Origin of the sequence: Streptomyces kanamyceticus (genome assembly GCF_008704495.1) — a bacterium.
Lineage (GTDB): Bacteria > Actinomycetota > Actinomycetes > Streptomycetales > Streptomycetaceae > Streptomyces > Streptomyces kanamyceticus.
The window spans coordinates 8,503,904-8,561,574 of the sequence record NZ_CP023699.1 but is presented as its reverse complement, the minus strand read 5'-3'; the positions used below and the strand labels follow the sequence as shown (position 1 = coordinate 8,561,574).

The 57,671-nt window shown below is 69.3% G+C and carries 40 protein-coding genes, 3 rRNA genes and 1 riboswitch (2 of these 44 running past the window's edge); of the genes, 17 read left to right on the top strand and 26 right to left on the bottom strand.

What is annotated here, in order from left to right:
- Positions 1–1,302, bottom strand: partial view of a hypothetical protein gene (locus CP970_RS37200; protein WP_055549247.1) — the 5' portion only. 219 nt of this gene lie to the left of the window's left edge; only the first 1,302 of its 1,521 coding nucleotides appear in the window; the start codon lies at positions 1,300–1,302; its stop codon lies off the left edge, out of view.
- A 483-nt stretch (positions 1,303–1,785) separates the two neighbouring features.
- Here CP970_RS37200 and CP970_RS37195 point away from each other — a divergent pair, with 483 nt between their 5' ends.
- Together CP970_RS37195 and CP970_RS37190 are read left to right on the top strand one after the other, a co-directional pair.
- Positions 1,786–2,370 (top strand): hypothetical protein, encoded by a 585-nt coding sequence (locus CP970_RS37195; protein WP_055549249.1) that lies wholly within the window; start codon positions 1,786–1,788, stop codon positions 2,368–2,370.
- A gap of 323 nt (positions 2,371–2,693) precedes the next feature.
- A complete protein-coding gene (locus tag CP970_RS37190; RefSeq protein WP_055549251.1) occupies positions 2,694–2,900 on the top strand; it encodes a DUF5999 family protein in 207 nt (68 codons plus the stop codon).
- Between the two features lie 143 nt (positions 2,901–3,043).
- On the opposite strand, the gene gcvP is transcribed toward CP970_RS37190, so the two are convergent.
- A complete protein-coding gene (gene gcvP, locus CP970_RS37185) occupies positions 3,044–5,932 on the bottom strand; it encodes an aminomethyl-transferring glycine dehydrogenase (protein ID WP_055549253.1) in 2,889 nt (962 codons plus the stop codon).
- A gap of 192 nt (positions 5,933–6,124) precedes the next feature.
- A riboswitch (glycine riboswitch) is annotated at positions 6,125–6,223 on the bottom strand.
- Positions 6,224–6,367: 144 nt separating this feature from the next.
- On the opposite strand from gcvP, the gene CP970_RS37180 reads away from it, so the two are divergent.
- The gene (locus CP970_RS37180) at positions 6,368–6,745 is read left to right on the top strand and encodes a PRC-barrel domain-containing protein (RefSeq protein ID WP_055549255.1); all 378 of its coding nucleotides are present in this window, start codon (positions 6,368–6,370) and stop codon (positions 6,743–6,745) included.
- Positions 6,746–6,826: 81 nt separating this feature from the next.
- Here the strand turns inward: CP970_RS37180 and CP970_RS37175 are convergent, their stop codons facing one another.
- The 13 genes from CP970_RS37175 to CP970_RS37115 all read right to left on the bottom strand — a co-directional run bounded on the left by CP970_RS37175 (position 6,827) and on the right by CP970_RS37115 (position 22,200).
- Positions 6,827–8,266, bottom strand: a complete 1,440-nt coding sequence (locus CP970_RS37175; RefSeq protein WP_150494468.1) for a DNA polymerase IV — start codon at positions 8,264–8,266, stop codon at positions 6,827–6,829.
- An 84-nt stretch (positions 8,267–8,350) separates the two neighbouring features.
- Positions 8,351–8,968: a MerR family transcriptional regulator gene (locus CP970_RS37170; protein ID WP_079043284.1), complete on the bottom strand. Its 618-nt coding sequence runs from the start codon at positions 8,966–8,968 to the stop codon at positions 8,351–8,353.
- A 170-nt stretch (positions 8,969–9,138) separates the two neighbouring features.
- Complete coding sequence (locus CP970_RS37165; RefSeq protein WP_030794342.1) at positions 9,139–9,612, bottom strand: bifunctional nuclease family protein; 474 nt, start codon at positions 9,610–9,612, stop codon at positions 9,139–9,141.
- A 75-nt stretch (positions 9,613–9,687) separates the two neighbouring features.
- Entirely contained in the window at positions 9,688–10,431 is a 744-nt protein-coding gene (gene ftsR / locus CP970_RS37160; RefSeq protein WP_055544986.1) for a transcriptional regulator FtsR, read from the bottom strand.
- A gap of 42 nt (positions 10,432–10,473) precedes the next feature.
- Entirely contained in the window at positions 10,474–11,436 is a 963-nt protein-coding gene (locus tag CP970_RS37155) for an FHA domain-containing protein (protein ID WP_079043283.1), read from the bottom strand.
- A gap of 82 nt (positions 11,437–11,518) precedes the next feature.
- A complete protein-coding gene (locus CP970_RS37150) occupies positions 11,519–12,346 on the bottom strand; it encodes a DUF881 domain-containing protein (RefSeq protein WP_055544984.1) in 828 nt (275 codons plus the stop codon).
- A 5-nt stretch (positions 12,347–12,351) separates the two neighbouring features.
- On the bottom strand, positions 12,352–12,684 hold the full coding sequence (locus CP970_RS37145; RefSeq protein ID WP_003988855.1) for a small basic family protein: 333 nt from the start codon (positions 12,682–12,684) through the stop codon (positions 12,352–12,354).
- Positions 12,681–13,580 (bottom strand): DUF881 domain-containing protein, encoded by a 900-nt coding sequence (locus CP970_RS37140; protein ID WP_079043282.1) that lies wholly within the window; start codon positions 13,578–13,580, stop codon positions 12,681–12,683. The genes CP970_RS37145 and CP970_RS37140 overlap by 4 nt, the downstream gene beginning before the upstream one ends.
- Positions 13,581–13,670: 90 nt before the next feature.
- On the bottom strand, positions 13,671–16,166 hold the full coding sequence (locus tag CP970_RS37135; RefSeq protein WP_055544982.1) for a mannose-1-phosphate guanyltransferase: 2,496 nt from the start codon (positions 16,164–16,166) through the stop codon (positions 13,671–13,673).
- 112 nt (positions 16,167–16,278) lie between these two features.
- A complete protein-coding gene (locus tag CP970_RS37130) occupies positions 16,279–16,887 on the bottom strand; it encodes a CDP-alcohol phosphatidyltransferase family protein (RefSeq protein ID WP_055544981.1) in 609 nt (202 codons plus the stop codon).
- A 161-nt stretch (positions 16,888–17,048) separates the two neighbouring features.
- Positions 17,049–17,165, bottom strand: a 5S ribosomal RNA gene (rrf, locus tag CP970_RS37125).
- A gap of 91 nt (positions 17,166–17,256) precedes the next feature.
- A 23S ribosomal RNA gene (locus CP970_RS37120) occupies positions 17,257–20,381 on the bottom strand.
- Between the two features lie 293 nt (positions 20,382–20,674).
- Positions 20,675–22,200, bottom strand: a 16S ribosomal RNA gene (locus tag CP970_RS37115).
- The 16S, 23S and 5S rRNA genes sit together here, the layout of an rRNA operon.
- Positions 22,201–22,891: 691 nt before the next feature.
- Between CP970_RS37115 and CP970_RS37105 the strand changes: the two genes are divergently transcribed.
- Positions 22,892–23,341 carry a PTS sugar transporter subunit IIA gene (locus CP970_RS37105; protein WP_055553621.1) on the top strand — a complete coding sequence of 150 codons (450 nt, stop codon included), beginning with the start codon at positions 22,892–22,894 and terminating at the stop codon, positions 23,339–23,341.
- Positions 23,342–23,418: 77 nt separating this feature from the next.
- Positions 23,419–25,089, top strand: a complete 1,671-nt coding sequence (ptsP, locus tag CP970_RS37100) for a phosphoenolpyruvate--protein phosphotransferase (protein WP_055553619.1) — start codon at positions 23,419–23,421, stop codon at positions 25,087–25,089.
- Between the two features lie 61 nt (positions 25,090–25,150).
- Here ptsP and CP970_RS37095 read toward each other — a convergent pair whose 3' ends face one another.
- Positions 25,151–26,044 (bottom strand): hypothetical protein, encoded by an 894-nt coding sequence (locus tag CP970_RS37095; RefSeq protein WP_055553616.1) that lies wholly within the window; start codon positions 26,042–26,044, stop codon positions 25,151–25,153.
- Between the two features lie 85 nt (positions 26,045–26,129).
- Positions 26,130–28,115: an acetoacetate--CoA ligase gene (locus tag CP970_RS37090; RefSeq protein WP_055553614.1), complete on the bottom strand. Its 1,986-nt coding sequence runs from the start codon at positions 28,113–28,115 to the stop codon at positions 26,130–26,132.
- A 215-nt stretch (positions 28,116–28,330) separates the two neighbouring features.
- Between CP970_RS37090 and CP970_RS37085 the strand changes: the two genes are divergently transcribed.
- Complete coding sequence (locus CP970_RS37085; protein WP_079043887.1) at positions 28,331–30,691, top strand: glycoside hydrolase family 31 protein; 2,361 nt, start codon at positions 28,331–28,333, stop codon at positions 30,689–30,691.
- 101 nt (positions 30,692–30,792) lie between these two features.
- Here the strand turns inward: CP970_RS37085 and CP970_RS37080 are convergent, their stop codons facing one another.
- Entirely contained in the window at positions 30,793–31,326 is a 534-nt protein-coding gene (locus CP970_RS37080; RefSeq protein ID WP_055553612.1) for an NUDIX domain-containing protein, read from the bottom strand.
- Positions 31,327–31,399: 73 nt separating this feature from the next.
- Between CP970_RS37080 and CP970_RS37075 the strand changes: the two genes are divergently transcribed.
- From CP970_RS37075 to glpK, 5 genes are all read left to right on the top strand, one after another.
- Entirely contained in the window at positions 31,400–32,215 is an 816-nt protein-coding gene (locus CP970_RS37075) for a M15 family metallopeptidase (protein WP_055553610.1), read from the top strand.
- Between the two features lie 190 nt (positions 32,216–32,405).
- Positions 32,406–32,831, top strand: a complete 426-nt coding sequence (locus CP970_RS37070; RefSeq protein ID WP_055553608.1) for a Zn-ribbon domain-containing OB-fold protein — start codon at positions 32,406–32,408, stop codon at positions 32,829–32,831.
- The gene (locus CP970_RS37065; RefSeq protein ID WP_055553606.1) at positions 32,828–34,018 is read left to right on the top strand and encodes a lipid-transfer protein; all 1,191 of its coding nucleotides are present in this window, start codon (positions 32,828–32,830) and stop codon (positions 34,016–34,018) included. The genes CP970_RS37070 and CP970_RS37065 overlap by 4 nt, the downstream gene beginning before the upstream one ends.
- A gap of 398 nt (positions 34,019–34,416) precedes the next feature.
- Positions 34,417–35,172 carry an MIP/aquaporin family protein gene (locus CP970_RS37060; protein ID WP_055553604.1) on the top strand — a complete coding sequence of 252 codons (756 nt, stop codon included), beginning with the start codon at positions 34,417–34,419 and terminating at the stop codon, positions 35,170–35,172.
- A 22-nt stretch (positions 35,173–35,194) separates the two neighbouring features.
- Positions 35,195–36,715 (top strand): glycerol kinase GlpK, encoded by a 1,521-nt coding sequence (gene glpK, locus CP970_RS37055; RefSeq protein WP_055553601.1) that lies wholly within the window; start codon positions 35,195–35,197, stop codon positions 36,713–36,715.
- A 74-nt stretch (positions 36,716–36,789) separates the two neighbouring features.
- Here glpK and CP970_RS37050 read toward each other — a convergent pair whose 3' ends face one another.
- The 5 genes from CP970_RS37050 to CP970_RS37030 are packed head-to-tail and all read right to left on the bottom strand — an operon-like array spanning position 36,790 to position 45,103.
- Positions 36,790–37,395 carry a GTP-binding protein gene (locus tag CP970_RS37050; protein ID WP_055553598.1) on the bottom strand — a complete coding sequence of 202 codons (606 nt, stop codon included), beginning with the start codon at positions 37,393–37,395 and terminating at the stop codon, positions 36,790–36,792.
- Positions 37,376–41,077: a hydantoinase B/oxoprolinase family protein gene (locus CP970_RS37045; protein WP_055553596.1), complete on the bottom strand. Its 3,702-nt coding sequence runs from the start codon at positions 41,075–41,077 to the stop codon at positions 37,376–37,378. The genes CP970_RS37050 and CP970_RS37045 overlap by 20 nt, the downstream gene beginning before the upstream one ends.
- Before the next feature lie 25 nt (positions 41,078–41,102).
- Positions 41,103–41,546 (bottom strand): DUF742 domain-containing protein, encoded by a 444-nt coding sequence (locus tag CP970_RS37040; protein ID WP_224058917.1) that lies wholly within the window; start codon positions 41,544–41,546, stop codon positions 41,103–41,105.
- 9 nt (positions 41,547–41,555) lie between these two features.
- Positions 41,556–41,996, bottom strand: a complete 441-nt coding sequence (locus CP970_RS37035; protein WP_055553594.1) for a roadblock/LC7 domain-containing protein — start codon at positions 41,994–41,996, stop codon at positions 41,556–41,558.
- Complete coding sequence (locus tag CP970_RS37030; RefSeq protein ID WP_055553592.1) at positions 41,993–45,103, bottom strand: sensor histidine kinase; 3,111 nt, start codon at positions 45,101–45,103, stop codon at positions 41,993–41,995. Before CP970_RS37030 ends, CP970_RS37035 begins: the two co-directional genes overlap by 4 nt.
- A gap of 520 nt (positions 45,104–45,623) precedes the next feature.
- On the opposite strand from CP970_RS37030, the gene CP970_RS37025 reads away from it, so the two are divergent.
- Positions 45,624–46,130, top strand: coding sequence for a hypothetical protein (locus CP970_RS37025; protein ID WP_055553587.1), 507 nt, complete (start codon positions 45,624–45,626; stop codon positions 46,128–46,130).
- Positions 46,131–46,176: 46 nt separating this feature from the next.
- Here the strand turns inward: CP970_RS37025 and CP970_RS37020 are convergent, their stop codons facing one another.
- Together CP970_RS37020 and CP970_RS37015 are read right to left on the bottom strand one after the other, a co-directional pair.
- Positions 46,177–47,403: an NAD(P)/FAD-dependent oxidoreductase gene (locus tag CP970_RS37020; protein ID WP_191094995.1), complete on the bottom strand. Its 1,227-nt coding sequence runs from the start codon at positions 47,401–47,403 to the stop codon at positions 46,177–46,179.
- Positions 47,400–47,735: a bifunctional 3-phenylpropionate/cinnamic acid dioxygenase ferredoxin subunit gene (locus tag CP970_RS37015; RefSeq protein ID WP_055553584.1), complete on the bottom strand. Its 336-nt coding sequence runs from the start codon at positions 47,733–47,735 to the stop codon at positions 47,400–47,402. Before CP970_RS37015 ends, CP970_RS37020 begins: the two co-directional genes overlap by 4 nt.
- Positions 47,736–47,924: 189 nt before the next feature.
- On the opposite strand from CP970_RS37015, the gene CP970_RS37010 reads away from it, so the two are divergent.
- The 5 genes from CP970_RS37010 to CP970_RS36990 all read left to right on the top strand — a co-directional run bounded on the left by CP970_RS37010 (position 47,925) and on the right by CP970_RS36990 (position 55,017).
- Positions 47,925–48,755, top strand: coding sequence for an IclR family transcriptional regulator (locus CP970_RS37010; protein ID WP_224058915.1), 831 nt, complete (start codon positions 47,925–47,927; stop codon positions 48,753–48,755).
- Positions 48,756–49,038: 283 nt separating this feature from the next.
- Complete coding sequence (locus CP970_RS37005) at positions 49,039–50,124, top strand: S-(hydroxymethyl)mycothiol dehydrogenase (RefSeq protein WP_055553582.1); 1,086 nt, start codon at positions 49,039–49,041, stop codon at positions 50,122–50,124.
- Complete coding sequence (locus CP970_RS37000; RefSeq protein ID WP_055553580.1) at positions 50,121–52,574, top strand: GcvT family protein; 2,454 nt, start codon at positions 50,121–50,123, stop codon at positions 52,572–52,574. Before CP970_RS37005 ends, CP970_RS37000 begins: the two co-directional genes overlap by 4 nt.
- A 140-nt stretch (positions 52,575–52,714) precedes the next feature.
- Positions 52,715–53,884 carry an N-methyl-L-tryptophan oxidase gene (gene solA / locus CP970_RS36995; protein ID WP_055553577.1) on the top strand — a complete coding sequence of 390 codons (1,170 nt, stop codon included), beginning with the start codon at positions 52,715–52,717 and terminating at the stop codon, positions 53,882–53,884.
- An 11-nt stretch (positions 53,885–53,895) separates the two neighbouring features.
- Positions 53,896–55,017: an aromatic ring-hydroxylating oxygenase subunit alpha gene (locus tag CP970_RS36990; RefSeq protein WP_224058913.1), complete on the top strand. Its 1,122-nt coding sequence runs from the start codon at positions 53,896–53,898 to the stop codon at positions 55,015–55,017.
- Positions 55,018–55,030: 13 nt separating this feature from the next.
- On the opposite strand, the gene CP970_RS36985 is transcribed toward CP970_RS36990, so the two are convergent.
- Positions 55,031–57,671: the 3' portion of a hypothetical protein gene (locus CP970_RS36985; protein WP_055553573.1), read on the bottom strand. Its footprint extends 1,976 nt past the window's final position; 2,641 of the gene's 4,617 nt are visible here — the last part of the coding sequence; the start codon falls outside the window, past its right edge; its stop codon occupies positions 55,031–55,033.

The window sequence follows — 57,671 nt, the reverse complement described above, 5'->3', positions numbered from 1 at the left end:
GTCGGCGGGCTCGACACCCCACGCGTCCAGGCCCGCGGCGGCCAGCGGCAGCAGTTCGTCGCGTACGAGCTGGACGGCGGGCACTTCGGTGATGCCCCCGAGCCTGCCCCTGCGCGGCCACCTCAGCCGGGCCTCGATGCCGTGCCGACACGCCGCGTCGAAGTTCCGCTCGGCGGCCTCGAACGGCAGCCGGGACCAGACGGGCCGCGCCTCCTCGGCGAGCGCCCGCACGAGCCCGTAGTAGAAGGCGGCGTTGGCGATGACGTCGGTGACGGTGGGCCCGGCGGGCAGCACGCGGTTCTCCACGCGCAGGTGCGGGACGCCGTCGGCGATGCCGTACACCGGGCGGTTCCAGCGGTACACGGTGCCGTTGTGCAGGACGAGTTCGCCGAGCTGCGGCACCCCGCCCGCGTCGATGACGCCGAGGGGGTCCTCCTGTTCCATCAGGGGCAGCAGCGCGGGGAAGTAGCGCAGGTTCTCCTCGAAGAGGTCGTAAGGACCGGTGATCCAGCGCTCCCCGAACCAGGTGCGCGGCCGCACCCCCTGGACCCGCAGCTCGGGCGGGCGCGTGTCGGTGGACTGCAGGAACAGCGGCGGCCGCGACTCGCGCCACAGCTCGCGGCCGAACAGGAACGGCGCGTTGGCTCCGACGGCGATCTGTGCCGCGGCGACCGCCTGCGCCGCGTTCCACACATCGGCGAACCGGCCCGGGGTGACCTGGAGGTGCAACTGCACGGACGTACAGGCCGCTTCGGGCGCTATCGACGAGGACGTGCAGGTGAGCCGCTCGACGCCCTCGATGTCGAGCGCGAAGTGCTCGCCGCGCGCCGCCACGATCTGATCGTTGAGCAGGGCGTAGCGGTCGACGTCGGAGAGGTTCGCGGAGACCAGGTCGGCGCGGCCGAGCGTCGGCAGAATGCCGATCATCACGATGCCCGCGTTCAGTTCGTTCGCTTTTCTGTGGGCATAGTTGAGTCCGGTGCGCAGTTCCTCCGCGAGCTGGTCGAGAACACGTCCTCCCATACGGTGCGGGGCGATATTCACTTCCAGATTGAACATTCCGAGTTCCGTCTGGAAATCCCGGCTCGCGATGCGCTCGAGAACCTGTGCGTTCAACATTCTCGGCAGTCCGTCGGGCCCTGCCAGATTCAGCTCGATCTCCATGCCCATCAGATTCTTGGGCCGGTCGAACCGCTGCTCCGCCAGAAGCCTCTCGAGCCCCTTGAGACACGCCTGGAGCTTCTTCCTGTACACATGTCGATCGGACAAGTCGAACGTGCCCGCCACGACCTTCTCCCCCATCGAAGCGTCCCTCCCTCGGATGGGCAGCCAAGGATCCGGCCGCTGTGTACGGGGGATGATGCCCAGTCGATGTGATCCATAACGCCCCACGGATGACGCCTGACCGCTACGCTGGACGGAGTTGCCGTACGGCACATTCGCCAGGCATGCGGCATCGTGAAGATTCGCTTCCGGAGCGCCTGGTCAAATATACCGGCGAAATTCAGCCGACCGCACGGGCCTGATACGTCGAGGTCACGGAAGCGGGCCCCGAGCAATATCGGGAGAAATACCGCACAAGGACGGCTCATTGCCGCCTTGCCGGGAATATCTGCCACGTCTAGATGAAACACCGTCCGAACACGTCTCGTATAAACTCCGCTCCGAGACAGAGAGTTGGCGCTCGCGGTCCACTGCCCCCGCCCCTCTGGCCCAGAGCTGACAGCGCCGTCCGCATCTGTCCCCCGCTCCACCGTGCCTGTCGTATGAGAGAGGCGACCCACCATGCCGCTGCAAGTTCCCCCTGCCCCCGCGCCCGCCCTGCGCAGCGTCCTCGCGGCACTCGGTTCCCCCACAGCCGTACGCGAGGCCCGCACCCCCTCGCTGCGCGCGGCCAAAAGCCCGGCGAGCCCCGAACTCCCGCTGCCCGTCCACGTGCTGGACCGCATCACGCCGGAAGGCACCTCGCCGACCCGCCTCGCGGGCTGGCGCTTCCTCATCCGCTGCGGCGAGCGCGCGGTGGCCGCCGCCGACACGATGCTGACCCCGGACGGCTGGGCCTTCTCGCACTTCTTCGAGGGCCCCTACATCGCCTCCACCGAACGCGCCCTGCGGCACGCGGAGGCCATGCCGATGCCCTGCCAGCCCCGGCTGCTCTCGGTGCCCGAGCTCTACATGCTCACCCTCTGGCTGCACCGCGACTGCACGGACGACGGCGCGGGTGGCACACTGGCCGCCACCGATCTGCTCGTCCCCCTCGCGCCCGCCCCGCCCGGCATCGCGGCCCACCGCCCGCACCGCGTCGCCGACCTCCTGCCGGTCCTCACCCACCGCCTGGCACCGGCACCGCTGCTCGGCTCGCCCGCCTGACGACACGCCCGAGCCCGCTCGGGACCGTCCTTCCGCACGTGCCCCGCCGCCACCGGCCGCGGGGCACAGCGCTGCCCACCCAAGTGGACTAGCCCGCCCGGGCCACCCCGAACCACCCGAAGAGACAGGGGAGTTGGGCTGAACCGTCCGGCCGGGTGATACGTCATTAAGCAGTAGGAGCCGCTGCGGCAAAATCCCTGCGGATTGACGCTCGTAGGGCAACACTGGGATCGGACCAACTACAACGGGGGGCGGTTATGAACACCGCATCGAGCCACAGGACAGACGTCACAGCCATCTCATCACAGCGAAAGAACCCTTCCATGTGCCAGCACCAACCACCGTGCCCGACAGCCGACTCCGCCGACCGGGAAGCCGCACTGCTCATGGCGAGCCACCCGGAGCAGGGCTGGAGCCTGCTGTGCAACGGCGTCCTGATCTTCGAGGACACCGGTGAGTTGCTGCCGGACGGCCAGATCATCGCCCCGCACCGACCGCTGGGCACCGACCAGATCATGACGGCCGCCTGAGCACCGCCGGCACATCCGCACGGCGCATCCGCACAGGGCATCCGCACCACACATCCGCACAGCGGAACGAAGAAGGGGCCGGCCCGGAGATGAGTCTCCGAACCGGCCCCGACGCATGACCCGCACCGAGCGGGCCGCGCGCATCAGTCCTCGTACGCATCCAGCGGCGGGCAGGAGCAGACCAGGTTCCGGTCGCCGTACGCCTGGTCGATGCGGCGCACCGGCGGCCAGTACTTGTCCGACGCCACGACACCGGCGGGGAAGACGGCCTCTTCACGGCTGTAACCGTGCTCCCACGCGCCCCCCAGGGCGGCGGCGGTGTGCGGCGCGTTCCGCAGCGGGTTGTCGTCCGCGGCCCACTCGCCGGAGCCGACCTTCTCGATCTCCGCACGGATCGCGATCATCGCCTCGCAGAACCGGTCGATCTCGACCAGGTCCTCGCTCTCCGTCGGCTCGATCATCAGCGTCCCCGCCACCGGGAACGACATGGTCGGCGCGTGGAAGCCGTAGTCGATGAGCCGCTTGGCGATGTCGTCGACGCTGACACCGGTCTCCTTGGAGAGCGGCCGCAGATCGATGATGCACTCGTGCGCGACGAGGTCGCCGGGACCGGTGTAGAGCACCGGGAAGTGCGGCTCGAGGCGCTTGGCGATGTAGTTGGCGGAGAGCACCGCGACCTGGGTCGCGCGCTTGAGCCCCTCGCCGCCCATGAGGCGTACGTACGACCAGGAGATCGGCAGGATCCCGGCCGAGCCCCACGGCGCGGCGGAGATCGGCCCGACCCCGGTCTCGGGACCTGCCGCGGGCTGCAGCGGGTGGTTGGGCAGGTACGGCGCGAGGTGCTCGCGCACCCCGACCGGACCGACGCCGGGACCGCCGCCGCCGTGCGGGATGCAGAAGGTCTTGTGCAGGTTCAGGTGCGAGACGTCGCCGCCGAAGTGACCCGGCTTGGCGAGGCCCACCAGGGCGTTGAGGTTGGCCCCGTCGACGTACACCTGGCCACCGGCCTCGTGCACCTGGGCGCAGATATCGGCGACGTGCTCCTCGAAGACGCCGTGCGTCGACGGGTAGGTGATCATCAGCACGGACAGCTCGTCGCGGTGCTTCTCGATCTTGGCACGCAGGTCCTCGACGTCGATCTCGCCGTCGTCGGCGGTCTTCACGACCACGACCTTCATCCCGGCCATCACGGCACTCGCGGCGTTCGTGCCGTGCGCGGAGGACGGGATCAGGCAGACGGTGCGCTGCTCGTCGCCGTTGGCGCGGTGGTAGCCGCGCACCGCGAGGAGCCCGGCGAGCTCGCCCTGCGACCCGGCGTTGGGCTGCAGCGAGACCTTGTCGTATCCGGTCACCTCGGCGAGCCGCTCCTCCAGCTCACGGATGAGCGTGAGGTAGCCCTGCGCCTGCTGGGCGGGCGCGAAGGGGTGCAGCTGCCCGAACTCGGGCCAGGTGACCGGCTCCATCTCGGTGGTCGCGTTGAGCTTCATGGTGCAGGAGCCCAGCGGGATCATGCCGCGGTCGAGCGCGTAGTCACGGTCGGCCAGCTTGCGCAGGTAGCGCAGCATCGACGTCTCGGAACGGTGCTGGTGGAAGACCGGGTGCGCGAGGTAGTCGTCACCGCGCAGCAGGCCGCCGGGCAGCGTGTCCGCGGCCTCGGCGTCGAGCGCGTCGACGTCGGCCTCGACACCGAAGGCGCCCCACACGGCGGCCAGTTGCTTGCGCGTGGTCGTCTCGTCACAGGCGAGGGAGACGTGATCGGCGTCGATCTGGTGAATGTTCACGCCGCCTTCGCGGGCGGCGGAGACGAGCTCCTCCGCCTTGCCCTCGACACGCACGGTCAGCGTGTCGAAGTACGCGCCGTGCACGACCTCGACACCCCCCGCGGTGAGCCCGGCGGCGAGCAGCGTCGCGTACCGGTGGGTGCGCCGCGCGATCGACTTGAGGCCCTCGGGCCCGTGGTACACCGCGTACATTCCGGCCATGACCGCGAGCAGCACCTGCGCGGTACAGATGTTGCTGGTGGCCTTCTCACGGCGGATGTGCTGCTCACGGGTCTGCAGCGCGAGCCGGTAGGCCTTGTTGCCGTCGGCGTCGACGGAGACGCCGACGAGCCGCCCGGGCAGACTGCGCGCGAACTTCTCGCGCACCGCCATGTAACCGGCGTGCGGCCCGCCGAAGCCCATCGGCACACCGAAGCGCTGCGTCGTACCGACCGCGATGTCGGCACCGAGCTCGCCGGGCGAGGTGAGCAGCGTGAGCGCGAGCAGGTCGGCGGCGACGGTGACGACCGCGCCGAGCTCGTGCGCCTGGTCGATCAGCGGCTTGATGTCCCGTACGGCACCGGAGGCGCCCGGGTACTGGACCAGCACGCCCACCACACCGCGCTCGGCGACCTCGGCGGGCACGCCCTCGCTCAGATCGGCGACGACGATCTCGACGCCGGTCGGCTCGGCGCGGGTCTGGATGACGGCGATGGTCTGCGGCAGCGCGTCGGCGTCGACCAGGAACACACCGTTCTTGACCTTGCCCATGCGCCGCGAGAGCGCCATGGCCTCGGCGGCGGCGGTGCCCTCGTCCAGGAGCGAGGCCCCTGAGGTGGGGAGCCCCGTCAGCTCGGCGACCATGGTCTGGAAGTTGAGCAGCGCCTCGAGGCGGCCCTGCGAGATCTCCGGCTGGTACGGCGTGTAAGCGGTGTACCAGGCCGGGTTCTCCATCACGTTCCGCAGGATGACCGGCGGGGTGAAGGTCCCGTAGTAGCCGAGCCCGATCATGGAATCGAGGACCTGGTTGCGGTCGGCGAGCGAACGCAGCTCGGCGAGCACCTCGGCCTCGGTGCGCGCACCGGGCAGGTTCAGCGCTTCGGCGTTCTTGATCACATCCGGCACCGCGGCGGCCGTCAGCTCGTCGAGCGAGCCGTACCCGACCTGGGCGAGCATCTTGGCCCGCGCTTCCGCATCGGGCCCTATGTGCCGCTGCTCGAAGGGGATGCCCTGCTCGAGCTCGGACAGCGGGATGCGATTGGTGGCAGTCATTGCGGAGGCCTCCTGGTCTGCACGACCTGCGAGGGGTACCACGGCGCGGGTACCCGGACGGCCTCCCCCTCTGTCATCTCAACCTGAGAGCTTCACAGACCCGTCGAGTCCCGAGACAGATCTGCTTTCACCGTCGGTGAGGAAGGGTTCCGAACGTGCCCGCCCGACGCCCGCCCTGCTTTCCAGAGTGACCTCGTCCATGCGGTACGGGTGCCTGAGAGATTCCGGGGAGGATTTGCTCCTTCGGCGCCTCCGGAATCACCTCCCGGAGAGCTCTCCCGCACGGGGTCAGCAGCCAGCCGCCAGCCTACCAGCGAGGACCACGGCCGTTCGTTCGAGTGGCCGCCTGCCCCGAAGTGCTCTTTCGTAGTGAGTACGAGCGGTTAAAGATGAGTTACGCCCATATTCGACACCCCTCGACCAGCTGGAGGGCCCGTGCAGACCGACATCGATCCGCGGAACCTGATCGGCCGCAAGGCGTTCGACCGGAACGGGGCGAAGATCGGCACGATCGACGAGGTCTACCTCGACGACGCGACCGGTGCCCCCGAGTGGGCGGCCATACGCACCGGACTCTTCAGCCGCGACGCCTTCGTCCCCCTGGAACCGAGCGAACTGATCGACGACGGCACCCTGCGCATCCCGTTCGACCGCGCCCTGATCAAGGACGCCCCCGACTTCGGCGTGGGCCGCCACCTCTCCCCCGAACAGGAACTCCAGCTCTACCACCACTACGGTCTGGACACCACGCCCCCGCAGTCACCCCCGCAGGACCAGGACTTCGGCCACATCGCAGGCTCAGAAACGTCCTGACCCGGCCCCACACCGCACCGGCACCGCGGCACCGCTGCTTCGCGGCTTCGCGCAAGCCCGAGCCCGCACCTCGGCTTCCTGTCACTCCTGGCCCCCAGGCGCCCCACACCCCCGAGCCAGCTCGGCCCACCCGCTCGGCACCCCCACTCCGACCAGCGGCAACGGCTCCGCGGGCTCGAGATCCAGGTCGTCGGTCCTGAACGTCCGCACCCGTCCCGGCTCTGACCCCGGCGTCTCGAAGCGCACGGTCACCCGCCCGAGACCGCTCCCCTGCACCCATCCGTGCCCGTACTCGGCGTGCCGCACGTCGTGCCCCGCCGCCCACCGCCGCTCGGCCGGCGCCACCGGCTCCTCGACGACCTCCGCTCGCGGCTCACCCGGGGCAGCCTCATCCGCCCCCGACTCCCCCTCCGCACCAGCAGCCTCCCCCGCCTCAGCGGCCTCAGCGGCCTGTGCCTGCGCGAACAGGTCCTCCTGCGTGTAATCGGCGAGACCCGTGACCCCCACCCCCAGCAACCGCACCCCACCCGTGGTGTCCACCGACTCGAGCAGGCGCGCCGCGGCCTCCCGCACCACCCCGGGATCGTCCGTCGGCCCCCGCAGCGTCTCGGACCGCGTCAGCGTCGAGAAGTCGAACCGCCGCACCTTCAGCACGATGGTCCGCCCCGAGTGCCCCGCCGCCCGCAGCCGCTGCACACACCGCTCGGCAAGCCGCGAGACCTCCGTACGGACCCGCACCCGGTCATGGATGTCCACGTCGTACGTGTCCTCGACGCTGACCGACTTGGTGTCCCGCTCCGCCACCACGGGCCGCTCGTCAAGGGCCTGCGCCATCGCGTACAGCGAGCCGCCGTGCGCCTTGCCGAGGAGTCGTACGAGCTCGTCCTCCCCGGCCTCCGCGATCTCCTCGACCGTCATGATCCCGGCCCGCCGCAGATGGTCCCCGGTGGCCGGGCCCACCCCGGGCAGCGTACGCACCGACATCGGTCCCAGCAGGGCCCGCTCCGTCCCCGGCGCTATCAGCCGGAGCCCGTCCGGCTTGGCCTCCTCCGAGGCGATCTTCGCGAGCATCTTGGACACCGCGAGCCCCACCGACCCGGTCAGCCCCGTCACCGCCCTGATGTCCGACCGCAGCCGCTCCCCCACGGCCCTGGCCGAGGCCTCGTCATCGGCGACGCCGCCCGCTTCCAGGTCCACGAACGCCTCGTCGAGGCTGAGCGGCTCCACCAGCGGCGACAGCTCCCGCAGGAGCCCCATCACCTGCTCGCTGACCTCCCGGTACAGACCGAAGCGCGGCACGAGGTACGCCGCGTTCGGCGCGAGCCGCCGCGCCTGCCCCATCGGCATCGCCGAATGCACCCCGAACCGCCGCGCCTCGTACGACGCGGTGGCCACCACCCCGCGCGGCCCGAGGCCGCCCACGACCACGGCCTTCCCGCGCAGGCTCGGCTTCGCGGCCTGCTCGGCGGACGCGTAGAAGGCATCCATGTCCAGATGCAGAATCGTCGGCGCGCTTCTCACACACCCGATGCTGCCCTATGGCACTGACAACGCCGCCTCGCGCCATGCGAAGCGGCGTCAGGGCGGGCGTCGGGGCGGAGGCTCTCAGACGGCCCTGTTGCGGCGCCTGGCGAGCTCGTCGGCGGGGTTGTGCCCGACGAGCGTCTCCCCGGTGTCGATGCGCTCACCGTGCAGCTGGGACAGCGCGGACTCGACGTCCCGCCAGACGACGCCCACGGCGATCCCGAAGACGCCCTGACCGCCCTGGAGCAGATCGTGGACCTCGCTGGGCGAGGTGCATTCGTAGACCGTGGCCCCGTCGCTCATCAGCGTCATCCGCTCGAGATCACGGAACCCGCGCTCCCGCAGGTGCTGGACCGTGGTGCGGATGTTCTGCAGCGACACCCCGGTGTCGAGGAACCGCTTCACGATCTTCAGGACGACGACGTCCCTGAAGCTGTAGAGCCGCTGGGTCCCCGACCCGCCCGCGGCCCGCACGCTGGGCTCGACCAGGCCCGTGCGGGCCCAGTAGTCGAGCTGTCGATACGTGATACCGGCGGCCGCGCACGCGGTGGGACCGCGATACCCGATCTGCTCGGAGTTCTCGGACGTCGCGTCCCCGCTCCCCTGGACCGCCATGGGCCGTTTCGGAGAGTGATCGGCCGCGCCGCTGTGAAACGGGTACGGACCGCCCACCGCCGTACCGTCGCCGCTGCTTCTCACGCCGACCTCCCTCCTTGACCTGCCTTCTCGACGGTAGGCAGTCACCAGGGGCTCGTCAACGATCGCCACACTAGGCACGCCGAGTGATAATCACCCTGAGAGTGGTTTCCCGTGTCTCACCGCCGGGAAAGGCTAGCCGAATGGTCCGGCGCGGGCCGCCCGGAGGCGGCTCACTGGCTGTTGGTACCGAAGTCCTCGGGCGAGATCTGGTCGAGGAACTCGCGGAACTTCTCCACCTCGTCCTCCTGCTCGTCCGGGATCGCGATGCCCGCGTCGTCGAGGACACCGTCGCTTCCGTAGATTGGGGTCCCGGTGCGCAGCGCGAGCGCTATGGCGTCGGAAGGACGCGCGCTCACCTCGACACCGCTCGCGAAGACCAGCTCCGCGTAGAAGACCCCTTCGCGGAGGTCCGTGATGCGCACTTCGGAGAGCTCCTGGCCCACCGCCTCCAGCACGTCCTTGAACAGGTCGTGGGTCAGCGGTCGTGCGGGTGCCATGCCCTGCTGCGCGAAGGCGATCGCGGTCGCCTCCCCCGGTCCGATCCAGATGGGGAGGTAGCGGTCGCCTCCCACTTCACGCAGGAGCACGATCGGTTGGTTGGAGGGCATTTCGACCCGGACACCTACGACGTCGAGCTCGTTCACACAGCAACCCTAGGACGTGGCTGGCAGGTTTGGGTAGTCGGGCACCCGCCGAGTAGTGGCTGAGCACCCCTCGGATCAGGGCAGTCTGACCCCGAGCGCGGTCTGCACCAGCGCCGAGTGCAGCTTCCCCGTGAGACCCACCAGCTCTTTGGTACGGGCCTCGGCGTGGGCCCTGGTCTGCGGATTACGATGCCGCCGCAGCGGCGCGACGAGCTGGTCGACGAGCCCGGCCTCCCGCTCGGCGGCGGCCTTCATGGCGCGAAGGTGCCGCGGCTCGATTCCGAACCTGCCGAGCTCGACGACGAGCGAGGCGACCGTGATCGCCTCCGCGTCATAGCCACCGTCCGGCAGCGGAGCGACGAGCCCGTACGTCTCCCACTCGTCGAGCTGGACCTCGTCGATCTCGGCGACGGCCAGCAGCTCGTCCCGCCCCACGCGGGCGGCGGTCGGCCCCTCGACGTCGTCCTGACCCTCGGTGTCACCGGCGTCCCGCTGTCGCCCCAGAGAGGGCAGCGGAGCCCGCTCACCGCGCTCCAGGGCGTCGAGGTACTCCCGGATGACCTTGAGCGGCAGATAGTGGTCCCGCTGTATCCGCAGCACGTGAGCGAGCCGCTCGACGTCCTCCGGGCTGAACTTCCGGTAGCCCGAAGGCGTGCGCTCCGGCTCGATGAGGCCCTCGGACTCCAAGAACCTGATCTTGGAGATGGTGACCTCGGGAAATTCGTCCCGCAGCTCGTTCAGCACGGTACCGATGCTCATGAGCCGACGGTCCGCGGCGGCGGTGCCGTGACCGGCACCGCCCCTCGGTGTTTGCAGCATGGACCTTCCCTGGGGGTCCCCCCGGACGGATCGGGAAGAGGGTCAGATGCCCCGCTGGCTCGCGTAGAAGACCAGTCGGTACTTACCGATCTGGACCTCATCGCCGTTGGACAGCGCGACGGAGTCGATCCGCTCCCGGTTGACGTACGTGCCGTTCAGACTGCCCACGTCGGCGACGGTGAAGGAGCCGTCCTGCACGCGACGGAACTCCACGTGGCGACGCGACACCGTCACGTCGTCGAGGAAGATGTCGCTCTGCGGGTGACGCCCCGCCGTGGTCAGATCACCGTCGAGCAGGAAACGACTGCCCGAGTTGGGACCGCGACGCACCACGAGGAGCGCCGAGCCCAACGGCAGCGCGTCGACGGCGGCCTGCGCCTCCGGAGACAGCGCGGGCGACGGATTCTGCCCGGTCACCTCCGCGTCGTAGGCCTCAAGGCCGGAGATGGAGATCGTCGAGGTCGTCTCGGACGCCCGCTCGGGCGTCGCCCCGGCCCGCAGCGGCGCACCGCAGTTGGAGCAGAAGCGGCTCGCCTCCGCATTCCGGTTCCCGCACCTCGTACACACCAGGGCCATGGACGGATCCTCCTGCCGCGGCTGCCCCGCGCGGGCATTCGTTGCGTACGGGTCGGGAGTGAACCCTCCACCCGTACTTGAGGTTGACGGTTCTCCGAAACCTATGCGGCCGGGACCGGCAGGGTCAACAGACGACGCGCCCTGACCACCCGAAATGTCACCACCTGGACCAGCGACCTGATCACGGAACATGGGGCGCTCGGCCCCCTGGTCCTCACCATCTCCATGGCGCGGGGCACGGTGCCGGGCGGTGGCGGGATTGCCACTGTCCTCACGTGCGCTCTTGCCGAACAACTTCGCAAACAACTTCACGGGCGATTCCCCTTGACCGAAACAGACCCGCCCGTGGGGCAGGACGAACCCTGATTGCACACACCGGTATTCATCGGTGAACCAGACATCCTCACAACGTCCGTATCCACCAAACAGTTTCCACCACGCACCACCCCTTCGGTGCGCCGACCCCCCGCAACCTCATGCCCTTGACCAGCGGCCCTCATGCGTCCCCGCCTCACGGGGAGGACGACCGAGCGTAGTCAGGCCGCTTCGCAGGTCGCAAGGCGTCCACGACGATCTTCTCCGAGCGGGTCACGCCGACCGTGGCCTGCTCCTTCTCCAGAGTCTGCACCACGCCTCCCGGGATGTTCAGCGCAGGTTCCAGATCCTGCGGCTTCCCGATCACCTTGAAGAGGTACGGTGCGCCGACCTTGCGGCCGTCCACCCGCACGCCGCCACCGTTCGCGTCCGAGAGATGGGTGTTGGCCACCACGCGTACGTCGTTGATCTGGATGGCCTCGGCGCCCGCGGCGCGCAGCTCCTGAATCGCGTCGAGCAGCATGTCCGCCTCGATCGCCCCCTTCTCGTCCTTGATGGAGAGCGTGATGCCGGGCCCCTGTGCCGCCACCGTGCCGGCCAGGATGCCGAGTTGCCGTTCTCGCTCGACCGTCTGCTTGCGGGCCTCTTCCGCTTGGTCCGAGCTGTTCTCCAACCCGGTCCGCTGTTCCTCGAGGCGCCGCTTCTCCTCTTCCAGACGCTGCGTACGGTCATCCAGTTCATCGAGGATGCGTACGAGATCTTCTTGGCGTGCGCCGCGCAGCGCACTGCTGTCGTTGTTGGACCGCACCTGAATGGCCAGGCCGAGGCCGAGGACGAACAGCAACAGGGCCACGATGAGTTGAGGCCGCGTCACCCGCGGCGGCCACAGCCCCTGTGCAAGGCGCTGCCTGCCCGTGAGCCGCGGCGGCTCCGGTGCGGGCGGCGCGGGGGCCTCGGACTCGCTGGGGACCTCGGCGGGGAGTTCCCTGCGCCGGTTGTAGCCGGGCGTCTCGTCAGCGCTCATCGGCGTCACGCCCTGAAGACGTGGCGGCGGATCGCGGCCGCGTTGGAGAAGATCCGGATGCCGAGGACGACGACGACGCCGGTGGACAGCTGCGCGCCCACGCCCAACTTGTCGCCCAGGAACACGATCAGGGCGGCCACCACCACGTTCGACAGGAACGAGACCACGAAGACCTTGTCGTCGAAGATGCCGTCGAGCATCGCGCGCAGGCCTCCGAACACGGCATCGAGCGCCGCGACCACGGCGATCGGAAGGTACGGCTCGACCACCGCCGGAACCTCGGGCCGAACCAACAATCCGGCCACGACTCCCACGACGAGGCCCAGTACGGCGATCACGATGTGCCCTTTCCTGCTTTCGGCTCTGCTGTACGTACGGTCACACTCGGCGCGGCCGGCAACCGGAGCTCGTCCGACACGGAAATGCTGGTCCGGATGCCGAAGTTCTCCTGCAGAGCGTGCAGGTACTGACCGTCGCGGCTGTTCTGGAAACGGGTGCTCAAGCGTTTCCCGTCCCCCACCGCGAGCACCGTATACGGCGGCACCAGCGGCCTGTTGTCGACCAGTATCGCGTCACCCGCGGCCCTGATCGCCGACAGCGCGGTGAGCCGCTGGTCATTGATCGAGATCGCCTCGGCGCCGGACTCCCACAGGCCGTTGACGACCCGCTGCATGTCGCGGTCGCGCACCCGTCCGGTGTCGGAGAACCCCGCGCTCTCGCGCGGCCCGCCACCGCCCTGGTCGGCTTCCTTCTTGTCGTCCACGACGAGCTTCACGCCGGGCCCCTCGACTTCCGTGGCACCGGAGAGGAGACCCACCAACTCGCCCTGACTGCCGCCGTGCTTCTTCAGCGCGGCACGCTGTCGCTCGCCCACGTCGTCGCGGAGCTCGTCCACATCGTCCTCGAGCTTGTCGGCCCCGGCCGTCGCCTCTTCGACGCGGTCGATCAGCTCCTCACGCTCCTTGGCGATCACCGGCGCCGCTATCCGCGCCTGCGCGGCCCCCACCGTGACCACCAGGGCGGCGAGCACCAGACCGGCGGCGAGCCCGAGTTTGGCCCGCAGGGGACGCGGCACGCCGCTGTCCCCCCTGGCCTTCTTCCGGGCCGCCGCCTCCGCGTACCCCTCGTCGAGGCTGTGGTCCATGACGGTGGTGAGCAGCGACATGGAAGCGTCCGGGCGCCGGGGGCGCGAGGAGGTGCTCCGAACGGGGGGCTGCTGCGGCATGCCGCACATCGTCGCACGTCGCGGGCGCTACCTCCGAATGGCCCCACCGGCGCGCCGGGCCACACCTGTTGCACGTGTCGCCCGGCGCCCGCGAACAGGTCAGCGACCGGCGCTGTCCACCACCGCGGACCACTCGTCGAGCAGCGCCTGGGCGGACGCGTCGTCCGGTCCTTCTGCCCACAAATGAGTGACGGCCTCAGCCGGATCGGGCAGCACGAGCACCCATCGCCCGTCGGTCTCCACGACCCGCACACCGTCCGTCGTGTCCACGGACCGCTCCCCCGCCGCCTCCACCACGCGCCGCATCACGAGCCCCTTGACGGCCCACGGGGTCGCGAGATCTCGCCGCAGCACATGCGCCCGCGGAATGCGCGCGTCGATCTGGCTCAACGTGAGCTGCGTCCGCGCCACGAGACCGATCAGCCGTACGAAGGCGGCGGTGCCGTCGAACACACCGCTGAACTCGGGCACGATGAACCCGCCGCGTCCGTCCCCACCGAAGATCGTCGAGTCGCCGCGCCCCACCCGCGTCAGATCGTCCGGCGACGTGGTCGTCCAGTCGACCTGCGTGCCGTGATAGGCGGCCACCTGCTCGGCGATGCGTGTCGTCGTCACCGGCAGCGCCACCCGCCCGCTGCGCCGCTCGGCCGCCACCAGGTCGAGCATGACGAGCAGCGCCCGGTCGTCCTCGACGATCCGCCCCTTCTCGTCGACGAGCGAGAGCCGCTCACCGACCGGGTCGAAGCGCACCCCGAAGGCGGCCCGCGCCGACGCCACGATCTCCCCGAGCCGCACGAGCCCCGACCTGCGGGCATCGGCGGTCTCGGTGGGCCGCGACTCGTCGAGCCCCGGATTGATCGTCAGCGCGTCCACCCCGAGCTTCCCGAGGAGACTCGGCAGGACGAGCCCGGCACTGCCGTTGGACGCGTCGACGACCACCTTCAGCTCGGACTCCGCCACACCCGTGGTATCGACGTTGCGCAGCAGCGACCCCGTGTACGAGTCGAAGACGCTCGAGGGAAAGTACAGGTCACCGATCTCCCCGGGAAAGGCACGCCGGTACTCCTGGCGCGCGTAGACCCGGTCCAGCTTGCGCTGACTGCCCTGCGAAAGGTCGGCTCCCTGCCCGTCGAAGAACATGATGTCGACGGAGTCCGGCACCCCCGTCGTCGTCCGGATCATGATGCCGCCCGCGCTGCCCCTGGCCGTCTGCTGCCGCGCGACCGGCAGCGGCACGTTCTCCAGATCGCGTACGTCGATGGCGCTGGCCTGCAGCGCCGAGATCACCGCCCGCTTGAGCGCCCGCGCACCGCGTGAGTGATCACGCGCCGTGGTGACGGTCGAGCCCTTCTTCAACGTCGTCGCGTATGCGCCCGCGAGGCGCACCGCGAGTTCGGGCGTGATCTCCACGTTCAGGATCCCGGACACCCCACGGGCCCCGAACAGATGCGCCTGGCCGCGGGACTCCCAGATGACGGAGGTGTTGACGAACGCGCCCGCCTCGATCGTCTTGAACGGATAGACGCGGACGTTGCCCTGGATGATCGATTCCTCACCGACGAGACACTCGTCGCCGATCACCGCTCCGTCTTCGATCCGGGCCGCGCGCATGATGTCGGTGTTCTTGCCGACGACACAGCCCCGCAGGTTGCTGTGCTGCCCGATGTAGACGTTGTCGTGCACGACCGCCTTGTGCAGGAAGGCGCCGCTCTTCACCACGACGTTCGACCCCACGACGGTGTGCTCACGAATCTCGGCGTTGGCCTCGACCTTCGCGTAGTCCCCGACATAGAGCGGCCCGCGCAGCACGGCGTCCGGATGCACCTCGGCACCTTCGGCAACCCACACCCCGGGAGAGATCTCGAACCCGTCGAGCTCGACGTCGACCTTGCGCTCCAGGACGTCGGCCTGCGCCTTGACGTAACTCTCGTGCGTGCCGACGTCCTCCCAGTAGCCCTCGGCGACATACCCGTAGACGGGCTTGCCCTCCTTCATGAGCTGCGGGAAGACATCACCGGACCAGTCGACCGACACATCGGCATCGACATAGTCGAAAACCTCGGGCTCCATCACGTAGATGCCCGTGTTCACCGTGTCGGAGAAGACCTGCCCCCAGGTCGGCTTCTCGAGGAAGCGCTCGACCTTTCCCTCTTCGTCGACGATCGTGATGCCGAATTCCAGCGGATTCGGTACGCGCGTCAGACAGACCGTGACCAGCGCACCCTTTTCCTTGTGGAAATTAATCAGCTCGGTGAGGTCGAAGTCGGTCAGTGCGTCACCCGAGATAACGAGGAACGCATCGTCCTTCAGCGCTTCTTCGGCATTCTTCACGCTGCCGGCAGTGCCGAGTGGCTTCTCCTCATTGGCATAGGTGAGCTCCATACCGAGCTCTTCACCGTCGCCGAAGTAGTTCCTGACGAGCGAAGCCAAGAACTGCACGGTCACTACGGTCTCGGTGAGCCCATGCCTCTTCAGCAGGCGCAGCACATGCTCCATGATCGGCCGATTGGCCACGGGCAGGAGCGGCTTGGGCATGCTAGAGGTCATGGGGCGAAGGCGAGTGCCTTCGCCGCCGGCCATCACGACGGCCTTCATGTCGGAAACGTCCTCCTATATAGACGACGATCTGGCCGACTTAGCCCGCCAAGCTGAGCCCACATATGGAGATGTGAGCCTTCGAGCCTCTACAGCCGCCGAATCGGCAAGCTCAATCGGCCGTTCTGTCCGCCTTGATGAGCCGACGGACCTGAACCATGTAGAGGATCCCTGCCCACCAGTAGAGCGTTGTACCCCATCCGGCGAACGCCCATCCGAAAATAGCAGCGAGTGAAGCGATCCAGCCACTTCCATCGCTGAGGAGCAGTAGCGGAAAGGCGTACATCAGGTTGAAGGTGGCGGCCTTGCCCAGGAAGTTCACCTGCGGCGGCGGATAGCCGTGACGCCTGAGGATCCCGACCATCACCAGCAGAACCAGCTCGCGCAGCAGCAGCACCGCGGTCAGCCAGAGCGGAAGAATCTCGCGCCACGTCAGACCGACAAGTGTCGAGAGAATATAGAGCCGATCCGCCGCGGGGTCGAGCAGTCGGCCGAGGTTGCTGATCTGGTTCCAGCGTCGCGCGAGCTTGCCGTCGAGGTAGTCGCTGATGCCGCTGAACGCGAGAACCAGCAGCGCCCATCCGTCGCTGTTGGGCCCGCCGAACTCCGGCCTGAGGATCAACCACAGGAACAGGGGCACGCCTGCGAGACGCGCCATGCTGAGGATGTTCGGGATGGTGAGGACGCGGTCCGTCTGGACACGCGTCTCCTGGACCTCCACCCGGGGGCCTCCTGTGGGAAAAGAGCCAATGTTGCCCCCTGACCTTACCCTCAGTTGCCTCACGAGGGTGCAGAGGGGTGGCGCACGCCGCGAAACGGCCGTAAAAACAAAAAAGCCGTGGCTCCTGGAAATGAATTCCAGGAGTCACGGCTATAAAAGAAGTTCGGCGGCGTCCTACTCTCCCACAGGGTCCCCCCTGCAGTACCATCGGCGCTATGAGGCTTAGCTTCCGGGTTCGGAATGTAACCGGGCGTTTCCCTCATGCTATGACCACCGAAACACTATGAAACTGACAACCGCACCGTAGTCGTGGCCCGACATACGGGGTTGTTCGTGGTTTCAGAACCAACACAGTGGACGCGAGCAACTGAGGACAAGCCCTCGGCCTATTAGTACCAGTCACCTCCACCCGTTACCGGGCTTCCAGATCTGGCCTATCAACCCAGTCGTCTACTGGGAGCCTTAACCCCTCAAAGGGGGTGGGAATACTCATCTCGAAGCAGGCTTCCCGCTTAGATGCTTTCAGCGGTTATCCTTTCCGAACGTAGCCAACCAGCCATGCCCTTGGCAGGACAACTGGCACACCAGAGGTTCGTCCGTCCCGGTCCTCTCGTACTAGGGACAGCCCTTCTCAATATTCCTACGCGCACAGAGGATAGGGACCGAACTGTCTCACGACGTTCTAAACCCAGCTCGCGTACCGCTTTAATGGGCGAACAGCCCAACCCTTGGGACCGACTCCAGCCCCAGGATGCGACGAGCCGACATCGAGGTGCCAAACCATCCCGTCGATATGGACTCTTGGGGAAGATCAGCCTGTTATCCCCGGGGTACCTTTTATCCGTTGAGCGACGGCGCTTCCACAAGCCACCGCCGGATCACTAGTCCCGACTTTCGTCCCTGCTCGACCCGTCGGTCTCACAGTCAAGCTCCCTTGTGCACTTACACTCAGCACCTGATTACCAACCAGGCTGAGGGAACCTTTGGGCGCCTCCGTTACTCTTTGGGAGGCAACCGCCCCAGTTAAACTACCCATCAGACACTGTCCCTGATCCGGATCACGGACCGAGGTTAGACATCCAGCACGACCAGAGTGGTATTTCAACGTTGACTCCACGAACACTGGCGTGCCCGCTTCAAAGTCTCCCACCTATCCTACACAAGCCGAACCGAACACCAATATCAAACTGTAGTAAAGGTCCCGGGGTCTTTCCGTCCTTCTGCGCGAAACGAGCATCTTTACTCGTAGTGCAATTTCACCGGGCCTATGGTTGAGACAGTCGAGAAGTCGTTACGCCATTCGTGCAGGTCGGAACTTACCCGACAAGGAATTTCGCTACCTTAGGATGGTTATAGTTACCACCGCCGTTTACTGGCGCTTAAGTTCTCAGCTTCGCACGCCCGAAAGCGCACTAACCGGTCCCCTTAACGTTCCAGCACCGGGCAGGCGTCAGTCCGTATACATCGCCTTACGGCTTCGCACGGACCTGTGTTTTTAGTAAACAGTCGCTTCTCGCTGGTCTCTGCGGCCACCCCCAGCTCAGACAGTAAATGTCATCACCAGTGATGGCCCCCCTTCTCCCGAAGTTACGGGGGCATTTTGCCGAGTTCCTTAACCATAGTTCACCCGAACGCCTCGGTATTCTCTACCTGACTACCTGAGTCGGTTTAGGGTACGGGCCGCCATGAAACTCGCTAGAGGCTTTTCTCGACAGCATAGGATCATCCACTTCACCACAATCGGCTCGGCATCAGGTCTCAGACTTCATGCAAGGCGGATTTGCCTACCTCACGTCCTACACCCTTACCCCGGGACAACCATCGCCCGGGCTGGACTACCTTCCTGCGTCACCCCATCACTCACCTACTACAAGTCTGGTCCGTCGGCTCCACCACTTCCCTCAACTCCGAAGAGATCGGGACGGCTTCACGGACTTAGCATCGCCTGATTCGATGTTTGACGCTTCACAGCGGGTACCGGAATATCAACCGGTTATCCATCGACTACGCCTGTCGGCCTCGCCTTAGGTCCCGACTTACCCTGGGCAGATCAGCTTGACCCAGGAACCCTTAGTCAATCGGCGCACACGTTTCTCACGTATGTATCGCTACTCATGCCTGCATTCTCACTCGTGAACCGTCCACCACTAGCTTCCGCTGCAGCTTCACCCGGCACACGACGCTCCCCTACCCATCCATACAGGCGTTGGCCCTAATGTATGAATGACACGACTTCGGCGGTACGCTTGAGCCCCGCTACATTGTCGGCGCGGAATCACTAGACCAGTGAGCTATTACGCACTCTTTCAAGGGTGGCTGCTTCTAAGCCAACCTCCTGGTTGTCTGTGCGACTCCACATCCTTTCCCACTTAGCGTACGCTTAGGGGCCTTAGTCGATGCTCTGGGCTGTTTCCCTCTCGACCATGGAGCTTATCCCCCACAGTCTCACTGCCGCGCTCTCACTTACCGGCATTCGGAGTTTGGCTAAGGTCAGTAACCCGGTAGGGCCCATCGCCTATCCAGTGCTCTACCTCCGGCAAGAAACACACGACGCTGCACCTAAATGCATTTCGGGGAGAACCAGCTATCACGGAGTTTGATTGGCCTTTCACCCCTAACCACAGGTCATCCCCCAGGTTTTCAACCCTGGTGGGTTCGGTCCTCCACGACCTCTTACAGCCGCTTCAACCTGCCCATGGCTAGATCACTCCGCTTCGGGTCTTGAGCGCGCTACTAAATCGCCCTATTCGGACTCGCTTTCGCTACGGCTTCCCCACACGGGTTAACCTCGCAACACACCGCAAACTCGCAGGCTCATTCTTCAAAAGGCACGCAGTCACGAGACACCAAGCAAGCTTGATGTCCGACGCTCCCACGGCTTGTAGGCACACGGTTTCAGGTACTATTTCACTCCGCTCCCGCGGTACTTTTCACCATTCCCTCACGGTACTATCCGCTATCGGTCACCAGGGAATATTTAGGCTTAACGGGTGGTCCCGCCAGATTCACACGGGATTTCTCGGGCCCCGTGCTACTTGGGTGTCTCTCAAACGAGCCGCTGATGTTTCGACTACGGGGGTCTTACCCTCTACGCCGGACCTTTCGCATGTCCTTCGTCTACATCAACGGTTTCTGACTCGTCTCACAGCCGGCAGACTGCAAAAGAGAGATCCCACAACCCCGTATGCGCAACCCCTGCCGGGTATCACACGCATACGGTTTGGCCTCATCCGGTTTCGCTCGCCACTACTCCCGGAATCACGGTTGTTTTCTCTTCCTGCGGGTACTGAGATGTTTCACTTCCCCGCGTTCCCTCCACACTGCCTATGTGTTCAGCAGCGGGTGACAGCCCATGACGACTGCCGGGTTTCCCCATTCGGAAACCCCCGGATCAAAGCCTGGTTGACGACTCCCCGGGGACTATCGTGGCCTCCCACGTCCTTCATCGGTTCCTGGTGCCAAGGCATCCACCGTGCGCCCTTAAAAACTTGGCCACAGATGCTCGCGTCCACTGTGCAGTTCTCAAACAACGACCAACCACCCATCACACACCCTTACCAGGATGCTTCACCGGGGTCGGCATTGAGGTCGGGACAAACCCGTACCCTCAGATACCCAACAGCGTGCCCGACCCGACCCATCAACCTTCACGTTCCACGCCGAAGCAGTACTAGTGAAGCCAACCGATCGTGCCGAGTAGTCAACGTTCCACCCATGAGCTAACCACCGTCGAACATTTGCCGACGTAGTGGCTCTGGATTCCTTGCGGAATCTAGATGCTCCTTAGAAAGGAGGTGATCCAGCCGCACCTTCCGGTACGGCTACCTTGTTACGACTTCGTCCCAATCGCCAGTCCCACCTTCGACAGCTCCCTCCCACAAGGGGTTGGGCCACCGGCTTCGGGTGTTACCGACTTTCGTGACGTGACGGGCGGTGTGTACAAGGCCCGGGAACGTATTCACCGCAGCAATGCTGATCTGCGATTACTAGCAACTCCGACTTCATGGGGTCGAGTTGCAGACCCCAATCCGAACTGAGACAGGCTTTTTGAGATTCGCTCCGCCTCGCGGCTTCGCAGCTCATTGTACCTGCCATTGTAGCACGTGTGCAGCCCAAGACATAAGGGGCATGATGACTTGACGTCGTCCCCACCTTCCTCCGAGTTGACCCCGGCAGTCTCCTGTGAGTCCCCATCACCCCGAAGGGCATGCTGGCAACACAGAACAAGGGTTGCGCTCGTTGCGGGACTTAACCCAACATCTCACGACACGAGCTGACGACAGCCATGCACCACCTGTATACCGACCACAAGGGGGGCACCATCTCTGATGCTTTCCGGTATATGTCAAGCCTTGGTAAGGTTCTTCGCGTTGCGTCGAATTAAGCCACATGCTCCGCTGCTTGTGCGGGCCCCCGTCAATTCCTTTGAGTTTTAGCCTTGCGGCCGTACTCCCCAGGCGGGGAACTTAATGCGTTAGCTGCGGCACCGACGACGTGGAATGTCGCCAACACCTAGTTCCCACCGTTTACGGCGTGGACTACCAGGGTATCTAATCCTGTTCGCTCCCCACGCTTTCGCTCCTCAGCGTCAGTAATGGCCCAGAGATCCGCCTTCGCCACCGGTGTTCCTCCTGATATCTGCGCATTTCACCGCTACACCAGGAATTCCGATCTCCCCTACCACACTCTAGCCTGCCCGTATCGACTGCAGACCCGGGGTTAAGCCCCGGGCTTTCACAACCGACGTGACAAGCCGCCTACGAGCTCTTTACGCCCAATAATTCCGGACAACGCTTGCGCCCTACGTATTACCGCGGCTGCTGGCACGTAGTTAGCCGGCGCTTCTTCTGCAGGTACCGTCACTTTCGCTTCTTCCCTGCTGAAAGAGGTTTACAACCCGAAGGCCGTCATCCCTCACGCGGCGTCGCTGCATCAGGCTTTCGCCCATTGTGCAATATTCCCCACTGCTGCCTCCCGTAGGAGTCTGGGCCGTGTCTCAGTCCCAGTGTGGCCGGTCGCCCTCTCAGGCCGGCTACCCGTCGTCGCCTTGGTGAGCTTCTACCTCACCAACAAGCTGATAGGCCGCGGGCTCATCCTTCACCGCCGGAGCTTTCAACCCTCTCCCATGCGAGAGAAGGTATTATCCGGTATTAGACCCCGTTTCCAGGGCTTGTCCCAGAGTGAAGGGCAGATTGCCCACGTGTTACTCACCCGTTCGCCACTAATCCACCCCGAAGGGCTTCATCGTTCGACTTGCATGTGTTAAGCACGCCGCCAGCGTTCGTCCTGAGCCAGGATCAAACTCTCCGTGAATGTTTTCCCGTAATCGGGACGACACACACGAGAGCGGAACCAAGGAGAGGAATAATCTCCCGGTTCACAGCGTCCTCGCTGTGCTGCCTGCACGACCGAGGCCGTACAGGACTTTTTCAAAGGAACCTCAACTCACCGAAGTGAGTCGGGGTATCAACATATCTGGCGTTGACTTTTGGCACGCTGTTGAGTTCTCAAGGAACGGACGCTTCCTTTGTACTCACCCTCTCGGGCTTTCCTCCGGGCGCTTCCCTTCGGTGTTTCTTTTGTTCTTGCGTTTCCGACTCTATCAGACTCTTTCGTGTCCGACTTCCTCGGTGCCTTTCCGGTTCCCGCTCCGGCCTTTCGGCTTTCGCGTTTCCCTTTCCGGCGGTTCCGACTTTATCAGGTCTCATTCGACTCTCTGACCACGGTCACCGCAGACATGCGGAACCGGACCCAGGGATAGGATCTGACTAGAAGGATGCTGCCGAGACCGGACGCTTGACTGCGTCCCACGGCCTCAGGCAGGAGTCCGACTGTACATCGGCTCCCGGGCGGGCGCAAATCGTTTGTGCAGTGCCTCTACGTCCGCCAACCGGGACCTCTCGTGCGGAACCGGGACTTCTTATGACTTACCCTTCTGAACAGTGCGTCGTCCAGGACAGGTAGTGACGGCGGCTATGAATCTCCACCCCCTGGGAGGCTAGCCATGACCAGCGTTTCGTCCCCGCTTGCAGGACGCGCCATTGGGCTCTCTGCTGTACCCGATCCCGTGTTCTCAGGCGCGATGGTCGGGCCTGGCACGGCCATCGATCCCGTGCGTGAGCCTTCCGAGGCCGTCTCTCCCGTCGACGGCATCGTCGTCTCTCTTCACCCCCACGCCTTCGTGGTGGTCGACGATCAGGGCCACGGCGTGCTGACGCACCTCGGCATCGACACCGTTCAGCTCAATGGCGAGGGCTTCGAGCTGCTCGTCAACAAGGGCGACACCGTACAGCGCGGCCAGGCCGTCGTTCGCTGGGACCCTGCCGCCGTCGAGGCCGCCGGCAAGTCCCCGGTGTGCCCGATCGTGGCGCTCGAGGCCACGGCCGAGTCCCTCTCCGAGCTGATCGAGGACGGCGACGTGAAGGCCGGCGACGCGCTCTTCAGCTGGAAGTGACGTCATCGCCGTCGCTGACGGCAAGCACGACAACCACCGCGGCGGCAGGGCCCGTCGCACTACCGGAGACGGGTGAAATGGAGACAACGCTGCGAGGCGTCGGTGTGAGCCACGGTGTGGCGATCGGCGAGGTTCGGCACATGGGCACGGCGGTTCTCGAGCCGCCGGCCAAGCAGATTCCGGCGGAGGAGGCTGAGCGCGAACAGGGGCGCGCTCGCCAGGCCGTGGAAGCTGTGGCCGCCGACCTTAATGCGCGCGGCAATCTGGCCGGTGGCGAGGCGCAGGCGGTGCTCGAGGCACAGGCCATGATCGCCCAGGACCCGGAGCTGATGTCCGACGTCGACCGGCGCATCACCGTCGGCAGCACGGCCGAGCGCGCCGTCTACGACGCGTTCTCCCACTACCGCGAACTGCTGGCCGGTGCCGGTGAGTACATGGCCGGGCGCGTGGCGGACCTCGACGACGTGCGCAATCGCATCGTCGCGCGTCTGCTCGGCGTGCCGATGCCGGGTGTCCCGGACAGCGACCAGCCGTACGTACTGATCGCCCGTGACCTCGCCCCCGCGGACACCGCGCTGCTCGACCCGGCGCTCGTGCTCGGCTTCGTCACCGAGGAAGGCGGCCCGACCAGCCACAGCGCGATCCTCGCGCGGGCGCTCGGGGTGCCTGCCATCGTCGCGCTGCCGGGTGCCGGTGAGCTCGCCGAGGGCACTGTCGTCGCTGTCGACGGCAGCACCGGTGAGATCTTCGTGGACCCGAGTGCGGAGAAGCGCGAGCAGCTCGAGGCCGCCGCCGCCGAGCGCAAGGCCTCGCTGGCCGCGTCGACCGGTCCTGGCGCCACGTCCGACGGTCACAAGGTGCCGCTCCTCGCCAACGTCGGCGGTCCGGCCGACGTGCCGGCCGCTGTCGAGGCCGGTGCCGAGGGTGTGGGCCTGTTCCGTACCGAGTTCCTCTTCCTCGATGACAGCACCAAGGCGCCGTCCGAGGAGAAGCAGGTCGAGGCGTACCGCAAGGTGCTCGAGGCCTTTCCCGAGGGCCGGGTCGTCGTGCGTGTCCTGGATGCCGGTGCGGACAAGCCGCTGGACTTCCTGACGCCGGGCGACGAGCCGAACCCGGCGCTGGGCGTGCGTGGTCTGCGGTCGCTGCTCGACCACCCCGAGGTGCTGCGGACCCAGCTGACCGCGCTGGCCAAGGCCGTCGAGGGGCTGCCGGTCTACCTCGAGGTCATGGCCCCGATGGTCGCGGACCGCATCGACGCCAAGGCCTTCGCCGACGCGTGCCGTGAGGCCGGGCTGCAGGCGAAGTTCGGCGCCATGGTGGAGATTCCTTCGGCGGCACTGCGGGCGCGCTCGATCCTCCAGGAGGTCGAGTTCCTCTCGCTGGGCACCAACGACCTCGCGCAGTACGCCTTTGCCGCCGACCGTCAGGTGGGCGCCGTGTCCCGGCTGCAGGACCCGTGGCAGCCCGCGCTGCTCGACTTGGTCGCGCTGTCCGCCGAGGCGGCGAAGGCCGAGGGCAAGAGCTGTGGCGTGTGTGGCGAGGCCGCTTCCGACCCGCTGCTCGCGTGTGTGCTGACCGGTCTGGGTGTCACCTCGCTGTCGATGGGTGCGGCGTCCATTCCTTACGTGCGTGCGACGCTCGGCAAGTACACGCTGGCGCAGTGCGAGCGTGCGGCGTCCGCGGCCCGTGCCGCCGACACCGCCGACGAGGCCCGCAAGGCCGCTCAGGCGGTGCTGTCCGGCGAGTAGTCGGACCCGTCCGCTGTCCGAGGGGCGCTCCACCGGTTCCGGTGGAGCGCCCCTCGGGCGTTCAGTGCGGGTGTCCTCCCCCGGGTCCTTCGTCCTCCAGGTCGGGGGCCGCGCAGTAGTCGACGCCGGATTCCGGGGAGACGAGCTCTCCGGAGATGGCGTCGGTGCAGTACGCGTCGAAGACCTCCGCCGCGGTGAGCGGCTGGAGCCGCCCGCCGCTCATGCGCCAGCCGTGGACGCGGTCGCGGGTGCCTTCGGCGCTGCTGCGCAGCACCATGCCGACCGGGCGCTGGGTGGCGATGCCGACGGCGAGGACGGTGGTGAACTCCAGGGCCTCGGTCTCGTCGAGGTGGGTCTCGCCGTCGGTGTCGCCGTCGACGTGCAGGGCGGCGAGGAGGGGTTCGGGGTCGGTGGGCACGCTGCACACCAGGTGACGGGTGCCGGGACCGGATGCCGCGAGGGCCCGGGCGATGAGTTCCGACGCGCGGACGAAGGCGGCGCGTCCGATGTCCTCGCCGCAGGTCGCGCAGGTGCCCGCGCGTGCGAGCACCACCGTCGCGTACTCCCAGGTGGCCTGCCGGACCGCCTCGTCGACGAGGTCGGGGACCAGGTCGGTCAAGGGCTGTCCCTCGTAGGGAAGGGTGGGGCCTTCCGATGCCAGTTCGGCGGTGAAGCGGGTGCGGCTGCCGGGGGCGTCGGGTTCGAGGCCGGTCGCCGCGCAGTACTCCGCGTACTCCTCGGGGTCGAAGAGCGCGACCGTGGTGTGGCCGCCCTGGGCCGCGAGGGTTCTGAGCAGTCCCTCGACCTGCTTGAGGTAGCTCCTGTGGTCGTCGAAGGTGAAGGTGCGGTAGCGACGCATCGCCGCGAAGTCCTCCTCATCGGCCAGCAGGCCGATGGTTCCGGCGACTTCGCGGCGCAGAGCGCGTCGCATCGTGTCGGGTCGGGTGTGCGCCATGATTCCCCCTGCGCTCGGTCGGTCAATGCTCACTCACAGTAACGAGAGCCACTGACAACGGCCGCTGAGCTGCGGGGACGGGTGTTCAGGAGCGCTTGCGGGCGATCTCCGCGTAGTGGCGCAGGAGGTCGAGGTCGTCGACCGAGCCGGGGTTGACGGCCTTTTCCAGCGGTGTTCCTTGCAGGAGACGCTTGACGGGGACCTCGATGCGCTTGCCGGTGAGGGTGTGCGGGACGCCGGGCACCTCGATGACCTCGTCGGGGACATGGCGCGGGGAGAGCTGCTCGCGGATCGTCAGCTTGATGCGGTCGCGCAGCGCGTCGTCGAGGGTGGCGCCGGGGGCGAGGTGGACGAAGAGCGGCATCCAGTAGCCGCCGTCGGGCTGTTCGACGCCGATGACGAGGGATTCGCGGATCTCCGGCAGGCGTTCGACGGCCTCGTAGATGTCGGCCGAACCCATGCGGACGCCTTGGCGGTTCAGGGTGGAGTCCGAGCGGCCGTGGATGATCACTGAACCGCGTGCGGTGAGAGTGATCCAGTCCCCGTGGCGCCAGACGCCGGGATAGGTGTCGAAGTAGCTGTCGTGGTAGCGGGTGCCGTCCGGGTCGTTCCAGAAGTGGATGGGCATGGACGGCATGGGGTTGACGACGACCAGTTCGCCGACCTCGTCGGTGAGCGGCTTGCCCTGGGCGTCCCAGGCCTGCAGGTCCGTGCCCAGGCAGGGGGCCTGGAGCTCGCCGATGTGGACCGGCAGGGTGGGGACTGCTCCCGCGAAGCAGGAGCAGACGTCCGTGCCGCCGCTGACGGATGCCGTCCACAGGCCGCCGGGGGTGTCCGCGAACTCGTCGTGCAGCCAGCGGAAGCCGTCGGTAGGCAGCGGGGAACCGGTGGTGGCGACGCACTTGATGCGCGAGAGGTCGTGGTCGCGGGCCGGGTGGACGTCGGCCTTGCGGCAGGCCATGACGTAGGCGGCCGAGGTGCCGAAGAGGGTGGCTCCGGTGCGTTCGGCGATGCGCCACTGGGCGCCGGTGTCGGGGTAACCGGGGCTGCCGTCGTACAGGACGATCGTGGTGCCCGTCAGGAGGCCGGAGACGAGGAAGTTCCACATCATCCAGCCGGTGGAGGTGTACCAGAAGAAGCGGTCGTCGGGGCCGAGGTCGCAGTGCAGGCCGAGTTGCTTGAGGTGCTCGACGAGGATGCCGCCCTGGGACTGGACGATGGCCTTGGGCAGGCCGGTGGTGCCCGAGGAGTAGAGCACCCACAAGGGGTGGTCGAAGGGCACGGCTTCGAAGGTGGGGGTCACGTCGGCCGAGGTGAGGGCCGACCATTCGAGGGCGCCCTCGGGGGCGTCGGTGCCGAGCAGCGGGATGTGCACGACCGCGCGGAGGCTGGGCAGTTCGGAGCGGAGTTCGGCGACGGTGTCGCGGCGGTCGTGCTCCTTGCCGCCGTAGCGGTAGCCGTCGACGGTGAAGAGCACCACCGGTTCGACCTGCTGGAAGCGGTCCAGGACGCTGCGGGCGCCGAAGTCGGGTGCGCAGGAGGTCCATACGGCGCCGACCGCGGCGGTGGCCAGGAGGGCGACGACGGCCTGTGGGATGTTCGGCAGGTAGCCGCTGACGCGGTCACCCGGGCGTACTCCCAGGGAGCGTAGTTCGGCGGCCAGGGAGCCGACTTGGCGGCGCAGCTCGGCCCAGGTGACGGTGTGCGGGTCCTGGCTCTCGTCGACGTGGAGGATGGCGGGGTCGTCCGCGCGCGCGGGGTCCTCTGCCGCGCGCAGTGCGTGCTCGGCGTAGTTGAGGGTCGAGTCGGGGAACCACTGGGCGCCCGGCATGGCTCGGTCGGCGAGCACGCGCGTGTAGGGCGTCGAGAATCGGACGTCGAACCAGTCGGTGACGGCCTTCCAGAACGTCTCCAGATCGGCGACGGACCACTGGTGCAACGCTGCGTAACCGCCGTGGGCGGGCGCTCCGTAGTGCTCTGCCGCCCATGCCTGGAACCGGGTGACCTGCGCTTCGGCGATCCTTTCCTGGCTCGGCTCCCAGAGCGGTGAGAGGTTCGACGAGGACGTCATGGGGCGGCTCCCGGACTGTTACGCGGCGTATGCGTGTGAGTGCGCACGTGCTGGGTGTGCGCGTGGGCACGGCTGTCTCGGAGCCTGCCACGTGATCGACTTCCGCACCAGGGTGTGCCGCACACAGTCCTTGCCCCAGGAATGTGCCGTCACCCCAGGTGAACGGCAGCTGAACGCGGCACACGCGCGGCGAATTCGGTGGCAGGGTGAGCAGCATGAACGGTCGTGACCTGGTGCGCTCGGTGAAGGCGGTCGGCATGGTCGGCACGGCGCAAGGGTTGCGCACGGTGCGCTCCTCCTGGCGCAGGTGGCGGGCCGACGCCGCGGGGCTCGCCCCGCGAGGGCCCGAGCGTGCTCGGGTGCCGGGAACTGTGACGGGTGTGGAGCCGGAGCCCGGTGGTGGGGTGGTGCGGTTCGCCCGGTCCGAGCTGCGGGTGCGGGTGACCGCGGGCGGGGCGGTTTTCTGGGGCTGGGACGGCGCGGGGCCCGAGCCGTCGTACGCGCTGAGCTGCGGGAGCCCCGAGCCGGATCCCCGTGCCGTCCTGGAGCCCGACAAGGAGGGTGGCTGGCGGGTGGTGTCGGAGCGGGCGACGGTCGCCGTCTCGCGGCACGGGGCCGTCGAACTGCGCACGCCGGGCGGGGTGATGCTGCGGCGCGACCTGCCGCCCCGCTGGTGGGAGGCCGAGGGCGGCGCGGCGCGCTGGGTGCAGCGGTCGGAGGTGGCGGCGGACGCGCGGTTCTTCGGGCTCGGCGGCCGGGCGGGCGGGCCGCGGCTGCGCAACGGGACGTACCGGCTGTGGAACACCGATCCCGGTGGCTCGTTCGGGCCCGGAGACGATCCGCTGTACATCACCATGCCCGTGCAGATGGTGGTGGCCGACGCCGGTACGCATCTGGTCTTCCACGACAACACGTGGGAGGGCGAGGTCCTGGTGCACGAGGGCGAGGAGGGCGCCGGGTCCGGTCACGACAGGACGGGGTCGTGCGAGGTGCGGATGGACGGCGGGCCGCTGCGGTGCTGGGCGATGGTCGGCACCCCCGCGCGCGTGCTGCACACCTGGGCGTCCCTGACGGGCCCTCCCGCGCTGCCGCCCTCCTGGGCGCTCGGGCACCATCACGCGCGGTGGGGCTTCGGCAGCGAACAGGAGGTGCGCCGGATCGTCGCCGGTTACCAGGAGCGCGGGCTGCCGTTGGACGCCGTGCATCTGGACATCGACCACTACGAAGCGCATCAGGTGTTCACCGTCGACAAGGAGCGGTTTCCCAAGCTGCCGCAGTTCGCCGACGAGTTGCGCAGGGACGGGATCCGGCTCGTCTCGATCGTGGACCCCGGGGTGAAGGCCGAGCCGGGGGTGGCGCTGTACGACAGTGGCGCGGCGGCGGACGTGTTCGTGCGGGATGCCGCGGGCCGTGCCGTGCGCGGTGTCGTGTGGCCCGGTGAGTCGGTGTATCCGGATTTCACCGACCCACGCGCGCGGGAGTGGTGGGGGCCGCTCTACGGGGAGCGGCTCGAGCAGGGGTTCTCGGGGTTCTGGCACGACATGAACGAGCCGGTGTCCTTCGCCGCGTTCGGTGAGGCGACACTGCCCCGTTCGGCGCGGCATGCCCTGGAGGGGGTCGGTGGGGACCATCGGGAGGGGCACAACGTGTACGGCCTCGCGATGGCCCGTGCCGGGTACGAGGGGCTGCGCGCGCTGCATCCCGACGAGCGTCCCTTCGTGTTCTCGCGTTCCGGTTGGGCGGGCATGCAGCGCTACGGAGGGACCTGGTCGGGCGATGTGTCCACGGGCTGGCCGGGGCTGCGCGCTTCGCTGTCACTGGTGTTGGGGCTCGGGCTGTGCGGTGTGCCGTACTCGGGGCCCGATGTGGGCGGCTTCGACGGCAGCCCTTCTCCGGAGCTGTATCTGCGGTGGTTCCAGCTCGGCTCGTATCTGCCGCTGTTCCGTACGCATGCGGCGATGGGGGCCGGGCGGCGGGAGCCCTGGGAGTTCGGGGACGAGGTGCTTGAGCACGCGCGCGTGGCGCTCGCCGAGCGCAGGAGGCTGCTGCCGTACTTCGTGACGCTCGCCCATCTGGCGCGGCGCACCGGCACTCCGTATGTGCGGCCCCTGTGGTGGGGCAGTCCCGAGGACAGGGCGCTGCGGGACTGCGAGGACGCGTTCTTGCTCGGCGACTCCTTGTTGGTCGCGCCGGTCCTGGAGGACGGGGTGCGACAGCGTGCGGTGCGACTGCCCAGGGGGCGTTGGTACGACACGGTGACCGGGAAGGCGTACGAAGGGCCGGGCCAGGTGGTGGTCGACGCTCCCCTGTCGCGTGTGCCGGTGCTCGCGCGCGCGGGCACCGTGCTGCCGGTGCGGGCGTCCGACGGCGGTGTCGAGCTGGAGGCGTGGGCACCGGCTCAGGGGCGTACGGGCGGGGGTCTGGTGATCGCCGACGCGGGTGACGGGTGGGCGGAGGCGGAGATCGAGCGGTACACGACGCGGTGGGACGAGGGGCGTGTGGTCGTCGAGAGGGACGGGGACGAGAGCGAGGGCGCGCCGGGGCGTCCCGTGGGAGTGCGGGGGCTGGCGGGCTGAGTTTCCCGGGAGCGGGGGCTGTCTGTCGGGGCCCGTCGTGGGCCAGTGGACGGGATAGCCGGGTCGCCGAGAACAGCCGGCCCGGCCAGCTCACCGGAGACTCAGATGTAGCGGCCCTCGAACCACGCGCGTACCGCGAGCGTGTGCAGGGGGAAGGCCAGTTCGGTGGGGCGGCGCAGCAGGTCCCAGCCCTCGGTCTCGTCCGTCGGTGTGGGGGGCGGCAGTTCGGCGGCGGGGCGCTCGGGCAAGAGGCCGAAGAGCAGGAGGTAGCCGTCGGGTGCGCTCATCGCGTCGGCCAGGCGTACGTCGCGGGTCTCCGCTTTGACGCCCGTCTCCTCGTGGAGTTCGCGCACGAGTGCGTGCCGCCAGTCCTCCCTGTCGTCGATGAACCCTCCGGGCAGGGCGGTGCCCCCGCGCGCGGGGGCGATGGTGCGGGTCACGACGACCAGGGCGGTGCCCTGGGTGTCGTAGACGGGCTGCAGGGCCACCACCACGGGAAGCGGGTTGCGGTAGGCCACCGCGCCGCAGCTCGCGCAGGTGCGGGGCCAGCCGGAAAGGCCTTCTCCGTAGGGTGCTCCACAGCTCGAACAGTGGGAGCCGGGAAGGGAGTTGGGGGAGTGTGGGGTTGCGGGCACGCGCGGACTGTATCGGATGTTTCGACGCGGCGGTCTTTCGCGGTCGGCGGCGATCCTGATAGACGCAGGGGGCATGACAGGACTTGCCCGCACCTTGCGGAACATCGCCGTCTCCGCCACCGCCCTGCTGGCCGTGACCGCCGCCCCCGCGCGTGCCGAGCCGGCATCGGAACCGAAGGCTCCCGAGGAGTTCGTCGCGCTGCGCGCCGTCGACCCCACGATCATCCAGGAGATGCGTTACTTCACCCCGCACAACTTCGTGGGCGAGCGCATCGACGGGTACGAGAAGCCGATGTGCATCCTCACCGAACCGGCGGCGAAGGCGCTGCACAAGGCTCAGCGGGCGCTGCTGCGCAAGGGTTACTCCCTGAAGGTGTACGACTGCTACCGGCCGCAGCGGGCCGTCGACCACTTCGTGCGCTGGGCCAAGGACCTGGACGACGAGCGCATGAAGGCGGAGTTCTATCCGCGGGTCGACAAGTCGAGACTGTTCGAGGACGGCTACATCGCGGAGAAGTCCGGGCACAGCAGGGGCTCGACGCTGGACCTGACGGTCGTCCGGCTGCCCGCCAAACCGACCCGTCCGTACGTCCCCGGCGAGCCGCTCTCCCCGTGCCACGGCCCCAAGGAGCAGCGCTTCCCCGACAACTCCATCGACATGGGTACGGGTTACGACTGTTTTGACACCATTTCACACACGGACGACCCCCGCGTCACGGGCGGGCAGCGCGCGCACCGCGACCTGTTGAGGAACACCCTGGGCAAGGTGGGCTTCACCAACCTCCCCGAGGAGTGGTGGCACTTCACGTACAAGCCCGAACTCTTCCCCGACACCTACTTCGACTTCCCCGTCTCGCCGCGGTCGCTGCACGGCAAGCACGGCAAGTAGGGCCGAGCGCGAGAGGAGGGCGACCGGGGCACCCCCGTCAGTCCCGGTCACCCCCTCCGATACTCGGACGCGAAAGTCGCCCGTCCGGTTCTGTTTTCCGCCCCCTGACGGAATCCGGTTGCTCGTGGCACACTTCTGACGTTCCGTCAGATCCAGCCGTGGAGGAACCTTGTCGCGTACGAGCACACCCGTGGTGGCCCACTGGTTCGCCGGGGAGGACGCGGACTTCCGTCTGCTGGGCACGCGCTGCTCGGCGTGCGCCGCCGTCTTCTTTCCCCGCGAGGACACCTTCTGCCGCAATCCCGGCTGCGCCGGCGGTGAGCTGGTGGAGGCGCCGCTGTCCCGGCGCGGCCGGGTCTGGTCGTACACGGACGGCCGGTACCGCCCGCCCTCGCCCTATGTCTCCGATCCGGAACTTCCGTGGGAGCCCTACACGTTGATCGCTGTGGAGCTGGCGGCAGAGCGCATGGTGGTGCTCGGGCAGGGGGTCCCGGGGCTCTCCGTCGCCGATCTGGAGGTCGGCATGGAGGTGGAGGTCGTCCCCGGTGTGCTCAACGAGGACGACGAGACGACCTGGACGACGTGGCACTGGCGACCGGTGGGGGTGGGCGCATGAGCGGCGAGGTGGCGGTGCTGGGTGCGGGCATGCACCCCTGGGGCAAGTGGGGCCGGTCCTTCGTCGAGTACGGCACGGTGGCGGCCAGGGCGGCGCTCGCCGATGCCGGGGTCGACTGGCGCGACGTGGACTCGATCGTCGGCGCTGACACGGTGCGGGGCGGCTATCCCGGGTACGTCGCCGGGGCCACGTTCGCCAAGGCGCTCGGCTGGCAGGGGGCCCGCGTGGCGAGTGTGTACGCGGCGTGCGCGTCCGGGGCGCAGGCCATCAACACGGCACGCGCGCAGATCCTTTCGGGTCTCGCCGACGTCATCCTGGTGGTCGGGGCCGACGCGGCGCCCAAGGGGTTCTTCAAGCCCGCGGGCGGGGAGCGGGCCGATGACCCGGACTGGCTGCGGTTCCGCGTCCTGGGAGCGACCAACCCCGCGTACTTCGGGCTGTACGCGCGCCGCCGGATGGCCGTGCACGGCGACACCCTGGAGGACTTCGCCCTGGTCAAGGTGAAGAACGCGGCCCTGGGAGCACTCAATCCGAACGCGCGCTACCGCAAGGAGGTCACCGCCGAGGAGGTCGCCGCCTCCGCCGTGGTCGCCGACCCGCTGCGGCTGCTCGACATCTGCGCCACCTCGGACGGGGCCGCGGCCCTGGTGCTCTCCAGCATGGAGTTCGCGCGGCGGCACGGGGCCACCGATCCGGTACGCGTGCGTGCCGTCTCCACGGTCACCCCGACGTATCCGCGCACCGTCCTCGACCTGCCGGACGTCGCCACGGACTCCGCGGCGGTCGTGGAGCCGAGCGAGGAGACCTATCGCGCCTCCATCGCGCGTGCCGCGTACGAGGAGGCGGGCGTCGGCCCCGAGGACATATCCGTGGCGGAGGTGTACGACCTGTCCACCTCCCTCGAACTGCAGTGGTACGAGGACCTCGGGCTCTGCGGCGAGGGCGAGGGGGCCAAGCTGCTGCGGGAGGGCGCGACCTCGCCGGGCGGGCGGACCCCGGTGAACACCAGCGGCGGACTCGCGTCCTTCGGAGAGGCCGTACCCGCCCAGGCGATCGCCCAAGTGTGCGAGCTGACCTGGCAGTTGAGGGGGACGGCGGGGGCGCGTCAGGTCGAAGGGGCGCGCGTGGGAATCAGCGCGAACCAAGGTCTCTTCGGGCACGGGTCGTCCGTCATAGCGGTGCGCTGAGGGCTTGGGCCGAGGCCCTGGGCCGGGGTCGCGGGCCGTTCACCACGGGTGTGTCCCAGGAAGGCGTCGCACCGGTTAACCGTTGCCGTCCGCGACCTTGACGCTCCATCACCATCGGTGAACACTTCCGGGTGTCAGTCGGCATCGCCGCACCTCGGCTCCACGGCGCACAGAGCCTCTGCGCGCGCGAAGGGTCTGCACGAAGGGCCTGCTCAACGGGTCATCCCCCCGAGGCGATCCGACTGCGACGGCACGCTCGTCATGGACGCCGGGCGGGGCGCGGGAGACCTCCTGCCTTCGGCTGAATCAGCCGGGCGTATCCAGGCAGTAGTCGTCGGAAACGCACCCTGCACGGAGTACCGGGGCGCAGCGCCCCGGGCGAGGGCCTAGGAGCCGCCATGTACTCGAATGGGGACATCTTCGTCGGTGAGGTCATCGGCACCGCGATCCTGATTCTGCTGGGCGCCGGTGTGTGCGCCGCCGTCACACTCAGCCATTCGAAGGCGAAAGCCTCCGGATGGGTCGTCATCTCCTTCGGATGGGGTTTCGGCGTGCTCGCCGGCGCGTACACCGCGGGCCCGCTCTCCGGCGGCCATCTCAATCCCGCCGTCACGCTCGGCATCGCGATCGACACCGGCAAGTGGGACAAGGTCTGGCTCTATCTGCTCGGGCAGATGGTGGGCGCGATGCTCGGCGCCGTACTCGCCTATCTCGTCTACCTCGCGCAGTTCAACGCCAACGTCACGCGGGGCGCCAAGGGCGACTCCGAGGGCGTGCACGTGCCGACGCCGACGCTCGGGATCTTCTCCACCATCCCGGAGATCCGGAACCCCGTCGCCAACCTCATCACCGAGGTCATCGCGACCGTGGCCCTGGTACTGCCCATCCTGGCCTTCGGGCTCACCAAGGGGCTCGGCGAATCCGGCACGCAGACGCTGATCGTGGCCTTCCTTGTCGTCGGCATCGGCCTCTCCCTCGGTGGCCCCACGGGGTACGCGATCAACCCGGCGCGCGACCTCGGTCCGCGCATCGTGCACACGTTCCTGCCGATCCCCAACAAGGGCACGTCCGACTGGAGCTACGCCTGGATTCCGGTGGCCGGACCGCTGATCGGCGGGGCCCTCGCGGGCGCCATCTACAACGCAGCCTTCTGAGTCTTCTCATCAAGGGGTAGCCATGCCGGACAGCTCCGAGAAATTCGTCGCCGCAATCGACCAGGGCACCACGTCGAGCCGCTGCATCATCTTCAACCAGGACGGCGCGATCGTCGCCGTGGACCAGCGCGAGCACCGCCAGATCTTCCCCAAGCCCGGCTGGGTGGAGCACGACGCCACCGAGATCTGGTCCAAGGTGCAGGCGGTGGTCGCGGGGGCGATCGCCAAGGCGGGGCTCCGCGCCGACCAGCTGAGCGCGCTCGGCATCACCAATCAGCGCGAGACGACCGTCCTGTGGGACCGGGCCACGGGCAAACCCGTGCACAACGCGATCGTCTGGCAGGACACCCGTACCTCGGGGCTCTGCAACGAACTGGGCGGCGCGGACGGCCAGGACCGCTTCCGTGAGCAGACGGGGCTGCCGCTGGCCAGCTACTTCTCCGGGCCCAAGGCCGCCTGGCTGCTCGACAACGTACCCGGGCTCCGGGCCCGTGCCGAGCGCGGCGAGATAGCCTTCGGCACCATCGACTCCTGGCTGATCTGGAACCTCACGGGCGGCACCGAGGGCGGCAAGCACGTCACCGACGTCACCAACGCGGGCCGCACCATGCTGATGAACCTGGAGACGCTCCAGTGGGACAGCTCGATCCTGTCGGCGATGAACGTCCCCGAGGCGGTCCTGCCGGAGATCAGGTCATCGGCCGAGGTGTACGGCACTGCGGTGGGCCAGCTCTCCGGAGTGCCCGTCGCCTCCGCGCTCGGCGACCAGCAGGCGGCCGTCTTCGGGCAGGCCTGCTATGACACGGGCACCGCCAAGAACACGTACGGCACGGGCAGCTTCCTGCTGCTCAACACCGGTAACCGGCCCGTCCCCTCGAAGAACGGGCTGCTCACCACGATGGGCTACAAGATCGGCTCCGAGGCGCCCGTGTACTGCCTGGAGGGCTCCATCGCGATCACCGGCGCCCTGGTGCAGTGGTTCCGCGACCAGCTCGGCATCATCCGCAACGCGGACGAGATCGAGACCCTCGCGGCGAGCGTGGACGACAACGGAGGCGCGTACATCGTGCCCGCGTTCTCCGGTCTCTTCGCCCCCTACTGGCGCTCCGACGCGCGCGGCGTCGTCACCGGACTGACCCGGTACGTCACCAAGGCGCACCTGGCGCGCGCTGTCCTGGAGGCGACCAGCTGGCAGACGCGTGAGGTCGTCGACGCCATGTACCAGGACTCCGGGGTGCGGATCACCACCTTGAAGGTGGACGGCGGCATGACCAAGAACAACCTCCTGATGCAGCACCAGGCGGACGTCCTCGGGGTGCCGGTGATCCGGCCGAAGGTCTCCGAGACCACCTGCCTGGGCGCGGCGTACGCGGCCGGGCTCGCCACCGGGGTCTGGAACGACCTCGACGAGCTCAAGGCGCACTGGCAGCAGGACGTCGAGTGGACACCGCGGATGGACACCGGTGCGCGGGAGCGCGAGTACCACAACTGGCGCAAGGCGGTGGAGCGGAGCTTCGGCTGGCTGGAGGACGGAGAGGGCTGAGCCGAGCATGACTGCGGCCCGTACCCCGGTCGGCGGGGGTACGGGCCGTGGCTCCGCGGGCACGCGACGGCGGGCTACCGGATGGCGGGCTCCCGTGCCGCCGCGGCCGCTGTCATCGCGTGTTCGACGACGCCGATGAGGACGTCCTTGACCGACTCGCGGTCGCGGGCGTCGCACAGGACGACGGGGACCTCCGAGTCGAGGTCGAGGGCCTGGCGTACGGCGTCCGCGGGGTAGCGGGTGGCGTCGTCGAAGCAGTTGACGCCTATGACGAAGGGTATGGAGCGGCGTTCGAAGTAGTCGACGGCCGCGAAGCAGTCCTCCAGGCGGCGGGTGTCGGCGAGGACCACCGCGCCCAGCGCGCCGGTCGCCAGTTCGTCCCAGAGGAACCAGAAGCGGTCCTGTCCTGGGGTACCGAAGAGGTACAGGACCAGGTCCTCGCGGAGCGTGATGCGGCCGAAGTCCATGGCGACCGTGGTGGTGTGCTTGCCCGCGACGCCGCGGGTGTCGTCGACGGGGCGGCCCGCCTCGCTGAGGGTCTCCTCGGTGCGCAGCGGCTTGATCTCGCTGACCGCGCCGACCAGCGTCGTCTTGCCCACGCCGAAACCGCCCGCCACCAGGATCTTCAGGGTCACCGGCTCGACGGGGGCCTTGCCGCGCTCAGAACGCCTGAAAATCATCGCTCACTTCTCCTGGATCAGTGGTGTCGCGCGGGGCCGGTCCGTATCCGCCGCCGCCGGGGGTTTCGATCACGAGTACGTCGCCGGGGCCCAGGTCGGCCGAGTCGCTGCCGCCGAGCTCCAGGACGCCGCCGTCCGCGCGTTCCACGCGGTTGGCGCCGAGCGCGCCGGTGGCGCCGCCCGCCATGCCGTACGGCGCGACCCTGCGGTGCTGCGACAGGGTGGACACCGTCATCGGCTCGCGGAAGCGGATGCGGCGCACGGCCCCGTCCCCGCCGCGCCACCTCCCGCTGCCGCCGCTGCCCCGCCGTACCGCGAACTCCTCGATGAGGACGGGCAGCCGCCACTCCAGGACTTCGGGGTCGGTGAGCCGCGAGTTGGTCATGTGGGTCTGTACGACGGGTGCGCCGTCGAATCCCTCGCCCGCTCCGGAGCCCGAAGCCACCGTCTCGTAGTACTGGTGGCGTTCGTTGCCGAAGGTGACGTTGTTCATCGTGCCGGAGCCCTCGGCCTGGACGCCCAGGGCCCCGTACAGGGCGCCGGTGATCGCCTGCGAGGTCTCCACGTTCCCCGCGACGACGGCTGCGGGCGGCTCGGGCGCGAGCAGGGAGCCGGGCGGCACGATGATGCGCAGCGGGCGCAGGCAGCCGTCGTTGAGCGGGATGTCGTCGTCGACGAGCGTGCGGAAGACGTACAGCACGGCGGCGTTGACCACCGCGAAGGGCGCGTTGAAGTTCGTGGCGAGCTGGGCCGACGTGCCGGTGAAGTCGACCGTCGCGGTGCGCTCTTCGCGGTCCACGCTCACCCGGACGCGGATCGTGGCTCCCGAGTCCGTTTGATAAGCGAACTCGCCCTCTTCCAGGGTGTCGATGACACGTCGTACCGCGTCCTCCGCGTTGTCCTGGACGTGCTTCATGTACGCCTGGACGACGTCGAGCCCGAAGTTGTCGATCATGCGGGCGACTTCGTCGACGCCCTTCTGGTTGGCGGCGATCTGGGCGCGCAGGTCGGCGAGGTTGGTGTCCGGGTTGCGCGAGGGGTGGGCGGCCCCGGTGAGCAGGTCGCGGGTCTCGGGCTCGCGGAAACGGCCGTCTTCTACAAGAAGCCAGTTGTCGAAGAGGATGCCCTCCTCGTCGATGGTGCGGCTGTCGGCGGGCATGGAGCCCGGCGCGATGCCGCCGATCTCCGCGTGGTGGCCGCGCGATGCCACGTAGAAGAGGATCCGCCGCGCGCTTGAGTGCTCCCCCGGCTGGTCGAAGACCGGGGTGATGACGGTGACGTCGGGGAGGTGGGTGCCGCCGTGGTACGGGTCGTTGACCGCGTAGCTGTCCCCCGGGCGCATCCCGCTGCCCCTGCGCGCGATGACCTCCTTGACGCTGGTGCCCATCGAGCCGAGGTGCACGGGAATGTGCGGGGCGTTGGCGACGAGGTTTCCTTCGGGGTCGAAGAGCGCGCAGGAGAAGTCGAGCCGCTCCTTGATGTTCACGGACTGGGCGGTGGACTCCAGGCGGGCGCCCATCTGTTCGGCGATGGACATGAAGAGGTTGTTGAAGACTTCGAGCAGGACGGGGTCGGCCGCGGTGCTCGCGGTGGAACTCGCCGGTTCCGCCACGCGTTCCATGACCAGGTGTCCCGCGTCGGTCGTGGCCGCCTGCCAGCCGTCGTCCACGACCGTCGTGGCGCTGGCCTCGGTGATGACGGCGGGGCCTGTGACGCTCTGGCCCGGCGGCAGTTCCTCGCGGCGGTGCAGGGGCACGTCGCGCCGGGCGCCGCCCGTATGCAGGGAGACGGTTCGCGCGGGGCCGTGCGAGGTGTCGCCCGCGAGCGCGGACAGGTCCGGAGGGTCGGTGAGCCCGGTGGCCTCCACGGAGAGGGCTTCCACGACGACGGGCCGGTCCAGGGTGAAGGAGTAGGTGGCGCGGTGGCGGTCCTCGAAGGCACGGAGCATGGCGTCCGGCTCCGTGAGTTCCACGGTGAGGGCGGTGTCCGTGCCGTCGTAGCGCAGTTGGGCGCGGCGGGTGACCCGGACGCGTTCCGCGGGCACGTCCTCGGCGAGGAGCTCGTCGCGGGCGGCGCTCTCCAAGTCGTCGGCGATCGTGCGGACATGGGGCATGGAGGATGCCGCCAGGGGCGCCTCGACGGACTGTTCGCGCATCGCCGTGGTGTCGGCGAGACCGATCCCGAGGGCGGAGAGCACACCGGCCATCGGGGGTACGAGGACGGTGCGGATGCCGAGCGAGTCGGCGACCATGCACGCGTGCTGGCCGCCCGCGCCGCCGAACGTGGTCAGGGCGTAGCGCGTGACGTCGTGGCCCTTTTGGACCGAGATGCGCTTGACGGCGCCCGCGATGTTGGCGACCGCGATCCGCAGATAGCCCTCGGCGACCTGCTCGGGCGTGCGGTCGTCGCCGGTGGCCTCGTGGATCTCGCGGGCGAGGTCGGCGAAGCGGTCGCGGACGAGTGCGGCGTCCAGGGGCTGGTCGCCGTCCGGGCCGAACACCGCGGGGAAGTGGTCCGGTTGGACGCGTCCGAGGGCGACGTTGGCGTCGGTGACGGTGAGCGGGCCGCCGCCGCGGTAGCTCGCGGGGCCCGGGTCGGCGCCCGCCGAATCGGGGCCCACGCGGTAGCGGCTGCCGTCGAAGTGGAGGACGGAGCCGCCGCCCGCCGCGACGGTGTGGATGTCGAGCATCGGGGCGCGCAGGCGCACCCCCGCGATCTGGGTGGTGAAGACCCGCTCGTACTCGCCCGCGTAGTGCGACACGTCCGTCGACGTGCCGCCCATGTCGAAGCCGATGACACGGTCGAAGCCTGCCAGGCGCGACATCCGGGCCATGCCCACGATGCCGCCCGCGGGCCCGGAAAGGATCGCGTCCTTGCCGCGGAACTGACCCGCGTCGGCGAGGCCGCCGTTGGACTGCATGAACATCAGCCGTACGCCGTGGAGTTCGTCGGCGACGTGCTGGACGTAGCGGCGCAGGACCGGCGAGAGATACGCGTCGACGACCGCGGTGTCACCGCGCGGGACGAGCTTCATCAGCGGGCTGACCTCGCTGGAGAGCGAGACCTGCGGGAATCCGGTGCGGACGGCGAGTTCGCCGATCGCCTGTTCGTGGGCGGGATACAGATGGCTGTGCATGCAGACGACGGCCACGGACCGGATCCCGTCGTCGAACGCCTTCCGTAACGGAGTGGTGAGCCCGTCCAGGTCGGGTTCGCGCAGCACGGTCCCGTCCGCCGCGACGCGCTCGTCGACCTCGATCACCCGCTCGTAGAGGAGTTCGGGCAGGACGATCTCGCGGGCGAAGATCTCCGGGCGGTTCTGGTACGCGATGCGCAGGGCGTCGCGGAAGCCGCGGGTGACCACCAGCGCGGTGGGCTCGCCCTTGCGCTCCAGGAGGGCGTTGGTGGCGACGGTGGTGCCCATGCGGACGGTGTCGACCGGAAGCGCCGCCGCCTGCCCATGGGGAGCGTCGGGGGCATCTGTGTCAGCTGTGGCATCGGCGGAGTCCCGTACGTCGCCCGCCCGCGCCAGCAGTTCCCGGATCCCCGCGACGGCCGCGTCCCGGTAGCGCGCGGGGTTGTCCGAGAGCAGCTTGTGCGTCAGCAGGCGACCGTCCGGATGCCGCGCGACGATGTCGGTGAAGGTGCCGCCCCTGTCCACCCAGAACTGCCAGCCAGTCACGTTCTCACTCCCGCTTCCGCGCTGTTCAGAGCGCCCGGAGGCCGCTGATCACGTCGCGCAGAATACTCTCGTCCGGCAGCTCGGCAGGGGGTACGGGGCGGGTCACGTGCACCAGTTCGTCGTCGACGAGGTCGCCGATGAGCACGCGGACCACGCCGATGGGCAGATCGAGTTCGGCCGCGAGTTCGGCGACCGACTGGGGAGTGTCACGGCAGAGTTCGACGATGTCCACGTGCTCCGGAGACAGCGTCTGGTCGGCCTCCGGGGCGCCGATTGCCCGGGCCTCCGCGATGACGACCGCGATGAGGTCGAGGCGATGCTGCCCCGGACTCGTCGTGCGGCCACGCGTCATGGCGTAAGGACGCACTACGGGGCCGGCGTCGTCGTCGAACCAGCGGGGGGTCTCCTGTGACCCCTGCGATCTCTGTGCTCTTTGCGTGCCCTGTATCCCTCGACCGTCGTCGCTCATGACCTCCCACTACCCCCCGGCGGGCAGGTCCGTGCGCGGCGCCGTCCCCAGATGCACACCCACCCTCTTGACCAGCAGCGTCATTTCGTACGCCACCAGACCGACGTCCGAGTCCGCGTCGGCGAGTACGGCCAGACAGCTGCCGTCGCCCGCCGCCGTGACGAAGAGGAACGCGTCGTCGAGCTCGACGACGGTCTGCCGGACCCTGCCCGCCTCGAAGTGTCTGCCCACGCCCTTGGCGAGGCTGTGGAACCCGGAGGCGACGGCGGCGAGGTGCTCGCTGTCCTCCCTGGTCAGGTTCTTCGACACGCCGGTGGGCAGGCCGTCGCCCGAGAGGACGAGCGCCTTGCGGATGCTGGCGACGCGCTGCACCAGGTCGTCGAGGAGCCAGTTCAGCTCACCTGACCCCCCGGTCGTGGCGGTGCGTGCGTCGGCCTTCGGTGCGGTCATCGACCGTCCCCCTCTGTGGTTCCTGGTGCTGTGCCGTCCGTGGCGGTGTCGCCTGCGGCGTTCTCGTCCCGGCCGCGCTGCCAGCCCCGCTGGAGCGAGGCCATGCGGCTGCGTACCTCGTCCGCGTCGCGCTCCTCCGGCCGGGTCTCGGCGCGCTCGGAACGGCGGTCCGGACTGTCCTTCAACTGCGGGGCGAGGTTGGCCTGCCGGACACGGCGAGGCAGTCCGCCCGGAGTGGTCATGGTGTTGCGGTCCTGGTCGGTGCTCCTGTGCTGGTCGGTGTCGAGGTGACGTCGGCCGGTCTCCGGGTCCTGGCGGCCCGGTGCCGCGTCGGGCACCGGAGCGACGGGCGGCCGCGCGTCGGTGCGGTCCTGGGTGCCACGGCCCTGGAGGCCGGTACGGCGGCGCCTGGGCAGCTCCGCGGGCCCTTCGGCGTCGTCGGTGGCCGTGACGTCCCGGTGCGGCGGTGACAGGTCGGGCCAGGCCGACTGCGGCTCGGGGCGGCGCGGCAGGTCGAGGCCGCCGGGCGCGGTGCGCTGCGGCGGGCGGGTGCCCGCCGGGCCCTCCGTGGTCCCTGGGCGCCGGGTGCGCCCCGGCGTCTCGTCCTCGCCCGCGGGTTCGAGCGGCCGGTCGTCGAACCGGTCGTCGAACGGTCCGCCGCCGTCGGGCCGCTCCCCGAAGGGGGCGCCCTCCTGCGGCCTGCTGTCCGGCGGCCGGTTGTCCGCGGGGCGGCTGTCCCCGGGACGGGTGTGCGTCACGGGGCGGCCGTGCGAGCTGACCAGCTTGGGAGTCCTGCGGCGCGGCAGCTGAACGGGTCCTTCGGAGTGGGCGCCTTCGGCGGTCTCGTCGGTGGCGCGGCCCGCCGAAGCGTCGGGGCGGGTGGGCTCGGCGCGGCCCGCCTCCCGCTCGTCGCGGGCCTGCTGGTGCTGCTCCCCCGGTGTGCCCGCCACCCGGCGCCGCGGCCGGAAGATCCCGCCGATCTCGCTGTCCTCGTCGCCGATCTCGCCGGGGAAGGAGTCGAGGTCCGCCATGCCGACGGGGGCCTCCAGCTCGATGGGGCCGTCGAGGACGGACGCGGGAAGTCCGGGCAGCTGCACGGGCACCTGGGCGAGCGCCGCCGCACGGTCGGCCGTCTTGTCGGTGCTGACGGCGGGCTCCTTGGGCTGCGGCCGGTCGAGCCGGAAGCCGACGCCGCCGGTGTCGGGCACGTCGTCGGTGAGCAGGCCCTCGGGGATGAAGACGACCGCCGTCGTACCGCCGTACGGCGATGGCTGCAGCGAGACACGGACGCGCTGGCGCTGCGCGAGCCGACTGACCACGAACAGACCGAGCCGGTCGGTGTCGGACAGTTCGAACTCGGGGGTCTCGGCGAGCCGCAGGTTGGCGTCGAGCAGTGCGTCGGCGGCCATGCCGAGGCCGCGGTCGTGGATCTCCAGGGTGAAGCCGTTGGCGACGTGCTCGCCCAGGACCTGCACGGCGGTGTGCGGCGGCGAGAACACCGTGGCGTTCTCCAGGAGCTCGGCCATCAGGTGCGTGAGGTCGGCGACGGCGGGTCCGGTGACCGCGATGCGGGGCAGGCGGCGCACCTCGATGCGCTCGTAGTCCTCGACCTCGGCCACGGCGGCGCGGACCACGTCCATGAGCTGGACGGGCTTGCGCCACTGTCGCGAGGGGGCCGCTCCGGAGAGGATCACGAGGCCCTCGGCGTGCCGTCGCATGCGGGTGGTCAGGTGGTCGAGGCGGAAGAGGTCGGCGAGTTCGTCGGTGTCCTCGGTGCGCCGCTCCATGGTGTCCAGGAGCGTGAGCTGCTTGTGCAGCAGGACCTGACTGCGCCGGGCGAGGTTGACGAACACGTCGGAGACGCCGCGGCGCAGGTCGGCCTGTTTGACGGTGGCTTCCACCGCGGCCCGCTGCAGGGTGTTGAGCGCCTGCCCGACCTGCCCGATCTCATCCTTGTCGTACGACAGTCGCGGCGACTCGGTCTCCACGTCCACCTGTTCGCCGGCCGCCAGTCGGCGCAGCACGCCGGGCAGTCGGACGCCGGACGCCTCGTGGGCCTCCAGTCGCAGGCGGCGCAGGTCGCGGATGAGGCTGCGTCCGATGCGTACGGACATGAAGAGCGAGAGCAGCAGGGCGAGGAGACCCACCACACCCGCCACGACCGCACGGACGATGACGCCGACGGAGGCCGGTTCGACGCGGTCCTGGAAGCGGTCGGCCGCCTCGATGTTGCGCGTCGTGAGCTCCTTGAGGACCCGGCTCGCCGACTCGTCCCAGTGGGCCGCCGTCACCACGTGCGGGGTGCCGGGCGCGGAGGCGATGACGTCTTCCTCGGCCTTGCGCAGCTGGGTGGTCTCCGCGCCGTTCCAGAACCGCTCGTAGCGCTCGCGGTCGCCCTCGGGCAGCTGTGCGAGGTTCACCTCGTTGAGCAGTTCGCGCTGCGCCCGCAACTCGGCGACCTGCCGGATCTCCGGCTTGGTGACCCGTCGCGCGACGAGGGACGAACCGAGCAACGCGTCCTCGCGGGAGAGCAGTTCACGCGCGCGGGAGATGCCGACGAGAGCGCGGCCCTGCTGGTCGAGGCCCACGTCGTCGAGCCCGGCGAAGCCGTTGAGCGTGGTCAGGAACCCGAAGCAGGGGTCGACCAGCTTCGAGTACATCTTCAGGGCGCCGGCCCGCGTGATCGTGCCCTGTTCGACGGTGCGGCGCAGCGAGTCGATGCCGCCGAACGCCTCGACGAGCGCGGTGAGCTGCTCCTCGGAGTCGCCTTCGACGTCGTCCCTGATGTCCGGGTCGTCGGCCTTCGCCCGCACCTTGCTGACCATGTCGTCGGTCGCGGTGCGACTGCGGCGCAGGGCGGCGAGGGCGTCGGAGGCGCGTGGGTCGGCGAGGTAGACGAGGGTCCGCCTGCGCTCCTCCTGGACCACGCGGATCGTGTCCTCGATGGGATAGCCGAGCTTGTCGACGACGTAGGACGCGCCGAGCACTCGATTCGCCTCGCGACCGGTGATGACGGTGGCGAAGCCCCATATCGCGGTCAGGGAAACCAGCGGCACGAGCAGCAGTGCCACGATCTTCCGGCGGATGGACTTCCCGCGAAAGCGCATGGCCTCCCCCTGATCGGCCCCCTGTGGCCGGTGCATGGGCCAGGGGCACACATGTGCGTCAACAAACGGCGCGAGCCTACTACTGACCCACGGGCAACTCGAAGGCGCATCCGAACGCTTTTCGGCCGTGACGGGAAAGGGACGTCCCCAGTTGTCCCTTCATTACGGGAGATTGCGTCCCAGCATGTACCGCATGCCACCTGCGCTCATCCTCCTTTCCCTGTACGCCAGTTGGCCTGAACTCTTCGCTGTGCGGAAGGTTCGCGACCGCATCACGACCGGATCGAGGCCGATTCGCGGAAGCATCGCGGGAATCTTTCGGATCTCCCGTTCGTCAGTCAGGGAGAGGGGCATGGAGCAGCCGTCGCGGAGCGGGCGCGGATCGGACATGGGCAAGGTGTGAACCATGGGCCGGACCGTGCGCGAGCGACATAAAGCGCAGTAAAACGGGCAGCCACTGGTGAGTTGGACCGGTTGCGTCCGGCGAAAGGCCGCGAGGCGCGGGGGGAGTGACGAATCGATGGGCACGACAGAGCGCCACAGGGCGTCCGGAGGCGGTGCGGCCGCAGGGGCCGGGACGGCGAGGGGGGCGGCTTCGCGGGAGCGCGAAGAACGGGAGCGCGAAGATCCGGCGCAGCGCCCGCCCTTGTGGGTGGAGGAACCCGCGCGCAGAAGGCGGCTGCCCGATCCCGTGCGCACGTCCGCCGTGCGGGCCGTGATCATAGTGGCACTCACCCTGGTGCAGGCGATGGTCGCCTTCCTGTCCGCGCTCGCCGGTTCCTGGCTGTCCTTCCCCATGGTGCTGAGCAGCGTGGCCAGTACGGTCGTCGCGACGTGGGGCGTCCTCGACGTGTGGGTGACCCGCCAGGTGTGGAACCAGCGCAATGGCGTCGTGTCGGCACCGAGCAGCACGGCACGCCGCCTGCGAAGGGAGCGGCGCCGAGCGCGTCGGCAGGCCCGCGCGGAGGGGCGCGGCAAGGTGCGCATACGTAGGCGGGGTGGGGCGGGACAGTTGTCCCACCCTTGAGGGGGCCGCGTGGTGCGCTGCCCCTGCCCCTGCCCCTGCCCCTGACTCAGACGTACTCCTTCGCCTGATTCACCTGGTGCGCCTGATTCTCCTGAGCGGCGAGCCCCCGGCGCACCTTCATGAAGGAACGTGCCCGGTCCACGGCGAGGGCCGCCGTGGTGCGGCCCGCCCGCTCGTAGACGGCGAGGAAGCCGCCCTCACCGAGGGCCTCAGGGGAGCCTTCGAGGATGCGGACGGTGTCGCCGTCCCCTCGACGGCCCGCGAACTGGATGCGGGAGCCGTACTGATCCGACCAGAAGTACGGCAGCGGGCGGGCCGCCTCGACCGTGCGTCCGGCCAGCAAGTTCCTTACGGCGACGCGGGGTTGCTCCGTGGCGCTCGTCCAGTGCTCGGCCCGGACGCCACCCACGCGTGCGACGTCACCGACCGCGACGACCTGGGGCAGCGCCGTCGCGCAGCCGTCGTCGCACAGGATGCCGTCGGCCACGGCGAGGGAGGAGCCCGCGAGCCAACCGGTGTTGGGGGTGGCGCCGATGCCGACGACGACCACGTCGGCGGGCAGCGAGCGCCCGTCGGCGAGCTCCACGGCCCTGACGGCGGACAGCGCCCCGGACCCGGCGCCCACGAGCCCGGCCACGCCCACCCCGGTCAACAACCGCGCCCCGCCCCGTGCATGGAGGCCAGCGCACACCGGTGCGAGTTCGGGGCCGAGCTGGGCGGCGAGCGGAAGCGGCGCGGCCTCGACGACCGTGACGTCGTGGCCGAGCGCCACGCACGAGGACGCGGTCTCGGCGCCGATGAAGCCCCCGCCGATCACCACGACGCGGCGTGGGCCCCGGGTCAGTTCGGCGCGCAGCGCAAGCGCGTCGTCGAGACCGCGCAAGGTGTGGACGCCCGCGAGCGGGGGTCCCGGCAGCCGCCTCGCGCGGGCCCCGGTGGCGACGACCACGCCGTCGCTCGCCAGGGTGCGCCCGTCGTCCAGGACGACCGTGCGGCCCCGCACGTCGAGCGCCCGCGCCCGCGTGCCGAGGATCCATTCGGCACGGAGTTCGGCCATCTCCTCCGGGTCGGTGAGGGCGAGTTGGTCGAGTTGGCCGAGTTCGCCCTCGTCCCCCGCACCCATGAGGAAGTCTTTGGACAGGGGCGGCCGGTCGTACGGCTGGTGCGGTTCGGCCCCGACGACGGTGAGGCGGCCGTCGAATCCCTGGGCCCGCAGCTCGCGTGCCGCGTAGAGGCCCGCGAGCGAGGCGCCCACCACGGTGATGGCCCTCATGCGGCGGATCCCTCCCCGGTCGCCCCGGCGTCGGCGGCGAGGCGGACATGGATCATGCCGTCCGCGACATGCACCTCGTGGGTGCGGACGGGCTTGCGGGCGGGCAGGCAGGTCGGCCGCCCGGTACGGAGATCGAATGAGGCGGCGTGGAGCGGGCATTCGACCAGACAGCCCTCCAGCCATCCCTCGGACAGGGATGCGTCCTGATGGCTGCACGTGTCGTCGATGGCGAAGAGCTCGCCGTCGGCGTTGAACACCGCGACGGGCGGCGTGGTGTCGAGACGGACGGACTCGCCCGCGGGGAGGTCGACAAGGCGGCATACGGGAATCATGGGCCCCCCTCTTGGTCTCATTCGGCCCGGTCCTGGCCCCTTCTGGGGACAAGACCCTTCGGTAACATGATGTTTCGCATGGCGCACGAGGGAGCGCTATGCGCAACAGAATCCGGTCGGGAAGCCCACCGCGTCAAGGGCTTCCCGAAGACGCGGCCCGACGGGCCGCCAGGTAGTGAGAGTTGAGATATGACCGGCACGCGGAAACAGGCTGATCAGAACAGTGGCCCCGACGGGCGAGCCCGGGAGCGGCAGCCGAAGGGAGCCGCCGGATCCGTCCAGTCCGTGGACCGCGCGGTGAGCGTCCTGGAGATCCTCGCGCGGCTCGGCGAGGCCGGAGTCACCGACATCGCCGACGAGTTGGGCGTGCACAAGTCGACGGCCTTCCGGCTCCTCGGGGTGCTGGAGAACCGCGGGCTCGTCGGTCAGGCCAAGGACCGCGGCAAGTACTTCCTGGGCGCGGGCGTACTCCGTCTGGCGGGGGCGGCGGCAGTGCGCATGGACATCTCCCAGGAGGGCGGCCCGGTCTGCCGGGAGCTCGCCGACGAGCTGGGCGAGACGGTCAACATCGCGGTCCTGGACGACGACGCCGCGGTCAACATCATGCAGGCGCGCGGCCCGGCGTCGGTGACCGCGCAGAACTGGCTGGGCAGACGCACCCCGCTGCACGCCACCTCCAGCGGCAAGGTGCTCCTCGCGCATCTGCCGACCACGCTGCGCGAGGGCCTGATAGCGCGCACGCTGCCGCGGCTCACCGAGCACACGGTGACGGGAACGGTGGCGCTGCGCGGCGATCTTGAGACCGTCGTGGAACTTGGATTCGCCGTCGCCGTCGAGGAGTTGGAGGTCGGTCTGGCCGCCGTCGCCGCGCCCGTGCGGGGGCACGACGGCAAGGTGATCGGGGCGCTCAGCGCGTCGGGGCCGGTGTACCGGCTGACCGAGGACCGGCTGACCGAGCTCGCCAAGCGCACGGTCGCGGCGGCCGTGGAGCTCTCCCGGCGGATGGGGTACGGCTTCTGACCGGGCGCGGATCCGAACGAGGGCGGGGCCGGGAATTCCCGGCCCCGCCCTCGTTCGTGTCGACCCCACCCTCGTTCGTGTCTGCCGTGTTTCCGTGCGCCCCCGGGTTTTGCGAAGGGTTAACTCCGCCCCCTTGACGGCCTCTTGATGGCGTTCCCACTATGTCTCTCATAGCGCAACCGATCGTGCAGTACGCAACAACGCCATCGCGCCGTACGCATCACGCCGTCGTGCCGTACGCACCACACCGTCGTGCCGTGCGCAACAGCAGAGGAGCCTGGCCGTGCCACACGAGGTCCGTGCCGTCGTGGCCCTGAAGAGGGGCGCACCCGTCGAGGTGCAGACGATCGTCGTGCCAGATCCCGGACCGGGAGAGGTACTGGTATCCGTGCAGGCCTGCGGGGTCTGCCACACGGATCTGCATTACAGGGAGGGCGCGATCAACGACGACTTCCCGTTCCTGCTCGGCCATGAGGCGGCGGGCACCGTCGACGCGGTCGGCGCGGACGTCGTCGACCTCAGGCCGGGCGACTACGTGATCCTCGCCTGGCGCGCGCCCTGCGGAGCCTGCCGCTCCTGTCTGCGCGGCCGCCCCTGGTACTGCTTCGACTCGCGCAACGCCCAGCAGCCCATGACGCTCACGGACGGCACCCCGCTGAGCCCGGCCCTCGGCATCGGCGCCTTCGCCGAGAAGACACTGGTCGCCGCGGGGCAGGCGGTGAAGGTCGACCCGGCCGCAAGGCCCGAGGCCGCCGGTCTGATCGGCTGCGGCGTGATGGCCGGGTACGGGGCCGCGGTGAACACCGGTGGGGTCGGCCGCGGCGACACGGTGGCGGTCATCGGCTGCGGCGGCGTCGGCAACGCGGCGATCGCCGGGGCCTCGCTGGCCGGAGCCCGCCGCGTCATCGCCGTCGACATCGACGACGCGAAGCTCGACGGGGCGACGCGGTTCGGCGCCACCCACACGGTCAACTCGCGCGGCACAGAGCCGGTCGAGGCGGTCCGCGAACTCACCGGCGGTTTCGGGGTCGACGTCGCCATCGACGCGGTCGGCATCCCCGCGACCTACAAGCAGGCCTTCTACATGCGTGACCACGCGGGCGTGCTCGTCCAGGTCGGTGTGCCGGACCCGGAGGCGGCGATCGACCTGCCGCTGATCGACCTGTTCTCGCGCGGCGGCGCGCTCAAGTCGTCCTGGTACGGGGACTGTCTGCCGACGCGGGACTTCCCGATCCTCGTCGACCAGTACCTCACCCGCCGTCTCGACCTCGGCGGTTTCGTCTCCGAGACGATCTCCCTCGAACAGGTCGAGGAGGCGTTCGCCCGGATGCACCGGGGCGAGGTGCTGCGCTCGGTGGTGGTCCTGTGAGCGCCGCGCCGCACGGACCGCGCGTGGTCGTCATCGGCGCGGGCATCGTCGGGTGCTCCCTCGCCGACGAACTCACCGCACGCGGCTGGACCGACGTGACCGTACTGGAGCAGGGGCCGCTGCCCGCGCCCGGCGGATCCACCTCGCACGCACCGGGTCTGGTGTTCCGCACGGGGCCTTCGAAGACCCTCACCGCGTTCGCGTCGTACACCGTCGAGAAGTTCGCCTCTCTTGAGGCGGACGGACTCTCCTGCTTCAACGCCGTCGGCGGCCTTGAGATCGCCACGACGCCCGAGCGCTGGGCGGATCTGCACCGCAAGGCGGGCTTCGCCGCGTCCTGGGGCATCGGCGACGCCGAACTGATCCCGCCCGAGCGGTGCAAGGAGCTGTGGCCGCTGATCGACGAGTCCCGGCTGTACGGCGGTCTGTACACGCCGAAGGACGGTCTGGCCCGCGCGCTGCCCGCCTGTCGCGCGCAGATGGAGCGGGCACGCACGCGTGGAGCACGTTTTCTCGACCGGCACACCGTGACGGGCATCGAGCGGGAAGGCGGTGACGGCGGCCGCGTCACCGCCGTCGTCACCGACCGCGGCACCTTCCCCGCCGATCACGTGGTCTCGGCGGCGGGCTTCTGGGGCCCGGTGATCGGCCGGATGGCCGGGGTCGACGTACCCCTCCTCCCGCTCGCCCACCAGTACGCGAGGACGCGGGCGCTGCCCGAACTCGCGGGCCTCAACGACCCCCGTACGGAGGCGTCGAGGCCGATCCTCCGCTTCCAGGACAGGGACCTGTACTTCCGTGAGCACGTCGATCGCATCGGCATCGGCTCGTACGCACACCGGCCGCTGCCCGTCGACCCGTTCACGGTCCCGGCGTACGACGACTCCGTGGAGATGCCGTCCTCGTACCCCTTCACCGAGGAGGACTTCGCGCCCAGTTGGGAGGACTGCCGCCTGCTGGTCCCCGCGCTTAGGGGCACGGAGATCGAAGAGGGCTTCAACGGCGTCTTCTCCTTCACGCCCGACGGCATGCCCGTGCTCGGCGAATCCCGTGCGCTGCGCGGTTTCTGGCTGGCCGAGGCCGTGTGGGTCACGCACTCCGCGGGCGTGGCCAAGGCGGTCGCCGAGTGGATGGTCGACGGGCGGCCCTCGCTCGACGTGCACGACTGCGACCTGACGCGGTTCGAGGACGCGCAGCGCACCCCGGCCTACGTCGCCGAGCGTGGCGCACAGCAGTTCGTCGAGGTGTACGACGTCATCCACCCGCTGCAGCCCCTGGACTCGCCGAGGCCGCTGCGGGTCAGCCCCTTTTACGCGCGTCAGCGGGAGCTGGGAGCCGTCTTCCTGGAGGGCGGCGGCTGGGAGCGTCCGCACTGGTACGAGGCCAACGCCCCGCTGGCCGAGGGCATCGAGCTACCGGAACGTGACGCCTGGTCGGCCCGCCACTGGTCGCCGATCGCGGCAGCCGAGGCACGCGCCACGCGCGAGCGGGTCGCCCTGTACGACATGACGCCGCTGCGCCGCCTGGAGGTCACGGGCCCCGGGGCCCTCGCCTTCCTCCAGCGCATGACCACCAACAACCTCGCCAAGCGGCCAGGTTCGGTCACCTACACCCTGCTCCTCGACGAGGCGGGCGGCATCCGCTCCGACCTGACCGTGGCCCGGCTCGCGCCCGACCGCTTCCAGGTCGGCGCCAACTCCCCCGCCGACCTCGACTGGCTCCTGCGGCACGCGCCACACGACGTACACATCGGCGACATCACGCCCGGCACCTGCTGTGTCGGCGTCTGGGGCCCGCTGGCCCGCGCGCTCGTGCAGCCGCTCACCCGCGACGACTTCTCGCACGAGGCGTTCGGCTACTTCAAGGCCCGGGAGACCGCCATCGGGCACGTACCGGTGACGGCGATGCGTCTGTCGTACGTCGGTGAACTGGGCTGGGAGCTGTACACCACCGCCGATCTGGGGCTGCGGCTCTGGGACACGCTGTGGGAGGCGGGGCGCGAGCACGGCGTGATCGCGGCGGGTCGGTCCGCGTTCAACAGCCTGCGCCTGGAGAAGGGTTACCGGGCCTGGGGCCACGACATGACGGCCGAACACGACCCCTACGAAGCGGGCGTCGGCTTCGCCGTCCGCATGGAGAAGGGCGATTTCGTCGGCCGCGCCGCGCTGGAGGCACGCGGGGCGCCCACCCGGCGGCTCACCGCGCTGCTCCTCGACGACCCGTCCGCCGTCGTCCTCGGCAAAGAGCCCGTCTACGTAGACGGCGTTCCGGCCGGATACGTCACCAGTGCCGCTTACGGCTACACGCTGGGGCGCTGTGTCGCGTACGCCTGGCTGCCCGTTCTGGACACCGGGACCGGCGTGCACATCGAGTACTTCGGGGAGAAGGTGCCCGCGACGGTCTACGACGAGCCGCTGTTCGACCCGAAGATGACCCGCATCCGCCGCTAAGCGCTCCGCGGGAAATACGGTCCACATCTGCGGGCGCGCCGTGGCTGGTCGCGCAGTTCCCCGCGCCCCTTCGGGGCGCACCCGAACCGCACCGAACTTCCACAAGGCCGCTCAACCGCCCGACATTCCGGAGGAATCCCGTGCCACCCACGTACGACGTCATCGTCATCGGTCTCGGCGGCATGGGGAGTGCCGCCGCCCACCACCTGTCCTCGCGCGGCGCCCGCGTGCTCGGTCTGGAGAGGTTCGGCCCGGTGCACAACCGCGGCTCCAGTCACGGCGGTTCGCGCGTCACCCGGCAGTCCTACTTCGAGGATCCCGCGTACGTACCCCTGCTGCTGCGCGCCTACGAGCTCTACGACCGCCTCGAAAAGGACACCGGGCGCGAGGTCGCCACGCTCTGCGGCGGCGTGATGCTGGGCCGCCCCGAGAGCCGCACCGTGTCCGGATCACGGCGCTCCGCCGAGCAGTGGGACCTGCCCCACGAGATGCTCGACGCCAAGGAGATCCGCCGCCGCTTTCCCACGCTGACGCCGCGCGACGACGAGGTGGCGCTGTACGAGGCGCGGGCGGGTCTGGTCCGTCCGGAGAACACCGTGGCGGCCCACCTCCAGCTGGCCACCCAGCGGGGCGCCGACCTGCACTTCGAGGAGCCCATGACGCGGTGGGAGCCCTACCGCGACGGCGTCAGGGTGCACACCGCGGAGGACACCTACACCGCCGGCCAGTTGGTGATCTGCCCGGGCGCCTGGGCGCCGGGCCTGCTGACCGACCTCGGGGTGCCGTTCACCATCGAGCGGCAGGTCATGTACTGGTTCGAACCGACCGGTGGAGTGCGCCCGTTCGAGCCGGAGAACCACCCGATCTACATCTGGGAGGACGCCGACGGCGTGCAGGTCTACGGCTTCCCCGCCATCGACGGTCCCGGCCTCGGCGCGAAGGTCGCCTTCTTCCGCAAGGGCACGGTCTGCACTCCGGAGAACATCGAGCGGACGGTGCACGACCACGAGGTGACCGCGATGGCCGACCAGGCGGGACGGCTGATCCCGGCCCTGCCCGGCCGCTTCCTGAAGGCCGCGACCTGCATGTACTCCAACAGCCCCGACGAGCACTTCGTCATCGCGCGGCATCCGGCCCACCCCGGCTCGGTCACCGTCGCGGCCGGATTCTCGGGGCACGGCTTCAAGTTCGTGCCCGTGGTCGGCGAGATCGTCGCCGATCTGGCACTGCACGGCTACACCGATCACCCCATCGGGCTCTTCGACCCCAGCCGCCTCGCCGCCGCACCCGCTGCCGCCGCCCCCGCTTGAGGAGTACGACCGTGCCGACGACCCCGGTCCCTTCGAGTCTCATCACGACTCTGCCAGGCCGTTACTACACCGACCCGGAGATCTTCCGGCAGGAGCAGGAACGCGTCTTCGAAGCCCTGTGGTGCTGCGCGGTGCGCGCCGCCGACCTCGACGAGCCGGGGGCGTTCCGCACCGTGACCATCGGCAGGGAGAGCGTCCTGATCACCCGCTCGCGCACCGGCGAGCTGCGCGCCTTCCTCAACGTCTGCAGGCACCGCGGCGCCCGCCTGTGCACGGAGGAGTCCGGACAGGTCAGGCGCGCCCTGCAATGCCCGTACCACGCCTGGACGTACGACCTGGACGGGAGGCTGATCGCGGCGCCCAACCTGGTGAAGATGCCGGACGTGGACCGCGCCGCGTACGGCCTGGTGAAGGTGGCCCTGCGGGAGTGGCTCGGCTATGCCTGGGTGTGTCTGGCCGACGAACCGCCCTCCTTCGAGGAGACCGTGATCGGCGCGGCGGCCGAACGTCTCGGCGACCCGGCGTCCATCGAGCGCTACGGCACCGAGGGACTCGCGCTCGGCAAGCGCCTCACCTACGACGTACGCGCCAACTGGAAGCTGATCGTCGAGAACTTCATGGAGTGCTACCACTGCGCGACCATCCACCCCGAACTCACCGACGTCCTGCCGGAGTTCGCGGACGGCTTCGCCGCGCAGTACTACGTAGGGCACGGTGCCGCGTTCGGCGACGAGGTGGGCGGCTTCACCGTCGACGGCAGCGCGGGCTTCGGGCGGCTGCCCGCGGTCTCGCAGGACCAGGACCGGCGCTACTACGCGGTCACCGTCAAGCCGACCGTGTTCATCAACCTCGTCCCCGACCACGTGATCCTGCACCGCATGTTCCCGCTGGCCGAGGACCGCACGGTCGTCGAGTGCGACTGGCTGTACGCACCCGACGTCGTCGCCTCCGGAGCCGATCTGTCGAAGTCCGTGGAGCTCTTCCACCGGGTCAACATCCAGGACTTCGCGGCCTGCGAGCGCACCCAGCCCGCGATGGCGTCACGCGCCTACCGCGCGGGCGGCGTGCTGGTGCCCACCGAGCACCACATCGGCCTGTTCCACGAGTGGCTGACCAAACGGCTCGCCGCCTGACGACAACGGCCCACTACGGAGTGACCGGATCCGGGCGCTTGTACATCCGTGTCGCGGTGATCTCGCCGTGCACCGTCTCGCCGCCCGGGTCCTGCTGCGGCAGGCCGGGACGCAGGTGCTCCTCGACGCTGATGTACTTCAGCCCCGCCCGCAGGTCCGCGTCGTTGCGCAACCGGATGACCAGCGGGAACTCCGCGAGCGCCGTCGTGTCGAACAGCCCCGTCGTATAGAGCAGCTGCACGCCGAGCGCGTCCGAGACGGCGCGCTGGAGCTCCAGGAGGTACGTCGCGTTGGCGCGGCCGATGGGGTTGTCGAGGAAGAGCGTGCCCGCGTGCCGGTGCTTGTCGCGGCCGCGGTCGTTGCTGCGCAGGGCGGCCATCGTGCAGTACAGGGCGATGGCCGCGGTGAGCAGCTGGCCGCCCGAGAACACGTCGCCCATCTGCCCGACGGGGACGCGCTCGGCGCGCAGCACGGCGTCCGGCTTGAGGATCTCCACGGCGATGCCGCGCGGCTCCAGGGCGGCCTGGACTCCGCGCAGCAGCAGGGACATGCCGTCGCGCCGCATGTCGGAGTTCTTCTTGACGGCGGCGCGGGTGGCCTCGTCGACGACCTCGCCGAGGCGCTCGACGAGCGTCGTCTGGTCGGGCTCCTCGAAGCGGACGCGCAGGAACTCCTGGCCCGACCACTCCCCCAGGCCCTCCGGAAGGCGGGACAGGCGCTGGGCGGAGCGCAGGGTGGCGAGGGCGGACTCGACGAGGCCGCGCAGCCGGTCGACGATGCTGTCGCGGTTGCGCTCCAACTGCTCCAGCTCGTCCGTCAGGACGCGCAGCCGGGGCGCGAAGGCGTCCGCCCACTTCTTGGCGTGTTCGGGCAGCGCGGACGCGGGCAGCTCGCGGATCTGCTGGCGGGCGGGGGTGCGCACCTGCTCGTACCGGGTCGCGTTCGCATGGCGTACGAGGATGTCGCTGGCCTCGCGGACGGCGGCCTCCGCGGCGGACAGGTCGGCGGCGCAGCCGCGCAGGGAGCGGCGGGCCTCGGCGGCGGAGTGGCGGGCCTCTTCGAGGGTGCCGGGGAACGCCTCGACGGCTTCCTCGGCCTCTTCGCCCTGGTGCTCGCGCAGCAGGTCCCGCAGCAGCGCGGCGGTCTCGTCGAAGCCACCGGCCGCGTCCTCCGTGGTGCGGTGGGTGTGCAGCAGCGCCGCGTGCGCTTCCTTGGCGCGGCTCAACGCCTCGGTGTGCGCGGCCAGTTCACCGGTCGCGGTGCGCAGCAGCACCTGGGCCTGCTCGGCGTCCGAGGGGATGCGGTCGTCGGGCAGCTCGGTGTGGGCCTCGCCGTCCTCGGGCGCGTGCCGCTCGGCCTCGCCGCGCAGGCGGCCGAGCTGCTCGCTCGCGGTGGCCGAGCGGGCCTCGATCAGCTGGACCTGGGCCTCCGCGCGCGCGGCGGCGGCCTGCCGGGAGGGGCCGTCGGATCCGTCGGTGCCTTCGAGGAGCAGGGCGGCACGGGTACGGACCTTGTTGCTGAGCCGGTCCAGCTCGGCGAGGGCGGCGCTCTCGTCGCTCTCGGCACGGGCCTGCTCGGCGCGCAGGTCGGCGCCGACACCGACCTTCTCGTAGAGCTGCGACGCCGCGCGGTAGGCCTCCCGCAGGGCGGGCAGCGACGTCTTGGCGGGCTCCGTCTCCTGCGACACGTCCTCGGGGGCACCGGCGATCTCGGCGCGCTCGGCGCGCAGGGCGCGCGCGGTGCGGCGGGCGTCGTCGGCGGCGCGCTGGGCGGCGCGGCGGTCCTCGTCGGCGGCGCGGGCGCGGTCCAGGCAGGTCTGGGCGCGGGCCTCCGACTCGACGGCGTCGTCGGCCAGTTCGCGCAGTTTGACCTGCCAGCCCGCCCGCTCGCGGAGCCGGTAGGCGAGGCCCGCGAGGGCGTCGGCGGAGCGCCTGGCGCGCTGGGCGGCCTCCTGCCGCTCGTCACGCACGCGTACCGCGTCGCCCGCGGTCTCGTCGGCCTCCGCGCGGGCCGTGCGGCACTCGGCGAGCTCGGCCTCGGCCTCCTCGGCGAAGGCGCGGGCCGCCTCCGCGGCGGTGGCGAGCTCCGCGAGGCGGCCGCTCGGGCAGCCCGAGCGCCAGGAGGCGAGGCGCGCGGCCAGCTCGCGGTCCTTGGCGAGCCGGACGGCGAGCGTCCTGATCTCCTCGTCGCGCCGGGCGGCCCGCGCGCGCAGCGCCTGGCGCTCCTCGTCGGCGGCGTGCTCGTCGTGCATGGCCGGGTTCGGCGGTACGAGGAAGACGCCGCTGTCGGCGGCCTGTTCGCCCGGCGTGGGGGCGAGGAGGGCGGCGGCGGTGCCCACGGCGACGGCGGAGCGGGGCAGCAGCGCGGCGTCGGCGAGCGCGGCACGGGCGCGTGCGTGGGTGTCGGGGTCGGTGATGACGACGCCGTCGACGAGCTCGGGCCTCGCGGCGAGCACGCGCGCGTGGTCGGCGGGGTCGACGGCCTGGGCCAGATAGCGCCAGCCGGGCAGCGCGGGGATGCCGTGCTCGCCGAGGAACTCGACGGTGGCCAGGACGTCGGGTCCTGGCGGCAGGAGACCGCCGTCGCCGAGGGCACCGAGGATGCGGGAGTCGTCGGCGGCCGCGGTGCGCAGGTCGAAGAGGCTGCGCTCGGCG

Coding starts and splice junctions, on each gene's coding strand:
- CP970_RS37140 (WP_079043282.1), bottom strand. CDS start 13,580: ATGTGCGGCATGCCGCAGCAGCCCCCCGTTCGGAGCACCTCCTCGCGC.
- CP970_RS37190 (WP_055549251.1), top strand. CDS start 2,694: ATGTGCCAGCACCAACCACCGTGCCCGACAGCCGACTCCGCCGACCGG.
- CP970_RS37105 (WP_055553621.1), top strand. CDS start 22,892: ATGACCAGCGTTTCGTCCCCGCTTGCAGGACGCGCCATTGGGCTCTCT.
- CP970_RS37040 (WP_224058917.1), bottom strand. CDS start 41,546: ATGAGCGACGACGGTCGAGGGATACAGGGCACGCAAAGAGCACAGAGA.
- CP970_RS37020 (WP_191094995.1), bottom strand. CDS start 47,403: ATGAGGGCCATCACCGTGGTGGGCGCCTCGCTCGCGGGCCTCTACGCG.
- CP970_RS37065 (WP_055553606.1), top strand. CDS start 32,828: ATGAGCGGCGAGGTGGCGGTGCTGGGTGCGGGCATGCACCCCTGGGGC.
- CP970_RS37025 (WP_055553587.1), top strand. CDS start 45,624: ATGGGCACGACAGAGCGCCACAGGGCGTCCGGAGGCGGTGCGGCCGCA.
- CP970_RS37050 (WP_055553598.1), bottom strand. CDS start 37,395: ATGATTTTCAGGCGTTCTGAGCGCGGCAAGGCCCCCGTCGAGCCGGTG.
- CP970_RS37150 (WP_055544984.1), bottom strand. CDS start 12,346: ATGAGCGCTGACGAGACGCCCGGCTACAACCGGCGCAGGGAACTCCCC.
- CP970_RS37085 (WP_079043887.1), top strand. CDS start 28,331: ATGAACGGTCGTGACCTGGTGCGCTCGGTGAAGGCGGTCGGCATGGTC.
- ftsR (WP_055544986.1), bottom strand. CDS start 10,431: ATGCTGCAAACACCGAGGGGCGGTGCCGGTCACGGCACCGCCGCCGCG.
- CP970_RS37075 (WP_055553610.1), top strand. CDS start 31,400: ATGACAGGACTTGCCCGCACCTTGCGGAACATCGCCGTCTCCGCCACC.
- CP970_RS37135 (WP_055544982.1), bottom strand. CDS start 16,166: ATGAAGGCCGTCGTGATGGCCGGCGGCGAAGGCACTCGCCTTCGCCCC.
- CP970_RS37035 (WP_055553594.1), bottom strand. CDS start 41,996: ATGACCGCACCGAAGGCCGACGCACGCACCGCCACGACCGGGGGGTCA.
- CP970_RS37015 (WP_055553584.1), bottom strand. CDS start 47,735: ATGATTCCCGTATGCCGCCTTGTCGACCTCCCCGCGGGCGAGTCCGTC.
- CP970_RS37095 (WP_055553616.1), bottom strand. CDS start 26,044: ATGGCGCACACCCGACCCGACACGATGCGACGCGCTCTGCGCCGCGAA.
- CP970_RS37010 (WP_224058915.1), top strand. CDS start 47,925: ATGACCGGCACGCGGAAACAGGCTGATCAGAACAGTGGCCCCGACGGG.
- CP970_RS37090 (WP_055553614.1), bottom strand. CDS start 28,115: ATGACGTCCTCGTCGAACCTCTCACCGCTCTGGGAGCCGAGCCAGGAA.
- CP970_RS37195 (WP_055549249.1), top strand. CDS start 1,786: ATGCCGCTGCAAGTTCCCCCTGCCCCCGCGCCCGCCCTGCGCAGCGTC.
- gcvP (WP_055549253.1), bottom strand. CDS start 5,932: ATGACTGCCACCAATCGCATCCCGCTGTCCGAGCTCGAGCAGGGCATC.
- ptsP (WP_055553619.1), top strand. CDS start 23,419: ATGGAGACAACGCTGCGAGGCGTCGGTGTGAGCCACGGTGTGGCGATC.
- glpK (WP_055553601.1), top strand. CDS start 35,195: ATGCCGGACAGCTCCGAGAAATTCGTCGCCGCAATCGACCAGGGCACC.
- CP970_RS37060 (WP_055553604.1), top strand. CDS start 34,417: ATGTACTCGAATGGGGACATCTTCGTCGGTGAGGTCATCGGCACCGCG.
- CP970_RS37030 (WP_055553592.1), bottom strand. CDS start 45,103: ATGCGCTTTCGCGGGAAGTCCATCCGCCGGAAGATCGTGGCACTGCTG.